The organism is Nocardioides sp. CCNWLW239 (assembly GCF_037137035.1).
Taxonomy (GTDB): Bacteria; Actinomycetota; Actinomycetes; order Propionibacteriales; family Nocardioidaceae; genus Nocardioides.
Genome location: NZ_JBBBNW010000001.1, coordinates 111,597 through 168,007, shown reverse-complemented (window position 1 = coordinate 168,007; position 56,411 = coordinate 111,597). Strand labels below are relative to the sequence as shown.

At 70.4% G+C, this 56,411-nt stretch carries 52 protein-coding genes (2 of these 52 cut by a window edge); 33 read left to right on the top strand and 19 right to left on the bottom strand.

From position 1 onward, the window contains the following. The 4 genes from WBG06_RS00820 to WBG06_RS00805 form a co-directional block, all read left to right on the top strand. A protein-coding gene (locus WBG06_RS00820) for a homogentisate 1,2-dioxygenase (RefSeq protein WP_336734156.1) crosses the window boundary here: on the top strand, positions 1–459 show its 3' portion. 744 nt of this gene lie to the left of the window's left edge; 459 of the gene's 1,203 nt are visible here — the last part of the coding sequence; its start codon lies beyond the left edge, outside the window; it ends in the stop codon at positions 457–459. Then, a complete protein-coding gene (fahA, locus tag WBG06_RS00815) occupies positions 456–1,646 on the top strand; it encodes a fumarylacetoacetase (RefSeq protein ID WP_336734154.1) in 1,191 nt (396 codons plus the stop codon). Before WBG06_RS00820 ends, fahA begins: the two co-directional genes overlap by 4 nt. Then, entirely contained in the window at positions 1,643–2,032 is a 390-nt protein-coding gene (locus tag WBG06_RS00810; RefSeq protein ID WP_336734152.1) for an acyl-CoA thioesterase, read from the top strand. The genes fahA and WBG06_RS00810 overlap by 4 nt, the downstream gene beginning before the upstream one ends. A gap of 77 nt (positions 2,033–2,109) precedes the next feature. Next, positions 2,110–2,619: a pyridoxamine 5'-phosphate oxidase family protein gene (locus WBG06_RS00805; protein WP_336734150.1), complete on the top strand. Its 510-nt coding sequence runs from the start codon at positions 2,110–2,112 to the stop codon at positions 2,617–2,619. Here WBG06_RS00805 and WBG06_RS00800 read toward each other — a convergent pair whose 3' ends face one another. From WBG06_RS00800 to WBG06_RS00790, 3 genes are all read right to left on the bottom strand, one after another. Further along, entirely contained in the window at positions 2,620–4,182 is a 1,563-nt protein-coding gene (locus WBG06_RS00800) for an AMP-binding protein (protein ID WP_336734148.1), read from the bottom strand. A gap of 10 nt (positions 4,183–4,192) precedes the next feature. Further along, the gene (locus tag WBG06_RS00795) at positions 4,193–5,326 is read right to left on the bottom strand and encodes a DUF5938 domain-containing protein (protein WP_336734146.1); all 1,134 of its coding nucleotides are present in this window, start codon (positions 5,324–5,326) and stop codon (positions 4,193–4,195) included. An 82-nt stretch (positions 5,327–5,408) separates the two neighbouring features. Beyond that, the gene (locus WBG06_RS00790; RefSeq protein WP_336734144.1) at positions 5,409–6,191 is read right to left on the bottom strand and encodes an SDR family NAD(P)-dependent oxidoreductase; all 783 of its coding nucleotides are present in this window, start codon (positions 6,189–6,191) and stop codon (positions 5,409–5,411) included. Between the two features lie 138 nt (positions 6,192–6,329). On the opposite strand from WBG06_RS00790, the gene WBG06_RS00785 reads away from it, so the two are divergent. Then, entirely contained in the window at positions 6,330–6,962 is a 633-nt protein-coding gene (locus WBG06_RS00785; RefSeq protein WP_336734142.1) for a TetR/AcrR family transcriptional regulator, read from the top strand. Between the two features lie 18 nt (positions 6,963–6,980). Here the strand turns inward: WBG06_RS00785 and WBG06_RS00780 are convergent, their stop codons facing one another. Continuing rightward, the gene (locus WBG06_RS00780; protein ID WP_336734139.1) at positions 6,981–8,441 is read right to left on the bottom strand and encodes an amidohydrolase family protein; all 1,461 of its coding nucleotides are present in this window, start codon (positions 8,439–8,441) and stop codon (positions 6,981–6,983) included. Between the two features lie 118 nt (positions 8,442–8,559). Here WBG06_RS00780 and WBG06_RS00775 point away from each other — a divergent pair, with 118 nt between their 5' ends. From WBG06_RS00775 to WBG06_RS00730, 10 genes are read left to right on the top strand one after another with little or no spacing between them, the layout of a single operon-like run. Beyond that, entirely contained in the window at positions 8,560–9,948 is a 1,389-nt protein-coding gene (locus WBG06_RS00775) for a serine hydrolase domain-containing protein (protein ID WP_336734137.1), read from the top strand. A gap of 36 nt (positions 9,949–9,984) precedes the next feature. Then, positions 9,985–11,583, top strand: a complete 1,599-nt coding sequence (locus WBG06_RS00770) for an ABC transporter substrate-binding protein (protein ID WP_336734135.1) — start codon at positions 9,985–9,987, stop codon at positions 11,581–11,583. 2 nt (positions 11,584–11,585) lie between these two features. Then, entirely contained in the window at positions 11,586–12,596 is a 1,011-nt protein-coding gene (locus tag WBG06_RS00765) for an ABC transporter permease (protein ID WP_336734133.1), read from the top strand. After that, a complete protein-coding gene (locus tag WBG06_RS00760) occupies positions 12,593–14,449 on the top strand; it encodes a dipeptide/oligopeptide/nickel ABC transporter permease/ATP-binding protein (protein ID WP_336734131.1) in 1,857 nt (618 codons plus the stop codon). The genes WBG06_RS00765 and WBG06_RS00760 overlap by 4 nt, the downstream gene beginning before the upstream one ends. Further along, positions 14,446–15,213 (top strand): ABC transporter ATP-binding protein, encoded by a 768-nt coding sequence (locus WBG06_RS00755; protein WP_336734129.1) that lies wholly within the window; start codon positions 14,446–14,448, stop codon positions 15,211–15,213. The genes WBG06_RS00760 and WBG06_RS00755 overlap by 4 nt, the downstream gene beginning before the upstream one ends. Continuing rightward, positions 15,210–16,607 (top strand): serine hydrolase domain-containing protein, encoded by a 1,398-nt coding sequence (locus WBG06_RS00750; protein WP_336734127.1) that lies wholly within the window; start codon positions 15,210–15,212, stop codon positions 16,605–16,607. Before WBG06_RS00755 ends, WBG06_RS00750 begins: the two co-directional genes overlap by 4 nt. Beyond that, positions 16,608–17,741 (top strand): M20 family metallopeptidase, encoded by a 1,134-nt coding sequence (locus tag WBG06_RS00745; RefSeq protein WP_336734125.1) that lies wholly within the window; start codon positions 16,608–16,610, stop codon positions 17,739–17,741. Continuing rightward, positions 17,738–18,616, top strand: coding sequence for a GNAT family N-acetyltransferase (locus WBG06_RS00740; protein ID WP_336734123.1), 879 nt, complete (start codon positions 17,738–17,740; stop codon positions 18,614–18,616). Before WBG06_RS00745 ends, WBG06_RS00740 begins: the two co-directional genes overlap by 4 nt. Beyond that, the gene (menC, locus tag WBG06_RS00735; protein WP_442945397.1) at positions 18,613–19,758 is read left to right on the top strand and encodes an o-succinylbenzoate synthase; all 1,146 of its coding nucleotides are present in this window, start codon (positions 18,613–18,615) and stop codon (positions 19,756–19,758) included. Before WBG06_RS00740 ends, menC begins: the two co-directional genes overlap by 4 nt. Before the next feature lies 1 nt (position 19,759). Next, positions 19,760–21,412, top strand: coding sequence for a PucR family transcriptional regulator (locus WBG06_RS00730; protein ID WP_336734121.1), 1,653 nt, complete (start codon positions 19,760–19,762; stop codon positions 21,410–21,412). Between the two features lie 32 nt (positions 21,413–21,444). Here the strand turns inward: WBG06_RS00730 and WBG06_RS00725 are convergent, their stop codons facing one another. Further along, entirely contained in the window at positions 21,445–22,344 is a 900-nt protein-coding gene (locus WBG06_RS00725; protein WP_336734119.1) for a LysR family transcriptional regulator, read from the bottom strand. 93 nt (positions 22,345–22,437) lie between these two features. On the opposite strand from WBG06_RS00725, the gene WBG06_RS00720 reads away from it, so the two are divergent. Continuing rightward, the gene (locus tag WBG06_RS00720) at positions 22,438–23,484 is read left to right on the top strand and encodes an MBL fold metallo-hydrolase (RefSeq protein ID WP_336734117.1); all 1,047 of its coding nucleotides are present in this window, start codon (positions 22,438–22,440) and stop codon (positions 23,482–23,484) included. Positions 23,485–23,494: 10 nt separating this feature from the next. Beyond that, the gene (locus tag WBG06_RS00715; RefSeq protein WP_336734115.1) at positions 23,495–24,889 is read left to right on the top strand and encodes an MFS transporter; all 1,395 of its coding nucleotides are present in this window, start codon (positions 23,495–23,497) and stop codon (positions 24,887–24,889) included. Positions 24,890–24,998: 109 nt separating this feature from the next. On the opposite strand, the gene WBG06_RS00710 is transcribed toward WBG06_RS00715, so the two are convergent. Continuing rightward, positions 24,999–25,865, bottom strand: coding sequence for an EamA family transporter (locus WBG06_RS00710; RefSeq protein WP_336734113.1), 867 nt, complete (start codon positions 25,863–25,865; stop codon positions 24,999–25,001). A gap of 98 nt (positions 25,866–25,963) precedes the next feature. On the opposite strand from WBG06_RS00710, the gene WBG06_RS00705 reads away from it, so the two are divergent. Together WBG06_RS00705 and WBG06_RS00700 are read left to right on the top strand one after the other, a co-directional pair. Beyond that, the gene (locus tag WBG06_RS00705) at positions 25,964–26,536 is read left to right on the top strand and encodes a DoxX family protein (RefSeq protein ID WP_336734111.1); all 573 of its coding nucleotides are present in this window, start codon (positions 25,964–25,966) and stop codon (positions 26,534–26,536) included. A gap of 77 nt (positions 26,537–26,613) precedes the next feature. Next, on the top strand, positions 26,614–27,975 hold the full coding sequence (locus WBG06_RS00700; protein WP_336734109.1) for a hypothetical protein: 1,362 nt from the start codon (positions 26,614–26,616) through the stop codon (positions 27,973–27,975). Here WBG06_RS00700 and WBG06_RS00695 read toward each other — a convergent pair. Continuing rightward, on the bottom strand, positions 27,908–29,167 hold the full coding sequence (locus tag WBG06_RS00695; protein ID WP_336734107.1) for an MFS transporter: 1,260 nt from the start codon (positions 29,165–29,167) through the stop codon (positions 27,908–27,910). The genes WBG06_RS00700 and WBG06_RS00695 overlap by 68 nt on opposite strands. 77 nt (positions 29,168–29,244) lie before the next feature. Between WBG06_RS00695 and WBG06_RS00690 the strand changes: the two genes are divergently transcribed. Then, a complete protein-coding gene (locus WBG06_RS00690) occupies positions 29,245–29,715 on the top strand; it encodes a winged helix-turn-helix transcriptional regulator (protein ID WP_336734106.1) in 471 nt (156 codons plus the stop codon). Between the two features lie 30 nt (positions 29,716–29,745). On the opposite strand, the gene WBG06_RS00685 is transcribed toward WBG06_RS00690, so the two are convergent. The 3 genes from WBG06_RS00685 to WBG06_RS00675 all read right to left on the bottom strand — a co-directional run bounded on the left by WBG06_RS00685 (position 29,746) and on the right by WBG06_RS00675 (position 34,737). Further along, a complete protein-coding gene (locus WBG06_RS00685; RefSeq protein ID WP_336734104.1) occupies positions 29,746–30,987 on the bottom strand; it encodes an HNH endonuclease signature motif containing protein in 1,242 nt (413 codons plus the stop codon). Between the two features lie 413 nt (positions 30,988–31,400). After that, positions 31,401–33,284, bottom strand: coding sequence for a Na+/H+ antiporter NhaA (gene nhaA / locus WBG06_RS00680; protein ID WP_336734103.1), 1,884 nt, complete (start codon positions 33,282–33,284; stop codon positions 31,401–31,403). 58 nt (positions 33,285–33,342) lie between these two features. Beyond that, on the bottom strand, positions 33,343–34,737 hold the full coding sequence (locus WBG06_RS00675; protein ID WP_336734101.1) for a hypothetical protein: 1,395 nt from the start codon (positions 34,735–34,737) through the stop codon (positions 33,343–33,345). 355 nt (positions 34,738–35,092) lie between these two features. On the opposite strand from WBG06_RS00675, the gene WBG06_RS00670 reads away from it, so the two are divergent. Together WBG06_RS00670 and WBG06_RS00665 are read left to right on the top strand one after the other, a co-directional pair. Further along, positions 35,093–35,806: a TetR/AcrR family transcriptional regulator gene (locus WBG06_RS00670; RefSeq protein ID WP_336734099.1), complete on the top strand. Its 714-nt coding sequence runs from the start codon at positions 35,093–35,095 to the stop codon at positions 35,804–35,806. Between the two features lie 52 nt (positions 35,807–35,858). Beyond that, entirely contained in the window at positions 35,859–36,260 is a 402-nt protein-coding gene (locus WBG06_RS00665) for a VOC family protein (RefSeq protein ID WP_336734097.1), read from the top strand. A 3-nt stretch (positions 36,261–36,263) separates the two neighbouring features. Here WBG06_RS00665 and WBG06_RS00660 read toward each other — a convergent pair whose 3' ends face one another. The 3 genes from WBG06_RS00660 to WBG06_RS00650 form a co-directional block, all read right to left on the bottom strand. Continuing rightward, positions 36,264–37,139, bottom strand: coding sequence for an NAD(P)-dependent oxidoreductase (locus WBG06_RS00660; protein WP_336734096.1), 876 nt, complete (start codon positions 37,137–37,139; stop codon positions 36,264–36,266). Positions 37,140–37,219: 80 nt separating this feature from the next. Next, a complete protein-coding gene (locus WBG06_RS00655) occupies positions 37,220–38,038 on the bottom strand; it encodes a sulfurtransferase (RefSeq protein ID WP_336734095.1) in 819 nt (272 codons plus the stop codon). Positions 38,039–38,062: 24 nt separating this feature from the next. Beyond that, positions 38,063–38,956, bottom strand: coding sequence for a LysR family transcriptional regulator (locus WBG06_RS00650; protein WP_336734093.1), 894 nt, complete (start codon positions 38,954–38,956; stop codon positions 38,063–38,065). Positions 38,957–39,053: 97 nt separating this feature from the next. Between WBG06_RS00650 and WBG06_RS00645 the strand changes: the two genes are divergently transcribed. Continuing rightward, positions 39,054–39,749, top strand: coding sequence for a type 1 glutamine amidotransferase domain-containing protein (locus WBG06_RS00645; protein WP_336734091.1), 696 nt, complete (start codon positions 39,054–39,056; stop codon positions 39,747–39,749). A gap of 54 nt (positions 39,750–39,803) precedes the next feature. Here the strand turns inward: WBG06_RS00645 and WBG06_RS00640 are convergent, their stop codons facing one another. The 4 genes from WBG06_RS00640 to WBG06_RS00625 form a co-directional block, all read right to left on the bottom strand. Next, a complete protein-coding gene (locus WBG06_RS00640) occupies positions 39,804–41,345 on the bottom strand; it encodes an AbgT family transporter (protein ID WP_336734089.1) in 1,542 nt (513 codons plus the stop codon). A gap of 6 nt (positions 41,346–41,351) precedes the next feature. Further along, positions 41,352–42,332 (bottom strand): alpha/beta hydrolase family esterase, encoded by a 981-nt coding sequence (locus WBG06_RS00635; protein ID WP_336734087.1) that lies wholly within the window; start codon positions 42,330–42,332, stop codon positions 41,352–41,354. Positions 42,333–42,434: 102 nt separating this feature from the next. Next, the gene (locus tag WBG06_RS00630) at positions 42,435–43,196 is read right to left on the bottom strand and encodes a creatininase family protein (protein ID WP_336734085.1); all 762 of its coding nucleotides are present in this window, start codon (positions 43,194–43,196) and stop codon (positions 42,435–42,437) included. Continuing rightward, positions 43,193–43,882, bottom strand: a complete 690-nt coding sequence (locus WBG06_RS00625) for a FadR/GntR family transcriptional regulator (protein WP_336734083.1) — start codon at positions 43,880–43,882, stop codon at positions 43,193–43,195. The genes WBG06_RS00630 and WBG06_RS00625 overlap by 4 nt, the downstream gene beginning before the upstream one ends. Before the next feature lie 124 nt (positions 43,883–44,006). Between WBG06_RS00625 and WBG06_RS00620 the strand changes: the two genes are divergently transcribed. From WBG06_RS00620 to WBG06_RS00600, 5 genes are all read left to right on the top strand, one after another. Beyond that, entirely contained in the window at positions 44,007–45,023 is a 1,017-nt protein-coding gene (locus tag WBG06_RS00620) for a LacI family DNA-binding transcriptional regulator (RefSeq protein WP_336734081.1), read from the top strand. A gap of 118 nt (positions 45,024–45,141) precedes the next feature. Beyond that, positions 45,142–46,821 carry a glycoside hydrolase family 13 protein gene (locus WBG06_RS00615; RefSeq protein WP_336734079.1) on the top strand — a complete coding sequence of 560 codons (1,680 nt, stop codon included), beginning with the start codon at positions 45,142–45,144 and terminating at the stop codon, positions 46,819–46,821. A gap of 30 nt (positions 46,822–46,851) precedes the next feature. Beyond that, entirely contained in the window at positions 46,852–48,219 is a 1,368-nt protein-coding gene (locus tag WBG06_RS00610; RefSeq protein ID WP_336734077.1) for an ABC transporter substrate-binding protein, read from the top strand. A gap of 41 nt (positions 48,220–48,260) precedes the next feature. Further along, on the top strand, positions 48,261–49,187 hold the full coding sequence (locus WBG06_RS00605) for a carbohydrate ABC transporter permease (RefSeq protein WP_336734075.1): 927 nt from the start codon (positions 48,261–48,263) through the stop codon (positions 49,185–49,187). Continuing rightward, on the top strand, positions 49,187–50,056 hold the full coding sequence (locus WBG06_RS00600; protein WP_336734073.1) for a carbohydrate ABC transporter permease: 870 nt from the start codon (positions 49,187–49,189) through the stop codon (positions 50,054–50,056). The genes WBG06_RS00605 and WBG06_RS00600 overlap by 1 nt, the downstream gene beginning before the upstream one ends. A gap of 228 nt (positions 50,057–50,284) precedes the next feature. Here the strand turns inward: WBG06_RS00600 and WBG06_RS00595 are convergent, their stop codons facing one another. Beyond that, positions 50,285–50,755 (bottom strand): flavodoxin family protein, encoded by a 471-nt coding sequence (locus tag WBG06_RS00595; protein WP_336734072.1) that lies wholly within the window; start codon positions 50,753–50,755, stop codon positions 50,285–50,287. A gap of 287 nt (positions 50,756–51,042) precedes the next feature. Here WBG06_RS00595 and WBG06_RS00590 point away from each other — a divergent pair, with 287 nt between their 5' ends. The 5 genes from WBG06_RS00590 to WBG06_RS00570 all read left to right on the top strand — a co-directional run bounded on the left by WBG06_RS00590 (position 51,043) and on the right by WBG06_RS00570 (position 55,941). After that, complete coding sequence (locus tag WBG06_RS00590; RefSeq protein WP_336734071.1) at positions 51,043–51,711, top strand: response regulator transcription factor; 669 nt, start codon at positions 51,043–51,045, stop codon at positions 51,709–51,711. 43 nt (positions 51,712–51,754) lie between these two features. Then, positions 51,755–53,506: a sensor histidine kinase gene (locus WBG06_RS00585; RefSeq protein WP_336734069.1), complete on the top strand. Its 1,752-nt coding sequence runs from the start codon at positions 51,755–51,757 to the stop codon at positions 53,504–53,506. A 103-nt stretch (positions 53,507–53,609) separates the two neighbouring features. Then, complete coding sequence (locus tag WBG06_RS00580) at positions 53,610–54,584, top strand: universal stress protein (RefSeq protein ID WP_336734067.1); 975 nt, start codon at positions 53,610–53,612, stop codon at positions 54,582–54,584. An 11-nt stretch (positions 54,585–54,595) separates the two neighbouring features. After that, entirely contained in the window at positions 54,596–55,012 is a 417-nt protein-coding gene (locus WBG06_RS00575) for a pyridoxamine 5'-phosphate oxidase family protein (protein ID WP_336734065.1), read from the top strand. Positions 55,013–55,044: 32 nt separating this feature from the next. After that, entirely contained in the window at positions 55,045–55,941 is an 897-nt protein-coding gene (locus WBG06_RS00570; protein WP_336734063.1) for a universal stress protein, read from the top strand. Here WBG06_RS00570 and WBG06_RS00565 read toward each other — a convergent pair. Then, on the bottom strand, positions 55,890–56,411 hold the 3' portion of the coding sequence (locus tag WBG06_RS00565) for an NAD(P)/FAD-dependent oxidoreductase (RefSeq protein WP_336734061.1). It continues 666 nt past the right edge of the window; the window shows 522 of its 1,188 coding nt (coding positions 667–1,188); its start codon lies off the right edge, out of view; its stop codon occupies positions 55,890–55,892. The genes WBG06_RS00570 and WBG06_RS00565 overlap by 52 nt on opposite strands.

Below are 56,411 nucleotides of genomic sequence, written 5' to 3'. Positions count from 1 at the left end.
GGCTGGGACGGCTGCCTCTACCCCTATGTCTTCAACATCGCCGACTACATGCCGATCACCGGCAAGGTCCACCAGCCGCCGCCCGTCCACCAGGTCTTCGAGGGCAACAACTTCGTGATCTGCAACTTCGTGCCGCGCAAGGTGGACTACCACGAGCTCGCGGTGCCGGTGCCCTACTACCACTCCAACGTCGACTCCGACGAGGTCATGTTCTACGTCGGCGGCGACTACGAGGCCCGCAAGGGCTCCGGGATCGGCATCGGGTCGATCACCCTCCATCCCGGCGGCCACGCCCACGGCCCTCAGCCGGGCGCGATGGAGCGCAGCCTGGGCGCGGAGTTCTTCGACGAGCTCGCGGTCATGGTCGACACCTTCCGGCCGCTCGAGGTCGGCGAGGCCGGCGCCGCGGTCGACGACGGCGCGTACGCCTGGACCTGGGCAGGAGGCCGTGAGTCGTGACCCTGTGGCTGGACATCAAGGACAGTCAGTTCGGCCTCGAGGCGCTTCCGTACGCCACCTTCCGCACCGCCGCGGACCCTGCGCCGCGGCTCGGCGCGCGGATCGGTGACCTCGTGCTCGACGTCGCCGCGGTCACGGGCGTCGGTGCCGGTGGGCTCGATGCGCTGCTCGCGGCCGGGCCGGCGGTGTGGCGGGACGTACGCGCCGAGATCACCCGGCTGCTCAGCGACCCCGAGAGCGAGGCCGAGGTGCGACCGCACCTGGTGCCGCTCGAGGACGCCGACCTGCTGCTGCCGTTCACCGTCGCCGACTACGTCGACTTCTACGCCTCCGAGCACCACGCGTCCAACGTCGGGAAGATGTTCCGACCCGACTCCGAGCCGCTGACGCCCAACTGGAAGCACCTGCCGATCGGCTACCACGGCCGCTCCGGAACGGTGGTCGTCTCCGGCACGGACGTCGTCCGGCCGACCGGGCTGCGCAAGACGCCCGACGGGATCGTCGACGGCCCCTCGATCCGGCTCGACATCGAGGCCGAGCTCGGGTTCGTGGTCGGCGTCGGCTCCGAGCAGGGCACCCCGGTGCCGCTCACCGAGGCCGCCGACCACATCTTCGGGATCACGCTCCTCAACGACTGGTCCGCGCGCGACATCCAGGCCTGGGAGTACGTCCCGCTGGGACCGTTCCTCGGCAAGTCGTTCGCCACCTCGATCTCGCCGTGGGTGCTCCCGCTCGCGGCGCTCGAGGCGGCCCGGGTGAGCCCGCCGGAACGAGACGTTCCGCTGACCGCCTACCTGGACGACGCAGGCCTGGACCCCTGGGGTCTGGACCTCGCCCTCGAGGTGCGGTTCAACGGGACGCTGGTCGCCGAGCCGCCGTACGCCGCAATGTATTGGACCGCTCCGCAGATGCTCGCGCACATGACCGCCAACGGCGCCTCGCTGCGCGTCGGCGACCTGTTCGCCAGCGGCACGATCAGCGGCCCCGAGCCGGGCCAGCGCGGCTCGTTCCTCGAGCTCAGCTGGTCGGGAGCCGAGCCGTTCAAGCTCGACGACGGGTCGGTGCGTACGTTCCTGGAGGACGGCGACGAGGTCACCATCACCGCCACCGCCCCCGCACCGGGCGGTGGCCGGATCGCCCTCGGCGAGGTCACCGGCCGGATCCTGCCGGCGAAGGAGCGGCTGTGACGTCGGTCTACGAGTTCACTCCCCGCTACCTCGAGATCGACGGGCAGGGGGTGATGTTCAACGGCTGGTACCTCGCCTACGTCGACGAGGCGATGGGTCACTTCATCGACGCTCGAGGGGTGCCGTTCAGTCGTTGGCAGGAGCTGGGAGTCGACGTCCAGCTCGTCCACGCGGACCTCGACTGGAAGTCCGGCATCGGACTGGGCGACCGGGTCCAGGTGCCCGTACGCACCGCCCGGATCGGCACCACGAGCTTCACGCTCGAGTTCGAGTTCCGGCGAGGCGAGGAGGTCGCCTGCACGGTGTCGGTGGTCTATGTGGTCGTCGCCGCCGACGGGTCGGGATCGACCGCCGTCCCACCGGAGATCGCTGCCGCGATCAGCTGATCGGTGCAGGGTTCGACACAGGGATCGGCGCAAGAACGGTCAAGCGTCCAGGAGGCGAGCGGTGTGAGACTCCTCGTGTGCACGAGACAGACGAAGAGATCACCGACCTGCAACGCCTCCTGGACGCCTCGATCGGCCGCGCGAACGGCCATCTGACCGGCATCGTCGACGACCAGCACCGCCTGGATGCCCGTCAGCTCGTCACCGAGCTGACGGGCATGAAGGTGTTGGTGCTGGCGACCGTGACCGCCGCCGGCGAGCCGCGGACGAGCTGCGTCGACGGCCACTTCCGACACGGTCGCTGGCTGTTCGGGACCTCGCCGACCGCGATCAAGGCCAAGCACATGCTCGCCCGGCCCGCGGTCAGCGCAACCTATGTCGACGGCGAGCGGATCGGCGTGTTCACCCACGGCACGGCGCACGTCGTCTCCGAGGGCCCGGAGTTCGAGGACCACAACGCCTACTTCACCGAGTACTACGGGTCGGATCCGCAGACCTGGGACGGTCCCGGCGTCGTCTATGCCACCATCGAACCGAGCTGGATGGTCGCGTACGCCGCGGAGGCCGCTTCGTTCCCGGCCGAGTAGTCATTCGACGCCACGAACGAGGCTCTTCTTGATCTCGGTCTTGAGGACCTTGCCGACCTTCGAGCGCGGCAGGTCGGGCCAGACCTCGATCTGCTTGGGGGTCTTGACGGCGCCGATCCGCTCCTTGACGTGGGCCTTGAGCGAGGCGACGTCGACCTCCGCCCCCGGGCGGGGGAGGATGACGGCGGTGACGCGCTCGCCCCACTTCTCGTCGGGAAGCCCGATCACGGCACAGTCGGCGACGGCCGGATGCGTCATCAGCGCCTGCTCGACCTCGGTGGAGTAGACGTTGAAACCGCCGGTGATCACCATGTCCTTGGCGCGGTCGACGATGTGCAGGAAGCCGTCCTCGTCGAGGAACCCGATGTCGCCGGTGTGGTGCCAGCCGTAGGCGCTCGCCTCGGCGGTGGCCTCGGGGTTGTCGAGGTAGCCGCGCATGACCAGCGAGCTGCGTACGACGATCTCGCCGCGCTCCCCGGGACCGAGCAGCGCGCCGTGCTCGCCCATGATCGCGACGGTCGCCAGCGGCGCCGGGCGGCCGGCGGAGGAGAGCCGCTCGGTGGCGACCGTCCCGTCGCCGCGGAAGTGGTCGGCGGGCGACATGGTCGCGATCATCATCGGTGCCTCGGTCTGCCCGAACAGCTGCGCCATCACCGGGCCGATCCGGGTCAGCGCCTCCTCCAGACGCGCCGCCGACATCGGCGCCGCGCCATACCAGAAGCAGCGCAGCGAGCCGAGGTCTGCCGACTCCAGCGCCGGATGGTCCAGCACCAGGTAGATCAGCGTCGGTGGCAGGAAGGTGTGGGTGACCCGGTGGCGCTCGACGTGCTCGAGGAAGGCCCCCACGTCCGGCGTACGCATCACCACGATCGTCCCGCCCAGACACAGCACCGGGAAGCAGAGCACGCCCGCGGCGTGGGTGAGCGGCGCCAGCGCGAGGTAGGTCGGCCGGGCCGGCGCAGGCGGCCACGGGTAGGCCATCAGGGTGATCGCCGACATCGTCTCCAGGTTGGTGCCGGTGAGCATGACGCCCTTGGGTCGCCCGGTGGTGCCCCCGGTGCCGACGACCATCGCGAGGTCCTCGGCACCGGGGGGCTCGTTCGCCCCGACGAGCTCGAAAGGCTCGCCAACGGGTGGGGCGAACTCTGCCCACGTCAGCGCCCACTCGAACGAGCCGTCGAGGCAGACCAGGGTGGTCAGCTCCGGCAGATCCGATCGGATCTGGTCGACCAGGTCGGCGAAGGCCGCCTGGAAGATCAGGGCCGAGCAACCGAAGAGCTCGAGGAGCTCCCGGTTCTCTGCGGCCTCGCTGCGTGGGTTGATCGGACACCAGACGCCCCCTGCGCGGCTGATTCCGAAGACCGAGGCGAAGGCGACCGGGTCGTTGGCCGACAGGATGGCGACCTTCGCGCCCGGCGCGACGCCGCGGGCACGGAGGCCCGCGGCGACACGGTTCGAGATGTCGACGACCTCGGCGTACGACCAGGTCTCTCCATCGCACACCAGACAGGGCGCGTCGGCCCCGAGCGAGGCGCCCTTGTCGAGGTAGTCGACGAGTCGCATCCGGCTACCCTCAGCCGCGCTGCCGGGTGACGACCGGCTCCGCGACCAGGCCGAACGCCTGCAGCTGACCGAGCAGCTCCCGGTGGCCGAACGCCTGGCAGCCCGAGGCGAACCCGACCCGGCGCGGCGGCTGCTGCAGCAGCGAATAGGCGACGTACGCCTGCAGCAGGCCGGTCTGCTTGTAGTTCTGGTTGCCGTGGATGACGCAGTGCGCGCGGCCCAGCGGACCGGAGGCGTGCACGGAGTCGAGCGACTTGTTGAGCCGCGGGTTCTCACGTGGCGGCATCTGGTTCATCACCTGGGCCGCGGTGGCGGTCAGCGCCTCGTCGCGCTGCTCGGCGTCCATGTCCTTGGTCGCCTCCAGCGCGCCCGCGACGATCTGCGGCACGCCGTTCATCAGGGCGGCGTTGAAGACGCCACCCTGGGCCTTGCAGGTGGCCACCTTCGGGTCGCGTCGGTACCAGACCGGGTGCGAGGTGCCGCCCCACGGCAGCGAGAGCGCGAGCTCGTGCTGGCCGGGAACCACAAGCGGGACCAGGCCCGCGTTCGGGTCGAACTCGACGTAGGCGTTCTGCTCCAGGTAGTGCGCCTTCGAGGTGGCCGCGTTGACCAGGATCGTGCGGGTCGAGGCGATCGTGGGGGAGCCACCCCAGAAGACTGCGATGTCGAGGGTGTCGAGGCCGGGCTGCTCGAGGCAGATCTCGGCGGCGATCTCACCGGTGGTGTACATCTGCGCGATCCCCGGCGCCAGCAGCAGCCCCTCGGCCGCGTAGTCGGCGCCGTACTTCTCGTCGCAGGTGATCAGCCAGTCCTGCTCGCCGGTCGTGTCGGTGTAGTGGGCACCGGCGGCCAGGGCGGCCTCCACGACCTCGGGGCCGTACTGGGAGAACGGGCCGACGGTGTTGAGGACGACGCGCGCGCCGGTGAGCAGCTCGGTGAGCGCCTCGACGGAGTGCTCGACCTCGGCGATCTCGTAGTCGGCGGTCTCGATGCCGGGCACGTGCGCGGCCATCGCGTCCACCAGCTTGTCCTTGGAGCGGCCGGCGGCGACGAACGGCACTCCGAGCTCGCGCAGGTATTCGCAGACCAGCCGGCCGGTGTAGCCGGAGGCGCCGTAGACGACGACAGGCTTCTGCTCACTCATGCCGTCGCCTCCGTCGAGGGAAGCGAAGAATACGGACGCGACGGCCTGAGGCTATTTGTCGCTCGCTGACGCTCGCTCATGGTCACATCCCCATTCCACCGTCGACCGGGAGGCCGACTCCGTTGATGAACTTCGCCTGGTCGGAGGCGAGGAAGACGACCGCGTCGGCCATGTCCTCGACCGTGCCGAGGCGACCCGACGGGGTCAGCTCGACGACACCGCCCACGGCGGCCTCCGCGGACTCGAACAGACCGAGCTCGGCGACGTCGTTGGCGAGCCCGGCGCCCATCTCGGTGGGCACCAGGCCGGGGTAGACGCAGTTGACGCGTACGCCGTAGCCGAGCTTGCCGCTCTCCATCGCCGCGACGCGGGTCAGCCGGTCGACGGCGCTCTTGGTGGCCGAGTAGACCGAGATGCCGGGGAAGGCGATCGTGGCCGCGACCGAGGCGACGTTGACGATCACGCCGCCGCTGCCGGCGGCGCCGTCGGGCCGCATCGTACGCAGCCCGTGCTTGAGGCCGAGGGCGGTGCCGAGCACGTTGACCTCGAGCATCTTTTTGACGTCGGCGGGGTCGAGCTCGGTGACCAGGCTCGTGATCTCCACGCCGGCGTTGTTGACCAGGATGTCGAGCCCGCCGAGACCCTCGACGGCAGCGGCCGTGGCCGCCTCCCAGGAGGCGTCGTCGGTGACGTCGAGGTGCACGAAGGTGCCGCCGATCGACTCCGCCACCTTGGCGCCCTGGTCGTCCTGCAGGTCCGCGACGGCGACCTTCGCTCCGGCCGCGGCGAGAGCACGGGCCATCCCCTCGCCCAGGCCTTGGGCACCGCCGGTGACGAGCGCTGTGCGTCCGCTCAGGTCTGTCATCTGTGACTCCTTCGTCGCTGTGATGTGGACCACAGACAATCGCGAATCTTGACGACTGTCAAGATTTCTTTTGACAGTTGACCAGAAAATGGGCCGCGCGGACCCGGTGGTGCCGCCGGAGGGGTATCGTTGCGGCCCATGACCCAGGTCGCGGCTCCCCGGGCGGCTCGCCGCACGCCCGCCGACAAGCACGACGAACGCCGCAAGGCGCTCGCCGAGTCAGCGCTGCGTACGCTGGGGGAGCTGGGCTACGCGCGGGCGAGCCTGCGCGAGATCGCCAACAACTCCGAGTTCAGCCACGGCGTCGTGCACTACTACTTCCATGACAAGCTCGAGCTGATCGTCTACTGCGTGCGCTACTATAAGCAGACCTGCGTCCACCGCTACGACGGTGTGGTGGCCGAGGCGACCTCGGCCGCCGACCTCGCCACGCGGTTCGGCGACAAGCTCGTCGAGACCATCGTGGAAGAAGCCCCGATGCACCGGCTCTGGTACGACCTGCGCTCCCAGTCGATGTTCGAGGAGAGCCTGCGTGAGGCCGTCACCCAGATCGATCAGAGCCTGGAGGACATGATCGCCCGGGTCGTGAACCGCTACGCCGAGCTGGCCGGGACCGAGCCCGCGATCGCCGCGCCGGTGGCCTACGGGATGTTCGACGGCATCTTCCAGCAGGCGCTGCTCGGCCACCTCAACGGGCGCGACGGGGCTCTGGAGGACCTGCGCACCCAGACCGTGGCGCTGATGCCGATGCTGCTTGCGCCGACGTCGTAGCGGCGTCGTAGCTGCGGGTCAGCGGCGCACCGGGCGTCCGGGATAGGCCGTGGGGTCCAGCGCGCCGTCCCGGACGACGAAGGTGCCGTCGACCAGGAGATGAACGACGCCGGCCGAGGGGCGGGTCGGGTCGAGGTACGTCGCCCGGTCCGTGATCTGGTCGGGGGAGAGGACGACGAGGTCGGCGTCGGCCCCGGGGGTCAGGTGGCCCTTGGCCCGCATGGCGGGCGTGAACGGAGCGAGCACCTGAGCCGGCAGGTAGGAGCAGCGACGGAAGGCCTCCGGCCAGGTCCAGGCGCCGGTCTCGCGGACCATGCGGCGCAGCGACCGGGCGTAGGTGCCGGCGGTGCGGGGGTGGGTGTGGCCGCCCGGCGGAAGCGGCCACTCGCGGGTGTCTCGGACGCCTCCGGGCCACTCGACCGGCATGGAGTCGCTGGCCACGATCGCATCGGGGAAGGCCAGGGTGCGCTGGAGCATCGCGTCGTCGGCGGGGGAGTCCTCGTCGAGGAAGTGGACCACACAGACCGCGCCGGGGTCCGTCGCGCGCAGCTCGGCCAGCCGGGAGACCGACGTAATCCGCTCGCCGGTGGTCACCATCGTGATCGAGGACGGCACCAGACCCCAGGCGCCGAGCCGCTCGGGGGCAAGGAAGAACGCGCCGATCGCGGTGGAGCCGGCGCCGTACGGATAGGCCTCGACGGTCACGTCCGAGCCGGCCGTGCGGGAGTCGTCGAGCAGACCCAGGACCCGGTCGACGTGGCGGCGGGAGGTGCTGTTGACATGGCAGTGGTGCATCCGGGCGCCCGTCTCGGCGGCTGCGCGGGTGATCTCCTCCGAGCCGTCGATCGGCGTGGTGGCGTCGGCCTCGACGATCTCGCGCACATGGGTGAAGGTCGCCGTGCCGGTGCGGGCGGCGAGCCTGGCGACATCGAGGAACTCCGCGGGATCCGAGCGCGGCGCGTAGCCCATCAGCACCCCGATCCCGAGCGCTCCCGCGGCCAGCTCGGACTCGAGCAGCTCCAGCCACGCCTGCCGCTCCTCGGCCGAGGACGTACGTTGCCAGGCAGGGTCTCCGAGGATCGACAAGGAGGCCTCCAGGTCGGCCCCCGGCGTCAACCCCAGGTGTGCGACGGCACGCGCGTCGCCCCAGGAGGCCGAGAACCCGTAGTGGAGCACCCGGCCGTCGGCCGCCGCCCGCTCGTAGGCGAGGTCGAGGGGGAGCAGCCCGGACTCCAGGTCGAGCGTGGTGGTGACCCCGTCCATCGCCTGGAGCCGCTGCCCGGCGATCGAGTGGACGTGGCTGTGCAGGTCGACGAACCCGGGGCCGACGACGAGCCCCGTCACGTCGACCACCTCGGCCGACGGGTCCTCGGGCACGCTCCCGACGGCCACCACGGAGCCGTCGGAGACCGCGACATCGGCCACCTGCTCTGTTCCTGATCGGGGATCGACGACCAGGCCACCACGGAGAATCAGCACTCCGCCATCCAACCGCCCTCGGACGCAGGGGGCCATTGTCCGATCGGACAACAGCAGGGTCGGTTGACTGTCCGATGCGACGAGCACGCGCACCGCGGGGAATCCCTACGGTTTCGACATGCCCCACGACCTCACCCGCCCCCACGACGCCCCGCCTCTGCTGGACGACTTCGCCGACCTGGTCGCCGAGCACGGCGTGCCGGGGGCCTCGCTCGCTGTGCTCGTCGGTGACCGGGTGATCACCGCGGCCGCGGGCGTGACGAGCATGGCCACCGGGGTCGAGGTCGACCCCGAGACGGTCTTCCAGATCGGGTCGATCACCAAGATCTGGACCACGACGCTGGTGATGCAGCTGGTCGACGAGGGGCTCCTCGACCTCGACCGGCCGGTGCGCGACTACCTGCCCGAGCTCGTCATCGGCGACCGGGCGGCGGGCGAGAAGATCACCACCCGTCAGCTGCTCTGCCACACCTCCGGTTTCGAGGGCGACATCTTCACCGACACCGGGCGTGGCGAGGACGCCGTCGAGCGCTATGTCGCCACCCTGACCGACCTGCCCCAGCTGTTCGCGCCTGGTGAGACGTTCTCCTACAACAACACCGGTTTCGTCGTGCTCGGCCGGTTGGTCGAGGTGCTGCGCGGTCAGCCCTACGACCAGGTTCTCCTCGAGCGGATCGCGCGCCCCCTCCGCCTCGCGAGCGTCTCCCCGAGCCCCTACGAGGCGATCCTGCGCCGGGCTGCCACCGGCCACGTACCAGGCGAGGACGGCACCCCCGAATCCGCTCCGACCTGGGCGCTGGCCCGCTCCAACGCGCCGGCCGGATCGATGCTCGCGATGACGGCGAGCGACCTGCTCGGTTTCGTCCGGATGCATCTGAACCACGGCACCGCGCCGGACGGGTCCCAGGTGCTCTCGGCGGCATCTGTCGCGGCGATGCGGGAGCGACAGGTCGAGCTGCCGCTGCTCTCCGGCATGGGCACCGCCTGGGGTCTGGGCTGGGAGCTCTTCGACACCCCGCACGGCACCGTGGTCGCCCACGACGGCGGCACCATCGGTCAGGCGGCGTTCTTGCGGGTCGTGCCGGAGCAGGGGCTGGCCGTGGCGCTGCTCACCAACGGCGGCGAGGTCTTCGGGCTCTTCAACGCCACGGTCGCGCGCCTGCTCGAGGAGCTCGGCGGCGTACGACTTCCCGAGCGGCCCACCCCGCCGGAGGCCCCTGCGAAGGTCGACGTCAGCCGGTTCACCGGGCGTTACGCGGACACGATCTACGACATCGAGGTCACCGACGACGGCAACGGCGGCCTCGTCCTGGACCGCACTCCCAAGGACATCATCGCCGAGATCGGCGAGCAGCCGATGCGGTTCTCGCTCGTCCACCTCGAGGGCGACTCGTTCATCGCCGCCGAGCCCGTCCACGGCATCCATGTCGTCTTCGCCTTCATCGGCGATGCCGACGGCGTGGCGAAGTACGTCCACTACGGCCGCGTCGTCGCGCGCGCCGACTGAACCCATCCCCTGCTGAGACTCAGAAGAGGTCGCTTCATGAACGCCTTCCGCACCCGACCAGCCCTCGTGGCACTGACCCTCCCGCTGGCCGCCGCCGGCCTCGTCGCCTGCGGCTCCGGATCCGGCTCCGGTGGCACGGAGAAGGAGTCGTACGCCGACGGTCAGGCGTTCACGATGGCGATCGCCTCCGACCCTGGCGCCCTCGACCCGCAGGGCGGTGTGACCAGCACGCTGCTGCAGCTGAGCCGGTTCGCCTACGACTCCCTGGTCAGCGTCGACGCGGAGGGCGAGGTGCGTCCGCAGCTCGCGGAGAAGTGGAACGTGGACGGCACCACGGTCACCTTCGACATCAAGGAGGGGGTGACCTGCGCGGACGGGTCGGAGTTCACCGCCCAGACCGTCGTCGACAACATCAGCTACGTCGAGGACCCGAAGAACAAGAGCCCGTTCCTGGGTGTGTTCGTCCCGGCCGGCGCGACCGCGAAGGCGTCCGGGCAGACGGTCACGGTGACCCTGGCAGCTCCGGCGCCGTTCGTGCTCGCCGCGTTCTCGAACCTGCCCATGGTCTGCGACAGCGGCATGGAGGACCGAGCGAGCCTGAAGAACCAGACGGCGGGCACCGGACCGTACGTGCTCGAGGAGGTCGTCCCCGGCGACCACTACACCTACAAGGTCCGCGAGGGCTACACCTGGGGCCCCGACGGTGCCAGCACCTCGACCACGGGCACACCGGCCACCATCGAGGCCAAGATCGTCGCCAACGACACCACCGCTGCCAACCAGCTGCTCTCCGGTCAGCTCAACGCCGCCTCGATCGCCGGTCAGGACGCGACCCGGCTCGACGGGGCGAAGATGACCCGCGTCGACGCGCAGGCAGTGGTCGGTGAGCAGTGGTACAACCACAACGAGGGCCATCCGACCGCCGACCCCGCGGTCCGCGCGGCCCTGACCCAGGCGCTCGACCTGGCCGAGCTGCAGAAGGTGATCACCGCCGACAAGGGCGGCCCGGCCACCCAGCTCGCCGTCGTCGCACCGGCGGGCTGCACCGGATCCTCGGTCGAGGGCAACCTGGCCGACAACGACGCCGCTGCCGCCGAGAAGGCGCTCGAGGACGCCGGCTGGACCGAGGGCGCCGACGGGATCCGGGTCAAGGACGGCAAGCCGCTCGCGGTGAGCTTCGTCCACGACTCCTCGCTCGGCGCGCCCGGCACCGCCGCGGCCGAGCTGGCCGTCGCCGCCTGGAAGAAGGTGGGCATCGACGCGACCGCGAAGTCGCTGGACCAGACCGCGATCCAGACCGCGATGTTCGGCACCGGCGACTGGGACGTCGCCTGGGAGCCGGTCAACATCAACACTCCCGACCAGATCGTGCCGTTCCTCTCCGGTCCGGCTCCTGCCGAGGGTGGGAACAACTTCGCCGGCATCGCGAACGCCGACTACGACGCCGCCGTGAAGACGGCGATGGGCAAGAACGGCGCCGAGGGCTGCGCGGACTGGCTGGCCGCGGAGGCGAGCCTGTTCCAGGCCAACGACGTGGTGCCTTTCGCCAACAACCTGCTGCCGTTCTTCTCTCAGGGCGCCGAGCTCGAGGTCGTGGGCAGCGTGGTCCCGACGAGCATCAGGATGCTGGGTTGAGCATGGCATCAGCGACGGCAGCGGCGGGTGCGCGTCCCAGGCGCGGCCTCGTCCCCGGCGCGGGCGGACGGTGGACCCGTTTCGCTCTGCGCCGGGGCGGCCGGCTGCTGGTGTCGCTGTTCGTGCTGGTCACGGCCGCGTTCCTGATGATCCATCTGGTCCCCGGTGACCCGGTGCGGGCGGCGCTCGGGACGACGGCGCCCACGGAGCTCGTCGAGGCACGTCGCGCCGAGCTCGGCCTCGACGACCCGCTCCCCGTGCAGTACCTGCACTATCTGGGTGGTCTGCTCCACGGTGACCTCGGGGAGTCGATCCAGACCCAGCTGCCGGTCGGCGAGACGATCGCCCAGCGGCTCGGCGCCACCGTCTCGCTCGGGCTGCTCGCCTTCGCGCTCGCCCTCCTGATCGCCGTGCCGCTCGGTGTCGCCGTGGCGGTCGCGACCCGGCGCGGCCGTCGGCAGCGTACGTCGCTGGGCTTCGCCTCCGGCAGCGTCGTGATCGGCTCGATCCCCGACTTCCTGATCGGCGTGATCCTGGTCGCCGTCTTCGCTGTCGGCCTCGGCTGGCTCCCGGTCGCGGGTCGCGAGGACGGCGCCGCCTCCTACGTCCTGCCGGTCCTCGCCCTCGCGATCGGGCCCGCCGCGATGCTCGCCCGCATCGTGCGCGTCGAGATGACCTCCGTGCTGGAGTCCGACTACGTCCGCACGGCACGGGCCAAGCGGCTCCCCGCACGGAGGATCCACCTGGTGCACGCGCTCCCGAACGCGGTCACCGCGACGCTGACCCTCGGCGGGATGCTGCTGGCCTCGATGGTGGCCGGCACCGTGCTGGTCGAGAACGTCTTCGCCTGGCCGGGGCTGGGCAGCAAGATCGTGGAGTCGATCGTCACCAAGGACTATCCGGTCGTGCAGGGCACCGTGCTCGTCTACGGCGGGATCGTGCTGCTGGTCAACACGCTCGTCGACCTCCTGCTCGCACTGCTCGACCCCCGTTCGACGATCGGGGAGGCATGATGCGGGCGCTGCGTACGCCGGTGGGGGCGGTCGGTGCGACCCTGCTCGGGCTCGTGCTGCTGGTCGCCGTCCTGGCTCCGCTGATCCTGGGCGACCGGGCGACCGCGGTCGACACCGACGACCTGCTCGCGGGGCCGTCGGCGGAGCACTGGTTCGGCACCGACAACCTGGGCCGTGACCTGTTCCTGCGGACCGTGGTGGCCACCAGGCTCTCGATCACCCTCGCTCTGGCCGCGACCGGGATCGCCGTGCTCGCCGGACTGCTCCTCGGGTCGCTGCCGTGGCTGCTCGGACCGAGGCTCGGGCGCCCGGTGACCGCGCTGGTCAACATCCTGGTCGCCTTCCCGGGTCTGCTCCTCGTCCTCTGCCTGGCCACCGTCTTCGGCGTCGGCGCTCGGGGAGCGGTGCTGGCGATCGGGTTCGCCGGTGCCCCCACGTTCGCCCGGCTGTGCCAGACCCTGATCGCGGGCGTCGGCTCCCGTGACTATGTCGCCGCGGCCCGGATCGCGGGCGTCGGGCGCGTCCGGATCCTGCTGCGGCACGTGCTGCCCAACATCGGCGAGCCGCTCATCGTCAACGCCACCATCGCCGCCGGCGGCGCGCTGCTGGCCTTCGCCGGGCTCTCGTTCCTCGGCCTGGGCGTGCAGGCGCCGGCCTACGACTGGGGACGGCTGATGCAGGACGGTCTGGCCGGGATCTACGTCCATCCGCTCGCCGCGCTCGCGCCGGGGATCGCGGTCGTCATCGCCGGCCTCGCCTTCAACCTGACCGGCGAGGCGATCGCCGGGGCGCTCGGGGTGACGCCGGCCGTCGGCCCGCGGGCCTGGTCGGTGCCGGTCCGCACGGCTGCACCCGAGATGCCTGCTCCAGCTGAGGAGACGGTGCTCGACGTACGCGATCTCGCCGTCTCATTCCCCGGACCGTCGGCCCCGGCGACCCCCGTCCGCGGCGTCTCCTTCTCACTGCGGGCCGGAGAGTCCGTGGGGATCGTGGGGGAGTCGGGGTCGGGTAAGTCGCTCACCGCGCTCGCCATCGCCCAGCTCGTCGAGGAGCCCGGCCACGTGGCCGGCGGCGTCACCTTCTGCGGCACCCACCTGCAGGACGGTGGCGACCACGACGACCTGCTCGGCACGTCCATGGCGGTCGTCTTCCAGGACCCGATGACCTCGCTCAACCCGGCGATGCGGGTCGGGCCGCAGCTCGCCGAGGTGAGCCGCTTCCACCAGGGTCTCGGCCGGCGGGAGGCGCTCGCCCGAGCCGTCGACCGGCTGCGAGCGGTGCGCCTGCGCGACCCGGAGCGGGCCGCTCATGCATACCCGTTCGAGCTCTCCGGCGGCATGCGGCAGCGCGCCATGATCGGGATGGGCCTGATGGGCACGCCCCGGCTGATCATCGCCGACGAGCCCACGACCGCCCTCGACGTCACCGTCCAGAAGCAGGTCCTGGCGCTCCTGGCCACGGTGCGCCGTGAGCACGGCACCGCGATCCTGCTGATCTCCCACGACGTGTCGGTCATCGGCGAGGTCTGCGACCGGGTGCTGGTGATGTACGCCGGCCGGATCGTCGAGGAGGTCGCCGCCGCCGATCTGCGCGACGGTGCCCGGCACCCCTACACCCGGGCGCTGGTCGCCGCCGTGCCGTCGATGACCACGCCCCTGGACGAGCCGCTGGCCACCATCCCCGGGCAGCCGGTCGACCCGGCCGCGGTCCCGCCCGGCTGCGCGTACGCGGCCCGGTGCCCGCTCGCGACCGACCAGTGCCTCACCGAGGAGCCCGTGCTCGTCGACGGCGTCGCGTGCTGGCGCGCGGGCGAGCCGCTCCCGAGCGAGCTGGAGAAGGAGGCGCGGGTATGAGCTTGGTCTTCGAGCAGGTCAGTGCGCGGTTCGGTCGGACCGAGGTGCTCCACGAGGTGAGCCTGGAGGTGCCCGACGGCTCGATCGTCGGACTGGTCGGGGAGTCCGGCTCGGGCAAGTCGACCCTGGCCCGGACGGCCGTGGGGCTGGTGCCGGTCAGCGGCGGACGGATCCTGGTCGACGGTGTCCCCGCCGGACGCCGGTCGGGAGCCCGATCCGAAGCCCGGTCGGGAGTCCAGATGGTCTTCCAGGACCCCTACTCCTCCCTCGACCCTCGCATGAGCATCGGCGAGAGCATCGCGGAGGCGATCGCCGGACGGCCCTCGCGGGGCGAGCGGACGAGCGAGGTCGCGCGGCTCCTGGACCTGGTCCACCTCGATCCGGGTCGCGCCGGCCAGCGCCCGGGCAGCCTCTCCGGCGGGCAGCGGCAGCGGGTCGCGCTGGCCCGGGCCCTCGCCGGCAGGCCGACGGTGCTCATCGCTGACGAGATCACCTCGGCGCTGGACGCCTCGGTCCAAGGTGCCGTACTCAATCTCGTCCGCGAGATGCAGCGCGAGCTCGGACTCTCGATGCTCTTCATCTCCCACAACCTCGCCGTCGTGCGCTACGTGGCCGACACGGTCGCGGTGATGAGCGAGGGCCGCATCGTCGAGCACGGCCCGGCCGCCGACGTCCTCGAGCGCCCCACCCACGACTACACCCGCACTCTTCTCGCCGCCGTCCCCGGTGGCGCCCCGCACCCCCTCACGAAGGAGACCCGATGACCACCGAGACGACCATCGACACCGCCCACTGGGAGAACCGGCTCACCGAGCTGGCGAAGAAGCACGGCGTCCCCGGCGCCCAGCTCGGCATCCTCCGCGTCGGCCGCGACGGGGCCGAGGACGAGCTGTTCACCACCGCCACCGGAGTGCTCCACGTCGGCACCGGCCAGCCCGCCACGACCGACTCCGTCTGGCAGATCGGCTCGATCTCCAAGGTGTGGACCGCGACCGTGGTGATGCAGCTGGTCGATGTGGGCAGCTTCACCCTCGACACCCCGGTCAAGGAGATCCTCGAGGACCTCGAGCTGCGTGACCCCGACGTCACCCAGAAGGTCACCGTCCGCCACCTGCTCACTCACACCAGCGGCATCGACGGCGACGTCTTCACCGACACCGGCCGCGGTGACGACGTGCTGGAGAAGTACGTCGCCCGCCTCGGCGAGGCCGCCCAGAACCACCCGTTGGGCGCGACCTGGTCCTACTGCAACTCCGGTTACGTGCTGCTCGGCCGGGTCATCGAGGCGGTGACCGGCAAGACCTGGGACCAGGCGATGAAGGAGCGGTTGTTCACCCCGCTCGGCCTCACCCACACCGGCACCCTGCCCGAGGAGGCGATGGTGTTCGCCCATGCCATGGGCCACCTCGGCAGCGGCGAGGAGCTCACCGTGGCCCCGGTCTGGGGGCTGCCGCGCTCGTGCGGTCCGGCCGGCCTGATCACCGCGACCGCCACCGACGTGCTCGCCTTCGCTCGGATGCACATGAACGGCGGGCGGGCGAAGGACGGCGCCCAGGTCCTCTCGGCCGACTCGGTGGCGGCGATGGCCGCCTACCAGGTCGAGTGCCCGGAGAAGGACCTGCTCGGCGACTCCTGGGGCCTGGGCTGGTTCCGCTGCGACTGGAACGGCGTGCGCGCGATCGGTCACGACGGCAACACCATCGGCCAGGCCGCGTTCCTGCGGCTCGTCCCCGAGGCGGGCATCGCGGTCTCGCTCAACACCAACGTCGGCAGCGCGATCCCGCTGTTCCAGGACCTCTACGAGGAGATCTTCGCCGAGCTCGCCGACGTACGCCTCCCGGACCGCTTCGAGGTGCCCGACGAGGCGCCGGCGGCCGACATCACGCCGTTCCTCGGCGAGTACGCACGCGAGTCGGTGCTGCAGGAGATCCTGGTCCTCGACGGCAAGCCGGTGATGCGGACGACCGTCTCCGGGCCCGTCGCCGAGCTGGAGGGCGCCTCCGAGCCGGAGGTGCACGAGCTGGTGCCGGTCGGCGAGGCGATCTTCGCGGTCAAGCCCGACAAGTCCGCGGCCTACTATCCCGTACGCTTCTACACGTTGCCGACCGGCGAGGAGTACATCCACTTCGGTGCCCGCGCGACCCCGAAGAAGGCCTGAATGAGTCATCCTCAGATCGATCTCCAGCAGCTCCTGGCCGACATCCGGGAGCTGGTCGAGATCGAGTCGCCGTCGGCTGACCTGGACGCCGTCGCCCGCTCGGCCGAAGTCGTGGCACGTCTCGGCGCCGACCTCCTCGGCGCACCGCCGGAGCGTCTGGTCGTCGACGGCGTCACTCACCTGCGCTGGCGTCTCGGCCCTGAGCCCCGGGTCCTGCTGCTCGGCCATCACGACACGGTGTGGCCGCACGGCACCCTGGCCAGGATCCCGTACGCCGTCGACGACGGTGTCCTGCGCGGCCCGGGCTGCTTCGACATGCTCGCCGGGCTGGTGATGGCCTTCCACGCGGTCGCCGCGCTGCCCTCGGCCGAGGGTGTCTGCCTGCTCGTGACCGGCGACGAGGAGCTCGGCTCGCCGTCCTCGCGCGCGCTGATCGAGACGGAGGCCCGGCAGGCGTCCGCGGTGCTGGTGCTCGAGGCCTCGGCCGACGGCGGTGAGCTCAAGACCGCCCGCAAGGGCACCTCGATGTATGAGATCGAGATCATCGGGCGGGCCGCTCACGCCGGCCTGGAGCCCGAGAACGGGGTCAACGCGACGCTCGAGCTGGCCCAGCAGGTGCCGGCGGTGGCGGCGCTCTCCGACCTGGCCGCGGGGACGACGGTGACGCCGACGTCCGCGACATCGGGCACCACGCTCAACACGGTGCCGGCCGCGGCGCGGTTCACGGTCGACGTACGCGCCTGGAGCTGTGCCGAGCAGGAGCGGGTCGATGCCGGGATCCGGGCCCTGGAGCCCGCCCTCGAGGGCGCGAAGCTGGTCGTGCACGGCGGGATCAACCGGCCACCGCTGGAGGCGGAGCTGTCGGCGGAGCTCTTCGACCGCGCCGTCTCGGTGGCCTCCCGGCTCGGGTTGCCGGTGCCCGGGCAGGCGGCGGTCGGCGGAGCCTCCGACGGCAACTTCGCCGCCGGCGTCGGCACGCCGACGCTCGACGGGCTGGGTGCGGTCGGCGGCGGCGCGCACGCCGAGGACGAGCACGTCCTGGTCGACCGGCTCGTCGACCGGACCGTGCTGCTGCACGGTCTGCTGCAGGAGCTCCTGGACGGCCCTGCCGACCCACCGCGAGGCCGGCCGTGACCGAGGCATGGGGGGCATACGCCCGGGCCGCTGCGGCCGCCCGGATCACCGTCCGCGAGCTCGACGGCATCGTGGAGCTGCAGCGCGCCGAGCAGGTGCTCGCCGGGATCTGGGGCGTGCCGGACAACCCGCCGCTCGGGGCCGAGGTCATGCGCGCGATGCGCAAGGCCGAGGGCTACGTAGCGGGCGCGTTCGACGAGACCGAGGGCAACGACGGCTCAGGTGCTGAGGGCTCAGGCGGAGAGATGGTCGGCGTCTGCGTCGGCTTCCACTCGGTCCCGGCTGCCCGGACGATGCACAGCCACATCGCCGGGGTGGTCCCGGCGATGGCGGGGAGGCACGCGGGCCTCGCACTGAAGCTGCACCAGCGGGCGTGGTGCCTGGAGCACGGCATCACGCTGATGGAGTGGACCTTCGACCCGCTGGTGGCCCGCAACGCCTACTTCAACCTGGCCAAGCTCGGCGCTCGGGTGGCCGAGTATCTCCCCGACTTCTACGGGTCGATGGCCGACGGCATCAACGATGCCGAGGACGCCAGCGACCGGATCCTGGTGCACTGGGAGCTGGACTCGCCGGAGGTCGCGGCCGCGTGTAGTGGCCGGCCGGTCGAGGTCGCCGACGTGCCCGGGGGCTCCTGGGTCGAGGTGCCCGGTGACATCGAGGCGCTGCGGATCACCGATCCAGCCACGGCCAGGGAGTGGCGTACGAAGGTCCGCGAGCAGCTGCTGAGCGGGCTGGAGTCGGGCCACGTGGCCGGGTTCCACCGCGACAAGGGCTATCTGCTCGTCGAGAGGGGCCCCGACACGAGAACCGGGACGACTAGGTCTGAGACGACCAGCACCGAGACGACCAGCACCGAGGAAGGAACCAGATGACGCAGGAAGGCATGAAGCTGGAGGGGGTCGAGCTGCGCCGGGTGTCGATGCCGCTGGTGTCGCCGTTCCGGACCTCCTTCGGCACCCAGACCGAGCGCGACATCCTGCTATTGCGGGCGGTCACCTCGCAGAGCGAGGGCTGGGGCGAGTGCGTCGCCATGGCCGATCCGCTCTACTCCTCCGAGTACGTCGAGGCGACAGCTGACGTGCTCCGCCGATTCCTGCTCCCGGCCCTGGCGGAGGCCCCCGGCGAGCTGGAGCAGCACGGGGCGTACGCGGTCGGGAAGGTCCTGGAGCCGTTCAAGGGACACCGGATGGCGAAGGCGGCGCTGGAGATGGCGGTGCTCGACGCGGAGTTGCGCGCGGCCGGGCGCTCCTGGGCCCGGGAGCTGGGCGCCGTGCACGGCCGGGTGCCGAGCGGGGTCTCGGTCGGCATCTTCGACTCGATCCCGCAGCTGTTGGAGGTGGTCGGCGGCTACCTGGACGCCGGCTACGTACGGATCAAGCTCAAGATCGAGCCCGGCTGGGACATCGAGCCGGTGACCGCGGTCCGCGAGCGATTCGGCGACATCCCGCTGCAGGTCGACGCCAACACCGCCTACACGCTGCGCGACGCCCGCCACCTCGCCAAGCTCGACCCCTTCGACCTGCTGCTCATCGAGCAGCCGCTGGAGGAGGAGGACGTGCTCGGCCACGCGACGCTGGCCCGGCAGATCAGCACGCCGGTCTGTCTCGACGAGTCGATCGTCTCCGCGCAGACCGCGGCGGCGGCGATCACCCTCGGTGCCTGCTCGATCATCAACATCAAGCCAGGCCGTGTGGGCGGATACCTGGAGGCCGTACGCATCCACGATCTCGCTGCCGCGCACGGTCTCGCGGTCTGGTGCGGTGGCATGGTCGAGACCGGCCTGGGACGCGCCGCCAACGCTGCCCTGGGTGCGCTGCCCGGGTTCACGCTTCCCGGTGACATCTCCGCCTCCGACCGGTTCTACCGGACCGACATCACCGAGCCGCTCACGATCGAGGACGGCTACATGAGCGTCCCCACGGGGCCAGGGCTGGGCGTCACGCCGATCCCCGACGTCCTGGAGTCGTTCACCACCTCGACCGAATGGATCCCCCTCGCCTCGGCAACCACCTAGGATGCCGGGCGTGAGCCAGCGTCCGCGTGCGAGCCTGGGGCGGGTCCTCGACGACCTCGGCGACTCGCTGCTGGAGCTGCTGGCGGGTGACCCGGCCCACGAGGGCGAGATCGGGGGAGTGGTCATCCACGACCCCGACGACGAGCCGGTCCACCCGGCGGGGGCGCTGGTCCTGGCCGTCGGGGTGCCGGCGGGCGAGCTGCCCGGTCTTGTCAGGGAGGTGGGGAGGCGTGGTGCGGTCGGGCTGGTCGTCCGCGCGCCGGTGGTGCTGACCTCCGAGCTGACCGCCGCGGTCGAGGAGGCCGGGATCGCCCTGCTCGGCCTACGCCGCGGGGCGACGTGGGCGCAGCTGACCGCGCTGCTGCGATCACTGCTCGCCGAGGGCGACATCGGCCCCGCCGAGGCCGAGACGCTCGGCGGACTGCCCTCGGGCGACCTCTTCGCGGTCGCCAACGCGATCGGCGCCCTGCTGGACGCGCCGGTCACGATCGAGGACCGCAGCTCCCGGGTGCTCGCCTTCTCCGGTCGTCAGGACGAGGCCGACGCCTCGCGGGTGGAGACCGTCATCGGCCGCCAGGTGCCCGAGCGCTATGCGCGGATGCTCACCGACCTCGGGGTCTTCCGCGAGCTCTACCGCGAGCACCGGCCGGTCGTCGTCGACCCCGCCCGGCTCGACGAGGACCGGATCAGCAAGCAGCGGGTCGCGATCGCGGTGCGTGCCGGCGACGAGGTCCTCGGCTCGATCTGGGCCGCCATGGACGGCGAGGTCACCCCTGAGCGCAGTGCGGCGATGCGGGACGCCGCCAGCCTGGTCGCGTTGCACATGCTGCGCGTGCGGGCCGGTGCCGACGTGCAGCGGCGGCTGCGTACGGACCTGGTCAGCACCGTGCTCGAGGGCGGTGCCGGCGCGCGGGACGCGCTGGGCCGGCTCGGCCTCGCCGGCCGGGCGGTCGTCGTGCTCGCGCTGGCCCTGCGGCACGAGCCGTCGGCCGAGCACGAGCCCGACCCGGACGACGCCAGCAGCCTGGTCCGCGCTGCTGACGCGCTCGCCGTGCACCTCTCGGCCGCCGTGCCGGCCTCGGCCGTCGCCGTGGTCGGCGGGATCGTCTACGCCCTGGTGCCGCTGCGCGGCGAGGGGGCCGAACCGGAGGAGCGGGCGACCCGGCTGGCCCGGGAGTTCTGCGAGCGTCTCGGTGCCCGGCTGCCGGTCGTCGTCGGTGTCGGTGGTGTCGGCTCGGACGTCAGCGCCATCGTGGCCTCGCGCGAGGCCGCCAACCGGGCGCTGCGGGTGCTCCGCGACGGCGTCGCTCCGGCGACCGCTTCTCGCTCGGTGGCGCGGCTCTCCGACGTCTACACCCAGTCGCTGCTCCTGGAGCTCCGCGACCTGGCCGCGGCCCGAGGGGAGCGTCCGGTCGGGCCGATCGCCCGGCTGCTCGACTACGACGAGCGCAACGACTCCGGCCTCGCCGAGACCCTCGACGCCTGGCTGGACGCCAACGGAGACGTACGCACCGCCGCCGCGGCTCTCTTCATCCACCCCAACACGTTGCGCTACCGGCTGCGCCGGCTCGAGCAGGTCAGCGGCCTGGACCTCTCCGACCCGGAGCAGCGCTTCGCGGCGATGCTCCAGCTGCGGATCCTGGCTCCGCGCTGAGCGGGGTCGACCCGGATCGCCCGTCGCCCGGGTCAGGGCGAGGGGTGCCAATCCTCCTGGAGAGCGACCAGCGCTTCGCCGATCAGACGGGTCGGGCGAAGCCCGGTGGGCAGCGAGGCCATGACCGCGTTGCGCGGCACGCCGTCAGTCAGCGGGCGGTAGGTCAGCGGGCGGCCCTCGGGACTCGTGCTGGTGGGCTGCATGAGCAGGGAGTAGGCGAGGTTGCGGCCGACGACGTTCTGGATCGCCTGCACGCTGGCGGATCGCCACATCACGCGCGGGACCACGCCGGCCACCTCGAAGGCCGCCAGGGTGCGGCGGAGAGCGGGTTCCTCGTCGACGAGGATCGCCGGGTGGCCGGCGAGGTCGTCCATCCTGATCCGGTCGAGCCGGGCGAGCTCGTGATCCGGGCTGAGGGCCACCATCCGCCGCGCGTCGTGCAGCTCGAGGCCCGAGCACCCGGCGGCGAGCTGAGCCTCGTAGATCGCACACACCTGGACCCGGCCGGCCAGCATTTCGTCCTGGATCATCGGGCCCGAGCCCTCGACGAAGTCGAGCTCGACGCCCGGGTGATGCTGCGCGAACCAGTCGATGAGGTGAGGGATGGCATACATGGCCAGCGTGCGGAAGACGCCCACCACGATCCGGCCCGAGAGCCGGCCATGGAACTCTTCGACCACCGTCGCGATGTCCGCGACCTGGTCGGTGACCTGCCGCGCCCGGGCGGCGACGATCGTGCCCTCGGGTGTCAGTGCCACCCCCTTGCCGCGTCGGCGGATGACCAGGGTCGCTCCGACCAGTCGCTCCAGCTCGGCGAGCGCGAGGCTGACCGCCCCTTGCGACACATTGCATCGTTGGGCTGCCGCGGTGACCGTCCCGGTCTCGGCGATCGCGGCGAAGTATTCGAGCTGACGCAGGGTGACCTCGTGCATTAGCTCACCTTATGCGAAACCCAAAGAACTCTAGTTAGACAAATGATGTGGCGGGGATCACGCTGAGGTGAAGCTGATCCGAAAGGAACCCCCGTGACTGAATCCATCCCCTACGTCGTCACCCTCGGGACGGCGGGCGGCCCCCGCTGGTGGAGCGACCACCGAGGCGAGCCGCGTGCCGGCATCGCCACCGCCGTGGTCGTCGACGACTCCTGGTATCTCGTCGACTGCGGCTACGGCGCCGGCCGCCAGGCCAACAGAGCCGGGTTGTCGATGGCGGACCTGCGCGGCGTCTTCGTCACCCACCTGCACTCCGACCACGTCGTCGACCTGCCCGCGCTGCTGCTCTTCGGCGCGTTCGAGCTCAAGGACTCCGTCCCCGAGGCGATCCCGGTCATCGGGCCGGGCGATCGGGGGAAGCTGCCGCCGCTCTCGTCGCGAGCGATGCGTACGCCCGAACCGATCGCGCCGGCTCAGCCGACCCCCGGGGTTCGCGGCCTGATCGACGGGCTCCTGGCGGCGTACGCCACCGACGCGAACGACAGGATCTTCGATTCCCTCGCGAAGTCTCCGGCCGACCAGTTCCGCGCCGAGGAGATCGCGATCCCTGACGAGTGTGGCTTCGACCCCGACGGGCGGGTCGCGCCACCGATGGAACCGATCGTGGTCCATGTCGACGAGTGTGTGACCGTCTCGGCGATCCTGGTCTCGCACCATCCGACCGCTCCGGCCTTCGCCTACCGGTTCGACACCGCAGCCGGGTCGGTCACCATCTCCGGCGACACCGCGCCGTGCGACAACCTGGTGCGCCTCGCCACGGACACCGATCTGCTGCTGCACGAGGCGATCAACCTCGACTCGTTGGCCCGGCAGTACACCGATGCGGAGATGCTGCAGGCGACCATGGACCACCACCGGCGGGCGCATACGACCCCGCTCCAGGCCGGCGAGATCGCCGCCCGTGCGGGCGCACGGCATCTCGCCCTCCACCACCTCGTGCCCAGCTATGACGCGCCCGAGGTCTGGGAGCGCGCCGGCGAGACCTACTCCGGCCCGTTCAGCGTCCCCGACGACCTCGCCATCATTCCGTTCGGCCGGTCGGCCGACGTCGCCCCCGCGTCGGCCGCGGCCAGAAGCTGAGGAGCCCCCCATGTCACAGAGCACTTCCACCTCGCCGGACTCGTCGGGCTATCACGCGTCGCCGGCGGAGATGCGCCGGATCCTGTTCTCCAGCGCGATCGGCACAGCGGTCGAGTACTACGACTTCATCCTGTACGCCACCGCGGCCGGGATCGTCTTCAACCAGGTCTTCTTCAACGACCTGGACGCGACCACCGCGCTGATCGTCTCGTTCGCCACCCTCGCGGCGGGGTACGTCGCCCGGCCGCTGGGCGGCCTCGTCTTCGGTCATCTCGGGGACCGGTACGGACGCAAGACGATCCTGGTCGGAACGGTGCTGCTGATGGGCATCTCGTCGACGCTGATCGGGTTGCTGCCCACCAGTGATCAGGTCGGCATCCTCGCGCCGATCCTGCTGGTCACGCTGCGAGTGGTTCAGGGCGTGGCGGTCGGCGGGGAGTGGGGTGGCGCGATGCTCCTCGCCTTCGAGAACTCCACGAAGGAGTCACGTGGATTCGCGTCCGCCTTCGCCTACATGGGCGCACCGATCGGCACGGTGACCGGCACCCTGATCCTCTCGGCGATGACTGCGCTGCCGGACGACGACTTCCTGACCTGGGGCTGGCGGATCCCCTTCCTGCTCTCGGCCGTGTTCATGACGCTGGCGCTGTTCATCCGGATGCGAGTCAGCGAGTCGAGAGTCTTCAAGGAGCTCTCCGCCAGCGCCGAGAAGAGCCGGCGCCGGGTCCCGGCCGCGGAGCTCGTCCGCGAGCACCCCCGCTCGTTGCTCACCGCAGTGCTGGTCGGGCTGTCCGGCCAGATGACGCAGGGGCTGATGGGCGCCTGGGCGGTGGCATTCGCCGTGCAGCAGGCAGTGCTGTCCGCGACCGAGGTGCTCAACGTCAAGGCGCTCGGTGGGGTGTGCACCGTGGTCATGATCGTGATCGCCTCCAAGCTGTCCGACCGACTCGGCCGGCGCCGGGTCCTCATCGCCGGCAACGCCGTGGCGATGGTGCTCGCGATGCCGGTGATGATGCTGCTCGACATGGGGTCGACCGTCGGCTTCTTCCTGGCGATCTTCCTCGGCCTCTCCGTCGTCCAAGGGTTCAACTCCGGCCCGTACGGAGCCTTCGCCGGGGAGCTGTTCCCCACCTCGGTCCGCTACTCCGGCACCTCGATCGGCTACCAGCTGGCCTCCACGCTGGGGGCGGGGTTCACGCCCATGATCGCCTCGACCCTGGTGGTCCTGGGCGGTGGCTCGCTGTGGCTGGTGGGCGTGCTGTGGATGAGCTTCTCGGCGATCTCCCTGGCCGCGCTGGTCGCCAGCCGGGACCGCGGCGGACTCGACATCGTCCAGCTCGACCAGAGCGTCGTGTCGACCCCGACGACGGACGAGTCGCCGTCGAGGAAGCACGCCGAGGTCTGAGGGTCCGGCGCTCGTCATCGTCGGCCGCGCTCGATCGAGGCCGACGGTGACGAGCGGACCTGCGATTCAACCTCACCGACGAAGCCGCCGATGCCTCGACCGCGACGGGTCACACCACCATCGCGACCACGCTCGCTGCGGCGAGGATCGTGGCGACGAGGCGTACCTTTCCGATCGGCTCGTGCAGCACCAGCGCCGCGGAGAGCGCGACCCAGATCAGGCTCGAGCTGCGCACCGCCGCCACCACCGAGACGGGTGCGTGCAGGGTGGCGTAGAGACTGAGGACGTACGAGGTGGGGATCAGCACGGCGAGCACCGCCACGGTGCGCGCGTGGATCCTGAGCTGGCGCAGCCCGTCGGCATGCTTCCCGCGCACGATCACGCTCCACAGCACCACCTGGATCACCGTGCCGACGGCGTAGTAGGCGATCGGGTCGAGGCCGCGCTCGACCACCACCCAGCCGTCGTAGGTCGTGTAGCCGGCGATGGAGGCGGCGATGCAGAACGACCAGAGCAGCGGCTTCGCCTGCAGCGAGCCGCGGGTGCGGACGGTCTCGAACAGCAGCGCCACCACCGCCGCCGCCATCAGGAGTACGCCGCTCCACTGCGCCCAGCTCAGCCACTGCCCCAGCACGACCATGCCGGTGAGCGCGACGACGACCGGCGCCAGACCGCGCGAGAGCGGGTAGATCTGGCTGACGTCGAAGTCCCGGTAGGCGACCTGGACCAGGCCCATCGACAGCGCATGCATCGCAGTGCTGCCCAGGGAGAGCAGGAGCAGCTCCCACGAGACCGCGAAACCGTGCCCGCGCACGATCATCACGATCGTGGTGACGGTGAGGACCAGGCAGCACTCGACGATCGCCACGGCCCACAGTGCCGGCCGGCCCGCGGGCGCGATGGTCTTGGACGCCGTGTTCCACGCGGCGTGGGCCACCGCCGAACCCAGCGCGAGGGCGACTCCGAGCAGCAGCACCTGGGGAGCCTACGGCCTCCCCGTCGACGCTGTCCGTCGGATCATGGTCAGACCACTAGGGTGGGCCCTCCGAACCGACAACACTGAGGAACTCTGTGATGGACCCCGTCGATCTTGCCCTGATGCTGCTCCGACTCGCCGTCGGAGGCACGATGATCGCTCACGGCGTCAACCACTGGCGCGGAGGCGGCAAGATCGCCGGCACCGCAGGCTGGTTCGAGAGCCTCGGTCTGCGCCACGGGACCCTGCAGGCGTGGGCGAGCGTGGTGACCGAGATCGGTGCCGGTGTGCTGCTGATCCTGGGGCTCATCACCCCGCTGGCTGCCGCCGCGGTCGTCTCGGTGATGCTCGTCGCCGCGCTGCTGGCACACCGGCCCAACGGGTTCTTCGTCTTCAAGGACGGCTGGGAGTACGTGATGATCCTGGCCGTCGTCGCCGTCGTGCTCGGCGTCACCGGTCCCGGGACGATCTCGCTCGACTCGGCCCTCGACATCGTCTACGACGGCTGGATCGGCGGTGCGGTCGCCCTCGGCGTCGGTGTCCTCGGCACTGCGCTCCTGCTTGCCGCCTTCTGGCGTCCGCAGCGCCAGGACACTCCTGTGGCGGAGACGTCGTCCGACGAGTCGCCGGTGGGGGAGTCGCCGGTGGAGGAGTCGTCGCCGGAGGCCTGAGGCTGACACGACCAAAGTCGGGGCCACGACGACCGAAGGACGATGTGGCCCGGCCGGCGGCTCCATAGCCTGAGCCAATGCGCTGTCAACGCTTGGGTCTCGCCGGACTTCTGGTCGCGGTGCTCGCCCTGCTCGTCCTGGGTGTCGTCGGCCCGTCGGCATCGGACGGCGGGATCCGGATCTCGCCCGGCGTACCGATCCTGGTGATCGGCGCGGCAGTCACCTGGTGGTGGCGCGGTGCGTTCGGTGCCGTCGTCGGGCTGCTCGCGGTGACGGTGGTGTCGGTCGCTTCGGTCGGCTCCGGCATCGGGCCGGATCTGATCGGTGAGCGGGGGCTGCCGGTCGCCGTCGCACGATGGGTCCAGGTGGTGGGGCTGGCGGTCGCGGCGTACGCCCTGGTCCGGCGCCTGCTGGCGGCACGCCGCTCGACGGCGCGAGACGCTGAGGACCGGCCGCGACGCGACCGGACCATCGTGCTCCAGATCGTGGGCCTGCTGGTGCTGTGCGGGATCGGTGCCGAGCTGCTGGCGGCGTACGGCGACAGCACGGGCGACCCGGGTGGGATCGCCTTCGCGCTGGTCTTCTTCGGTGCCCTCTACGGGGCACCGGCGCTGCTCGCCCGTGACGTCGCCCGGCGCCTGGGCTGGGGCTGGCCGAGCCTGCTGCTGGTCTTCGCGGCGCTGGGTACGGCCCAGGCGGGCCTCATCGACCAGTCCCTGTTCAGCGCCGACTACGGCGGCTACGAAGGATGGGAGGAGAACCGCGAGCCGACCCTGATCGCGTCGATGGGCCTCAGCGGCTACAACGCCTACTCCTTCGTCGTCGGCCACGTCGTCTTCAGCTTCGCCGCCCCCGTCGCCCTGGCCGAGGCGTGGGCGCCCACCCGGGCCAAGAAGCCGTGGCTGGGGCCCGTCGGCACGGCCTTCGCCGCGGTGGCGTACGCCGTCGCTGCACTGCTGATCGTGACCGACCCGGAGTCACGCTCGGGCAGTCGGACCCAGCTGCTTGTCACGGGCGCGGTCGTCGCCGTCCTGGTGCTCCTCGCCGTCGTCGTCGCCCGGAACCGTCGACCGGATGGCGCTGGACCTGCGAGGCGCCCGCTCTCGATCTGGTGGGTCCTCGGTGTCACGCTGCTCCTCGCACTCGTCCCCGACCTGATGCCCGCGACCTGGCTGGGCGTGGCGGCCGCAGCCCTGACCATGTCGGCTCTCGGCGCCTTGGTGCTCCTGGCCTCCCGGAAGCGCGCGTGGACGATTCGTCACACGGCCGCTGTCGGTGCGGCGTTCCTGCTGGAACGTGGATTGCTGGCGTTCACCTACTTCCCCCTGATCGGCGACGTCGCGCCCGGGCCGAAATACGCCCACAACGTCGTCATGCTCCTCGCTGTCGTGCTCGCGACCTGGCTCGCGCTCCGCCCCCGCGAGAGCCCGCGCCAGTAAGAAGTGATCCGTGAACGGCAACATCGTGTGGCGTTCCCGTGACCGTGCCCCGGCTGAGGGCCCAGACGAGCAGTCCGCAGAGCGCGAAGCCCGCACCGAGGACCGCAGATCCCGTCCACCCGAACGTGGAGAACATGCTGGTCGTCGCGGTCGCGCCGAGGACGGAGCCGAGCGAGTAGAAGATCATGTAGCCGCCGATGGCGCTGCTGGTCTGGTCCGAAAAAGCAGCAGTGAGAAGTGACTGGTTGCTGACGTGCGCTGCCTGGACCGAGAAGTCCAGAACGATGACACCGACGACCACCAGCCAGAGCGACCACATCGCCTGCCCGGACGCGATCCAGGACAACGCCAGCAATAGGAGTGCGGCACCGGTCGCGAGGTCGGCCCTGCCGGCGTCGGCCCATCGGCCGGCCCGAGCAGCTCCCCACGCACCGACGAGCCCGGCGATCCCGAACATGCCGATCTCGCCCGTGCTCAAATGCCACGGTTCAGCCTCCAGCGGTAGGGCGAGACCGCTCCAGAGCGTTCCGAAGGACGCGAAGAGGAAGAAGGCGATCAGGCCTCGCGACAGGAACAGAGGCTCGCGGAAGAGACGCCCGAGCGAGGCCAGCACGTCGCCGTAGGACCTGGGATCCGACCGGTGGTCTGCAGGCAGCAGCTTCAGCACCACGATCGAGAGCACGACGAGCAGCAGCATGAGCGTGACATAGACGCTCCGCCATCCCCACACGCCGGCAACGATTCCTGCCAGAACGCGCGCCCCCAGGATTCCTACGATGACACCGGACGTCACGGTTCCGAGGGTGCGCCCACGCTCGGCCGGCGTCGACAGGTCAGCCGCGAACGCGACGGCGGTCTGCACGACGGCAGCGAACAGGCCCGTCGTCGCAAGGCCGATGAGCAGCAGCCACAGGCCAGGAGCGACCGCTGTCACCAGCAGTCCGACCGCGGCGAGGAGAAGCTGACCCCCGATGAGCCTGCGACGGTCCACCATGTCTCCCAACGGCACCAAGACAGCCAGCCCGACCAGGTAGCCGAACTGACCCGCCGCCACGATCCATCCCAGGTCAGACTCAGGCACTCCCACGTCCTGCCCGATCCGCGGGAGCACGGGCTGGGCGACGTAGATCGTCGCGACCGCAGCGGAACAGACCATCGCGAGCAGCATCTTTCGACCATGCGCGAGTCCCATGGCACTCCAATCAGTAGCAATTTGAAACTGATTGGAGTGTGGCAGAATAGTTTCAATCTGCAACTCATTAGGGAGACATGGTGAAGCCCGCCGTGCGAGTCGACGACGTGACCTGGACCGACCCCACCTGCCCCGTCGCGCGCATGCTGGACCTCGTCGGAGACCGGTGGAGTCTGTTGATCATCCGCGACGCGATGGATGGCGCGCGTTCGTTCACCGACTTCCAGAAGCGCGCCGGTGTCGCGCGCAATATCCTCACCGACCGGCTTCGTCGCCTGGTCGATCGCGGCATCCTCGAGCGGGAGACAGCGGTATCCGGACGCCGTCAGGTCTACGTCCTCACCGAGGCGGGCCGCGATCTCTTCACCGTCATCGTGGCGATGCGCCAGTGGGGCGAGCGACACATGTTCGCCGAGGGCGAGGTGCACTCCGTACTTGTCGACGAGAGCGGGCGCCCGCTCGCCCAGCTGCACCCGACCGACTCCCGCGGCGACCGAGCCGACGTCGCCTCGACGACTGTCCTGCGAGACGACGCCCCGCGATCATGACGTCAGGCGTGTCGATGGGCCCGATCCGGCCTAGGGACGTCGGGTGAATCTGATGGTGCCGTCGGGTAGCCGCTCGTGCGTGTACGCCGGTAGGTGCGCGAGCCGGTGGTGGTGTGGGCAGAGCAGGACCCCGTCTTTGAGGTCAGTTCTTCCTCCGGCGGCCCAGGGATCGAGATGATGCGCGTCGCACCACTCGGGTGGCATGTCACACCCCTCGGCCTGGCAACACTTCTGCTGCAACCGGAGCGCTTTGCGCTGGATCGGTTGGAAGAACCTGCTCGCGCGACCGGCGTCGAGCACTTCACCGTCACCACCGAGGATCCAGGGGATGATTGTGGCGTTGCAGGCCATCTTCCTGGCCTCGGCGGCGGTGATGGTGGTGCCGTTGGTCTCGTCGTACCCGAGGGTCGCGGTGCCGAGTTCTTTGCGGAGATCCTCGAGGGAGATCACAACATTCACGACGGTCGCGTCACCGCCGTGTCTGGGCAGGACGGTGGGGTCGATGGTCTCGAGCAGCCTCGTGAACCCGTGGCCCAGGAGTCGTTCCCACGGCGGCAGCGCCGCACCCTTCTCCACCAGTTGCTGCTTACGGGGCTGGGCGTAGGCCTCGACCATGGTCTTGAACCTGATTCCGCTCGCGACCGGGAGCACACCCTCGAACCCGACAGTCCCGTCCCGGTTGTCCCAGATCCGCAGTGCGGTCTTCTGTAAGGCGCGTTGCTCTTCGGCGAGGAGTGCTTTGGCTTCGGCTTCGTCGAACCGGACCGGGTCGACTCGTTCCAGAACCCGTCTCGCGGCGATGCGGAGTTGGTTGGCGGTCAGCCGACTGGCCTCTTCGACCAGCAGCTTCTCCGCCAGGATCAGGTCTTCGCGGGTGGCGATGGGGTCGGTGTCGATCGTGTCGAGGGCCCGGGTGATGACCTGGGCTTTCGCTTCTGAGAGTTGGCCGGCGGCAAGTTCGGTGGCGACCAGGTCGTATCTGTTCAGCGCGCCGGCGAGCTTGATCTGGGAGCGGGCAGAACCCCTGTCGACAAGAAGCTCTGCCCGCATCCAGGCGGAGGCGTCCTTGTCCCCGGTCTCGGCAGCGATGTCACCGGAGGCACCCAGGATCCGCAGTCTCAATGCGGCCTGTCGTGCTTCGGTCTTCGCGAGCCAGGCCAGCATCTCCTTCTTCTGGGAGGCAGTCCAGTAGATCGGGTCCCGGTCGAGGAGTTCGTCGAGGGAGGCGTCGATGCTCGATGTGGTCGCGTCGATCCCGCTGTGCAGACTCATTGTTGCCCCTCCCCCCTGGCGTGTTCAGAGGCGTGTTGTGATGGGTCTGATTCTACGCTCGGATTGGATACCTAACCATCCATAGGCGCAGGTCAACTGTGGTTTTGCGGTGAGCGAACAGCGTCGCTCTTGTGGTTGGTAAGTGGCCCGAAGGGCCACCCTTCATCCCGCGAAACCTTGCCGTCCCGAGCATGACAACGCCTCGCGGCCACACCGGGGCCGCCGTCCCGATAGCCAGCCAAATTTTTTCTCGATCTGGTCCGGAGTCCAGGACCGCCGAAGGCGGCCGGCGAAGCCGGCGCCCGAAGGGCGTCCTTGACGCCGGTCCAGATCGAGAGACCGTAGAAGGAGGGTCGGCGGCCCACCCCAGCCACAAAAGAGCGCCCCCAGCAGAGCCCCGAAACGATCAAGACCTAACGCCGAGACCGCACCCCGAGCCGAGCACTCTCCCCAGTAGCCGAACGCTCGAGAGCAGCGATCAGCGTACGAGCGTCATAGCGCCCCTCATGCCGCCGATCCCCGACGAAGAACGTAGGCGTCCCCCGAGCCCCGCTGGCAGTGGCAGAAGCCATGTCCTCACGAACATGCTCGGCGAGCGTGGGATCCTCCAGGTCGCGCAGGAACTGCTCGACGTCGAGCCCGAGCATGGCAGCGTAACCGGCCAGATCCTGGTGCTCGAGCTCGTTCTGGTGGTCGAAGAGATGCTTGTGCATCTCCCAGAACCGTCCTTGCCGTCCGGCCGCCTCGGCGGCGACGGCGGCGAGCTCGGCGTGGGGGTGCTGGGGGAGAGGCAGGTGGCGTACGACGTAGCGGATCCGGGGGCCGAAGTAGTCGCGGACCTCGTTGGCGGTGCCGGTGGCACGCGCGCAGAAGGGGCACTCGTAGTCGAGATACTCGACCAGGGTCACCTCGGCGTCCTCGTCTCCGTAGATGTGGTCGCGCGACGGGTCCACGGGCGGCGAGAGCAGCTTCGGCAGGGCCGCGTCGCGTTGACCGAGGAAGCGTGCGGAGAGCTGGAAGATCAGCCAGCCGAGCGCGGAGGCGAGGACGACGGAGATGAGCACGCCGACGATCGCGTCGCGCTGCAGCGTCTCCGAGTCGAAGGCGAGCGTGGTGATCAGCAGCGCCACGGTGAAGCCGATTCCCGACAACGCCGCGCCGCCGAGGACGTGTCCGCCGCCCACTCCCTGGGGCAGCCGACCGAGCCCGAGCCGTGTAGCAGCGAGCGCACCGAAGCCGATCCCGAGCGTCTTGCCCAGCACGAGGCCGGCGACGACACCCCAGGTCACCGGTGAGCGCAGCGCCTCGCCGAGCACCCCGTCACGCAGGTCGACGCCGGCGTTGGCGAGCGCGAAGATCGGTACGATGAGGTAGCTCGTCGGCACGTGCAGCGACTCCTGGAGCCGCTCGTTGACCGAGATCGTGCGGGTCAGCTCGTCGCGGGTCTCGCGCTGCAGCGTGGGCAGCGGCGACTGCCGGAATGCCCGGAACCGCGAGGTCGCGACCTCCATCTGGGCCCGGGTCGGCTCGGCGGCCGGAACCAGCAGCCCGGCCAGCATCCCGGCGATCGAGGCATGCAGACCGGCCCCGAGGGTGGCGGCCCAGGCGATCAGGACGAGGCACACGTAGGGCCCGGCGCGCCACACCTTCACCCGGTCGAGCACGAAGATGCCGACGAGTGCCAGCCCGGCGACGACCAGCGGGCCGATGGAGAGGTGGTCGGTGTAGGCCACCCCGATGACGCTCACCGCGACGATGTCGTCGATGACGGTCAGGGTGAGCAGGAAGATGCGCAGCTGCGTCGAGACGGCCGGCCCGACCAGCGCGAGCATGCCGAGCAGGAACGCGGTGTCGGTGCCGATCACGATGCCCCAGCCGCGGGCCGCCTCGCCGGACGGGTTGAGCAGCAGGTAGATCAGCGCGGGCAGGATCAGGCCGCCTGCACCGGCGATCAACGGCACGACCATGCGGCGACGGTCGGTCAGCTCACCGACGACGAGCTCGCGGCGTACCTCCAGGCCGACGACGAAGAAGAAGACCACCATCAGGCCGTCGTTGACCCAGTGGTGCAGGTCCATCGAGAGCCCGACGTCGCCGAACCGTACCGACAGCACGGTCTCCCACAGGTGCTCGTAGCTGTGCGACCACGGGGAGTTGGCCCAGGCCAGCGCCAGCAACGAGGCGATCACCAGCAGCGCGGCGCTCGTCGACTCCAGGTGCATGAAGTGTCTCAGCGTGGTGCCGAGCTGTCCGGTCAGGTCCGCGTCGCGACGGCCGCGCGTCTGCTCTTTCCCCACGGCACCAGCCTAGGCGGGATACGGCTCTCCGGGCGGCGGTGTCCGTGTGAGAGTCCCCTCAGCGTCGCACGGCGACCAGCCCGGCGAGCGTGCCCTGGAGGAGCGTGCCGTCGGGGAGGATGGTGCCGACCATCTGCAGGGTGTTGGCGAGTGGCCCGAGTCCGAGGAAGGTCTCGGACAGGATCTCGCCGTCAGCCGGGTCGATCCGGGCCAGTCGCCAGTTCAACCCGTCGGCGTGGCGGCTGACGGTGTAGAGGACGTCCTCTGCGCGCGAGAGCCGCGGGACGGCGGCCGAGGGAACCTCGTTGCGCCAGACCGAGCGGCACGTGCCGGATTCCTCGTCGACGTCGATGCGCTCCATGCCCCCGGCGAAGTCGGCTTCGGCGGGGACGGACTCGCCCGCGTCCTCGGTCGCCTGCGCGGGGTAGGGGTAGCCGTAGGTGCTGGCGATGTAGACCGAGCTTCCCCAGGCAACGGGCGAGTTCTCGGTGCCGCTGCTCTCATCGGTGAGGATCGGCAGCCGGCAGACCTCCTGTCCGTCGCGCGCCCGGTAGACAAGGAGGTTCTCGCGTGGGCTGGCGTTGTCGGTGATCACCACGAGATCGGCGCCCGTGCGTTCTCCGAAGAACGTCGGCGTCGAGCCGCTGCCGTGGCTGAGCTGTCCCGGTTTGCGCGCCGTCCCACGGTCGTACGCCTGGCGCCAGACGGTCCGCACGCCGTCTCCGTCCTCGTCGGCCCGGAGGAGGTACGTCGCGTGGTCGGTCGTCACCGCGACCCCGCTCGGGGCGCTGGAGATGGAGTTGGCGACCTTCTCGTCCCCGGCGCCGAGGCCGGCGGTGACGACGTCGCCGTCCGGCGTGACGTAGCCGGCGCGGCCCCGGGCGGTGGCGAACCAGACGTTGGCGTCGTAGCCCGGTCCGACGGTGGTGACCGCATCTCCGTCCGGCAGGTTCACCGGCACCTCGCGCTCGACGTCGATCGACCAGCCGAGCAGCGACTTGGAGTGCGCCAGCCAGAGCAGCGATCCGGAGCCGTCGACGGTGACGAGCCGGGACCTGTCGTCGACGTAGGCATAGACGCCGCCGAGCAGCGAGCCGGCCGAGAGGTGGCGCCGGGCGACGGGGAGAAGGGTGGTGGGGTCGAGCAGGTAGAGGCTGGGTGCCCGGTCGAGGTATTCGGTGCACAGCGCCTGCACCATCCCGTCGGAGCCGCTGAGGATCGTCGGGCACACCCCGGGCAGCGGCACGGCCTGAGCTGGCCAGGGGTCAGCCCCCGGACCTTCGAACGGTGTCGTGTCGGAGGCACCGGCGTCGCCGTGCATGTTCCAGGTGCCGTCCGGGCCGGCGTAGGGGTTGGGTGGCATGGCGGTTGCTGCCGCCGGGCCTGCTGGAACCACACAGGCGGCGAGGGTCACGAGTGCGAAGAGTGCGGTGGCGGGGGCGGTCCGGCACATCATGGGGAGGATCTAAGCACGAGCGAGTCGGGCGCGTGGGCGGATCAGTGGCGGCCGCCACAGGCGTTACACGAATTTCCAACAGGTGCGTGACCTGTCATCTACAACGTCGTTAGCCACTCTGACGGCAGGTGACAGCCGGACGAACGTGCAGAAGCAGTGGTGCGACCCGGTCGCCGAGCCGCTCGTGGGGGCTTTCCGGTGCATGCGTCCGGGTGTCGATGGACGCAAACCTGCACATCATGGGCATAGCCCAGTCGATCTATGCCTAATAGGTCGAACGACTCATAATTTGTAGAGGATAAAGTCCTTTCAAGGCTTCCTTGAAAGTCCGGAGGGGAGTTAGATGGGCAACATGACAACTAGGCGCTCTCGGCCCGGCCGCCCTAGGCATGTTCCCGACTCAGGTACGACCTCACCGCGTGACCAGATCCTGGACGCAGCGTCGAAGCTGTTCGTCTCCCAGGGTTTCGCGGCGACGTCTACCCGCGAGATCGCCGACGTGGTCGGCATCCGCCAAGCATCTCTCTACTATCACTTCGCGGGGAAGGACGAGATCCTCGGTGAGCTGCTCCGGCGCTCGGTCCGTCCGACCACGGAGAAGGTGGAGAAGATCCTCAACCGCGTGCCACCGCTCGACTTCGAGACCGCGCTCTACCTGCTGGTCCTCGTCGACGTACGCACCCTGGCAGACGTGCCGCACAACGTCGGCATGCTCTACCAGCTGCCCGACGTGGCCAAGTGCGAGGTCTACGACGAGTTCCGCAACGAGCACGCCGAGCTGGCTGCCCACTACGCGGACCTGGCCAGCGAGGTCGCCTCGAAGACGGTGCGCTCGACGGTCAGCCGCAAGCAGCTCGGTGACCTGCTCATCCAGCAGGTCGAAGGCGTGATCAACATGCGAACCGAGGAGCCCGGGCGGCGGATCCCGTGCCGAGAGGCTTGGGCGATCGCCGCCACCTGCCTGCGGATCTGCGGGGTCTCGCAGGAGAAGATCGACGCCGCTTCTCCGATCGCGATCGAGCTGCTCCCGCAGTTCATCGACGAGAAGCTCGCCGAGACTGCCTGAGCTCCGCGTAAACCCGGTGGACCCGGGGGCGCGGGTGGGCTTCGATGGCCGCATGACTCTCTTCGTCTCGCACACCACCATCGACTGCCACGACGCGTACGCGCTCTCGGAGTGGTGGAAGAGCCTGCTCGGCTACGTCGATGTCGAGGGCGACCCGAACCTCCCCGGTCACGAGGAGTGCATGATCCTCGACCCGGAGACGGGTCACCGGCTGCTGTTCATCGAGGTGCCCGACGAGAAGCTGCCCGCCAAACGGATCCACCTCGACCTGCGCCCGCGCACCGGCACCCGCGACGAGGAGGTCGCGCGGCTCCTCGAGCTGGGTGCGACCCAGATCGCCGACCATCGCGGGAAGTACGGCCCCGGGACCGGCTGGGTGATCTTCGCCGATCCGGAGGGCAACCAGTTCTGCGTGCTCCGGTCCGACGCCGAGGTCGCTGCCCACGAGGCGTAGCAGTCAGAGGTGTAGCAGCTCGTACATGCTGGAGAAGCCCTGCTCGCCGTGACCCTGGGCGATCCGGCGGTCCATCAGCGACTTCACCTCGCGCATGCGCACGGTCTCGACGCCGGCCGACTCCCGGTGCGCGATCAGATCGTCCATCAGCGCCGCCTGGACGTCGAGCGAACCGAGGTCGGGGCCGTACGTCCGGCTCTTGATCGCGCCGGCCATCATCTTCAGCAGGCCGGCGTAGCCGGCGAGCGACTCGGCGAGCCGCTCGGTGAACGCTTCCGGGTCCAGGCCCTCGGTCTCGACCAGGCTGAGGGTGTGCAGGAAGCCGATCAGGAACTCGTAGCCCATCGCCACCTGGGCGTTGAACTCGACGGCTGCGTGTCCCGCGTCCGGCCCGTGATAGAGGATCGAGCCGAGCTCCCGGAGGGCGGGCTCGACGGTCTCGAACGTCTCCCGCGGGCCGCTGAAGGCAAGCGAGACCCTGGAGGTGCCGAGGTCGGGCGGGTCACCCATGACCTTGCCGTCGACGTACGCAGCGCCGTGCTCGGCCGCCCACGCCGCGTTCGCCCGCGCCTGGGCGGGGGAGCCGCTGGTCAGGCTGACCAGGGTCCGTCCGGCGGCCGCGTCGCCGACGGAGTCGAGCACGTCCTCGACCGCGGTGTTGTCCAGCAGGCTGAGGACGGTCACCGGGCTCGCCGCCACCGCTTTCGCTGCGGTGGAGACGATCTGCGCCCCCGCATCCGCCATGACCTCGGCCTTGTCGGCCGTTCGGTTCCACACCGTGGTCCGGTAGCCCCGTTCGAGGTAGGCCCGGGCTATCGCTGAGCCCATGTTGCCCATCCCGATCACGGTGATGGCGGGTCGGTCGTCGGTCTCCGTCATGGTGTCAGCTCCCTCTCGTCGGTGGTGTGTCACCATCGTGAAAGATGAAGTTGACTTGAGGTCAAGGGTGTTTCGGCCGGCTAGTCGGTCTCCACCGGGAGGTCGTGGTTGCTCCACTGGCTCCACGAGCCCGGGAAGAGCGCGGCGTCGTAGCCCGCGATGGTCAGTGCCGCGATCTGGTGGGCGGCGGTGACGCCCGAGCCGCAGTAGGTGGCCGTCGGCGAACCGCCCTGCACGCCGAGAGCGGCGAAGCGTTCCCGGAGCTTCTCGGCGGGGAGGAAGCGACCGTCAGGCCCCAGGTTGTCGATGGTGGGGGCGGAGACCGCGCCGGGGATGTGCCCGGCCTTCGGGTCGACCGGCTCGACCTCGCCGCGATAGCGCTCGCCGGCGCGGGCGTCGAGCAGCAGACCTGCGTACGCCTCGACCTCCTCGAACGGAAGCACGGGCAGATGGCCGGGGGTGAGCGTCACCGTTCCTTGCGTCGGCACCACCTCGTCGGTGGCGAGCGGATGCCCCGCGGAGGTCCAGGCGCCGAGGGCACCGTCGAGGAGGCGTACGTCGGCGACGCCCGCCCAGCGCAGCAGCCACCACGCCCGGGCGGCCGAGGTGTTCCCGACCGCGTCGTAGACGACGACGGTGTCGCCCTCGGAGATGCCCCAGCGGCGGGCGGAGGCCTGCAGGTCCGCGAGGTCGGGGAGCGGGTGGCGTCCGTCGGTGGGCTCGCCGTGACGGGCCAGCTCGGTGTCGAGGTCGACGTAGACAGCGCCGGGGAGGTGTCCCTCGAGGTAGGACGCGTGCCCGGGCGGGCCACCGAGCTGCCAGCGCACGTCGAGGAGGACCGGGGGCTGGTCGGAGGCGAGCGCGGTCGCGAGCTCGTCGGCGTCGATGAGTACGTTCACGGATGAAGTCTGTCAGGAAAGGCGTCAGGTGCTGGCCCACCCGGCCGCTTCGGTGCTCAGGTGTCGGCAGACGTGAGCGGCGGCCGGCGGCGCGGTCGGGCAGGTGACGAGCCAGAGGGTGTTGAGCGGTCCGAGCCTGGGTTCGTGGAGGCGTACGACGGTGCCGTCGGCGAGGGCGCTGTCGACCAGGTAGCGAGGCAGGACCGAGGCACCGATGCCGGCGACGACGGCGCGAAGGAGGCCGCGCAGGTCGGGCAGGACGAGCGCGGTGCGGTTGGCGGGGCGCTCCTCGAACTCGGTGAGCCAGTAGCGCCGGATGATCGGGAGGTCGGGGGAGTAGGCGGCCAGCGGCACGGCGGCGAGGGCGCGGACCGGGTCCTCGGCGAGGTCGGTGGGATCGACCTGCGCTGCGAGCGCCGGGGCCGCGACGAGGAGGAACTCCTCGTCGACCAGCGCGGTCGAGCGAAGGTTCTCGTCGGTGGGGCGTACGGAGGAGACGACGAGGTCGAGGCGGTCGGCGGCGAGGTGGTCGAGGAGGTCCTGGGCCAGGCCGGTGGTCACGGCCACGTCGAGCCCCTCGCGTACGAGCGGCGCCAGGGCCGGCACGATCCGGCTGGCCATCACATCGGCGGCGCCGCCGATCCGGATGCTCGCCGGGCCGATCGTCGGCTCGGTGCCGACCGCGCCGCGGAGCTGGTCGACCAGCGGCGTGACCCGGGCGGCGAGCGCGTCGGCCCTGCCGGTCGGCACCAGGCCGGTGCGGGATCGCTCGAACAGAGTCGTGCCGAGCTCGTGCTCGAGCTTGCGGATCCGGGCGGTCACCGCGGGCTGGGAGAGGTCGAGGCGACGCGCCGCGGCGCTGATCGACCGCTCCCGGTAGGCGTGCGTGAACGCTTCCCAGAGATCGAGCGAGGTCATAGAAATCATTATGATCGCACCTGCCGGTCTGGGAGTGAAGCAGCACAGGGCTGTCGTTAGGTCATCGACAAACCACAACAACCTGGAGGAAGAACTCGTGACACGCGTACTGATGGTCGTCTCGGCGGCCGACACCCTCGTCCTCGCCGACGGCACCGAGCACCCGACCGGCTACTGGGCCGAGGAGGTCGCCGCCTCCCACGAGACGCTCGCCGGAGCCGGCGTCGAGATCGACATCGCCACCCCGGGCGGTCGGAAGCCGACCGTCGACGCGCTCTCGCTCAGCGAGCAGGGTGGCGTCCAGCCGGAGGACGCCGAACGCTTCCGCGCCTACCTGGCGACCCTCGCGGACCAGCTCGCCCAGCCGCTCGTGCTCGCCGACGTCGACCCCGCGGCCTACGACGCCGTCTACATCCCCGGCGGCCACGCCCCGATGGCGGACCTGGTCGAGGATTCCGCGCTCGCCGCGATCCTGGCCGCCACCGACGCCGCCGGCCGACCGGTCGCCGCGCTCTGCCACGGCGTCGCCGGTCTCCTCGCCGCCACCGGCGAGGGTGGCTGGCTCTTCGGTGGCCGCCGGATGACCGGATTCACCGACATCGAGGAGCAGCAGGGCGGCTACGGCGACAGCATCCCGTTCTCGGTCGAGCAGCGGATGCGTGCCGCCGGTGGCATCGTCGAGACCGGTCAGCCCTGGAGCGACACGGTCGTGGTCGACGGCGCCCTGATCACCGGCCAGAACCCGCAGTCCAGCGTCTCCACCGCGAAGGCGCTCCTGGAGCGGCTCGGCTGACCTAGCCCGATGGCCTGAGGAGGCCCGGCGACCAACCGGTCGCCGGGCCTCATTTCAGCGGACCGGAGCCCCCGGGCCGAGCGGGATGCCGAGACCCCACCACAGGAAGAACAGGGCGGTCCAGGCCAGGGTCATTGCGACCGCCAGCGGCAGGGTGTAGGAGGCGAGGGTGCCGATGCCGGCGTCCTTGCGGTAGCGCTGCAGGAAGCCGAGGGCCATCACGAAGTAGGGACTCATCGGAGTGATCGCGGTGGATCCCGAGTCGGCGATCCGGAAGAGCGCCTGGGTGGTCTCCGGCGGCACCGAGAGCAGCATCAGCATGGGCACCAGGACCGGCGCCGCGATCGACCACATCGCCGAGCCGCTGGTGACCATCACGTTGACGACGCTGAGCAGTCCCAGCACGAGCAGGAAGACCACCCAGACCGGGATGTTGCTGGTCTGCAGCGCCTCGGCGGAGTTGACCGCGATGACGTCGCCGAGGTGGGACCACTCGAAGTACGCCAGGAACTGGGCGATCGCGAAGAACAGCACCAGCACCGGTGCCATCTGCTTGATGCCCTGGGCCATCAGCGCCGGCACGTCGCCGGCCTTCGTGATCGACCCCGACAGGGTGCCGTAGACGATGCCGGCGAGCCCGAAGAGGATCGCGACGATCGCGGCGATGCCGGTCAGGAACGGCGACTCCGTCAGCGACCCGTCCTCGCCACGCAGCGGCGAGGACGGCGGGATCACGATGGCGGCGACGACCACGATCGCGCCGAGAAGGGTGAGCACGGCCCAGCGCAGCGCGCGGCGCTCGCGACCGTCGAGCTCGAGGGTGCCGAAGTCACCGTCGTCGGCGTCCTCGTCGGCATCGAGGTCCGGCCGCTTGGACAGGACCAGCTTGGTCATCAGCGTGATCACCGCCGCCAGCAGCAGCGAGGAGGCGATGTTGAAGAACCAGTTGCTGACCGGGGAGACGTACGCGCTCTCGTCGATGATCTGCGCCGCGGCGGTCGTGATGCCGGCGAAGATGGCGTCGTTGGGCGTCGGGACCGGGCTGGCGTCGTACCCGCTGGCGATCGCGGTGTAGGCGACCACGATGCCGAGGATGGGGGAGCGGCCGACGGCGCGGAAGGCGAGGCCCGCCAGCGGGACCAGGATGATGTACGCGGCGGCGGAGGCCACGTGGGCGACCGTGCCGGTGAACGCGACGGCGAAGACCACCCAGCCCGCCGGCACCCGGGAGATCCCGACCTTCATCGCGGAGGTCAGGAAGCCGGTGCGCTCGGCGACGGCGACACCCATGATGACCACGACGATGGTCGCCATCGGTGGGAACTCGGCGAAGTTGGAGACCATCGTGGATACGGCCATGGCGAGCCCCTCGCCGCTGAGCAGGCTCTGGACGACCACCTCCTCGCCGTCACCGGGGGAGATCACCGAGACCCCGGCCGCAGCACAGATCGCACTGATCACGGCCAGGATGGCGGCGAGGATCCAGAAGAGCCAGAACGGGTGCGGCAAGGCGTTGCCCACGCGTTCGATCACGCCCATGGCGCGGATGATCCACGGCAGTCTGTCGTTGCTCGTGGGGGTTGCGGTGCTGGTCATCGCAGATCACCCTTCGCTGGTGAGGCGGTGACGGGAGAAGAAGTCCCAGATCACCGACGCGGACTCGATGGTGTGGGTGACGTGTCCGCCACCGGAGTAGATGTCGCCGCCCGGCCAGACGTGGCCGCCGCCTTCCACGGCGACGTGCTGGACCTCGGCGCCCTGGTCGCACCCGGTCCACCGGGTGGTCTCGATGTCGCGCTTGGTGCGGGTCCTGCTCGTCGTGCAGCCGTTGTGCTCGGCCCAGCCCTGGACCCACTCGGGGATCGCGGGCAGGTCGCGGTCGGGGTCGCCCTCGTAGGGGATGGTCGCGTCGGCGACGCCGTGGATCTGCAGGATCGGCGTGGCCGGTGCCTCGGCGCACCCGGTCCGGGTGGCCGGGTAGAGCGCCGGCGCAACCGGAGCGATGGCGGCGAAGGTGCCCGGCAGTCGGCAGGCGAGCAGCGCCGCCAGGCCTGCGCCGTTGGACTTCCCGGTCGCATAGACACGGGTCGGGTCGATGCAGTGGTCGGCCTCGATCGCAGTGAGCAGGTCGCGGGTGAAGGCGACGTCGTCGACGCCCGGTGCCTCATAAGGTGCGCCCTGCCAGGCCTTGCGATGGCCCGACCCGGTGCCGATCGCGCCGTCGGGGTAGGCGACGACCGCCGGGAGGTCGGAGAGCTCGGAGTAGCCCTCGACCTCGACACCGGTGCTGCCGCGGCCGTGGAAGGCGACGATGAGCGGCCAGTCGTCACGGCGGTCGTAGCCCTCGGGCAGGCGGAGCACATAGCTGCGCTCGAGGTCGCCGCTGGTCAGCTCGTGCTTCTGGCTGCTGTCGGGCTCCTGGTCGGTCGCCTTGGCGCAGGACGCGGGCCTGCTCTCGCCGGCCGCTCGAGGCTGGTCGGTGGTGCGGGTCAGGGCGGAGGTGGCGCTCGGCGCCAGGGACAGCGCGGCCACCGCCACGACCGCTACGGCCGGGGCCAGGACGCGGGAGTGTCGTGGGGACATTGGTGCTCCTTTCGGGGCAGATCGGTGCGTTTTCGGGTGTGCTGGATCGCCCGGCGACGCGGTGTGCGTCCCGGTCGGGTCCCGAGCTGGAGAGGCGGGTGGCTAGGTGTCGAGCCACTCCTTGATGAAGGCGACGAGTCGTTCGGTGGCCTCGGCGAAGATCGCTCGGCCGTCCTCGGCGGTGGCGCTGCGGGGATCGCCGAGCACGCCGCTGGTGGAGAGCCGGTCGTAGGGGAGGGCCAGGGCCGGATGGCTCACCGATCGGGCGAGCCGGGCGAGCGGATCGAGCTCGTCGGGCGTGGTGGTGCCCGGAGCGAGCAGGTCGCGGCGTACGAGGTGGGGGGCGATGTGCAGCATCTGGGCGGTCTCGGCCTCGCCCGAGTGACCGGAGACCGGGCTCAGGTCCATGGCGCCGACGGCGTCCTTGGCGAGCACCGTGACGGGCGCCCAGGCGAGCTCGAGGTCAGGGCGGTCGCGCATCAGCTCTTGAGCCAGGGTGCCGAGGGTGGCGTTGTTGCCGCCGTGGCCGGTCACCACCAGGAACCGGCGCCAGCCGTGGGCGGCCAGCGATTCCACGTACTCACGCACGACGGCGGAGAACAGCGAGGGGCGCAGGCTCACGGTGCCGGCGAAGGCCTGGTGGTGCGGCGAGACCCCGACGGGTACGCCGGGGCCGATCACGACCTGTCCCGGCAGCGCCTCCGCGACGGAGTCGGCGAGGGCCTCGGCGCGGATCTGATCGGTGGCCAGAGGGAGGCCGGCGCCGTGCTGCTCGAAGGCGCCGACGGGGATCACCACGACCGTCCCGGCCTCGGCGGCGGCTGCGGCCTCGAGGGTGGTCATCTCGGCGAGCTTGACGGTCATCGCGGCTGCTCCGTCCCGAGAGTGGCGGCGAGGGCCTCGCGGATCGCGAGCAGGTGCTCGCGGGTCAGCGCGGCGGCGGCGTCGGGGTCGCCGTCGCGTACGGCCTCGACGATGCGGACGTGGTCGGCATGGTCGCGGTCGCGGTCGGTGTAACGGTGCCGGATCTCGATCTGGTCGCGGGCACGGACCTGGAGCAGCGCTTCGACGGTCTCGCGCAGCAGCAGGTTGCCGGAGGCGCCGGCGAGCGCGACGTGGAAGTGGAGCTCGGGCCGCTCGTCGGCGTACTGCGGCTTGAGCGCGTTGTCGGCCGAGAGGGTCAGCGCTTCCAGGTCAGCGTCGGTACGCGCCGCCGCGGCCGCCGCCGCGACCGGCGGCTCCAGCACGATACGGGCGTCGAGGAGCTCCAGGACGGACTCGCTGCGCGACTCCGAGACGTGCGGGTTGACGAGCAGGCGCCGGTTCACCCCACCACTCACGTAGGTCCCCGAACCGTGGCGGAAGCGGATCACGTCGGTCGCCTCCAGGCGGCGCAGCGCCTCGCGGATGGTCGGCGTGGTCACCTCGAACCGCTTGGCGAGCTCGCGGGAGGAGGCCAGGGCGTCGCCTGGCTCCAGGCCGGCGGCCTCGATCATGGCGACGATCCCGTCGGCGATGCGTTCAGAGAGCGATGTTGTGTTGCTGGTCACATTAAGTGACTAAATCACTTATTGAATTACTCGTCAAGGAAGGTCGGCTCAGTGAGGGCGTTCAAGGCCGATCCAGCGATGATCTTGCGATCTGCTTGCGTGATTCAGTTATATTCTTGCGTTCATGAGTAGACGTCTTGCTGACGCAGCTGCCCGTGCCCAGGTCTCCGAGGCAACCGTGAGCCGGGTGCTCAACGGCAAGCCGGGGGTCTCGGCGGCGACCCGTGAGCGGGTGCTGACTGCGCTCGACGTGCTCGGCTACGAACGGCCGGTGAAGCTCCGCGGAGAGCGTGCCAGGCTGGTGGGCCTGGTCCTGCCCGAGCTGCAGAACCCGATCTTCCCGGCGCTCGCCGAGGTCCTCGGCGCCAACCTCGCCCAGCAGGGCCTGACCCCGGTGCTGTGCACGCAGACCGCCGGCGGCGTGACCGAGTCGGAATACGTCGATCTGCTCCTCGAGCAGCAGGTGGCAGGGGTGGTCTTCGCCGGTGGCGCGTACGCGCAGCGGGATGCCGACCACGCCCACTACGACCGGCTGGCCGGCCGCAACCTTCCGGTCGTGCTCATCAACGCGGCCATCGACCTGCCGTTTCCGCGGGTGGTCTGCGACGATGCCGACGCCATGGAGCAGGCCGCCGAGCACCTGCTCGCCCTCGGGCACGAGCGGATCGGGCTGGTGCTCGGCCCGCGCGACCACGTTCCGTCCGAGCGCAAGCTGGCGGCGTTCCAGGCGGTCTGCGAGCGCAGCGGAGTCCCGTTCGACGAGGACCTGGTCGTGCGCAGTCTCTACTCGCTGCAGAGCGGTCAGGCCTCCGCGGCCCGGTTGATCGAGCAGGGCGCGACCGGGATCGTGTGCGCCAGCGACCCGCTCGCTCTGGGGGCGGTGCGGGCGGTGCGCAGGGCCCGGCTCTCGACGCCCGGCGACGTCTCGGTGGTCGGCTACGACGACTCCGCTTTCATGGCCTTCGCCGACCCGCCGCTCACCACGATCCGACAGCCGATCGAGGCGATGGGCCGGGCGGCGGTCGACTTCCTGGTGAGTCAGATCGACGGCACGCTCGGACCGGTCGACGAGCTTCTCTTCGAGGGGGAACTGGTGGTCCGGCGCACGACTGGACCCGCAAGCCAGCGCGCAAAGTCCTGAAATTAATTACGCTCTGTCAAGTTCTTGCGCGACTTCTGTGACGGGCTCTACGGTCACTGCACGCCGTCAAGGTGACGGCAGTCACATGTACGTGTGAGTTGCTGAGAACGGAGTGCCCGTGACCGCCACGGAACCTCGACAGAGCGAACCGGCACCGGTGGCGCCCCCGGTCTTCACCGAGCGCCCCGCCGACTGGTGGCGCTCCGCGGCGATCTACCAGATCTACCCGCGCAGCTTCGCCGACGCCAACGGTGACGGCACCGGTGACCTGGCCGGCGTGCGGGCGCGCCTGACCTACCTGCGCGACCTCGGGGTGGACGCGATCTGGTTCACGCCGTGGTTTCCCTCGCCGATGGCCGACGGGGGCTACGACGTCGCCGACTACCGCGCGATCGACCCGATCTTCGGCGACCTCGACGAGGCGGAGGCACTGATCCAAGACGCCCTCGAGCTCGGCATCCGCACGATCATCGACATCGTCCCCAACCACGTCTCCGACCAGCACCGGTGGTTCCGGGCCGCGGTCGCTGCCGGCCCCGGCGCACCCGAACGGGAGCGATTCTGGTTCAGAGACGGCCGCGGAGCCGATGGCGAGCTGCCGCCCAACGACTGGACCTCGGAGTTCGGCGGCACGCCGTGGACGCGGCTGACGACGCCTGACGGCGTCCCCGAGCAGTGGTACCTGCACCTCTTCTCCGCCGAGCAGCCCGATCTCAACTGGCAGCACGAGGACGTACGCCGCGAGCACGAGGAGATCCTGAGGTTCTGGTTCGACCGGTCGGTCGCCGGGATCCGGATCGACTCCGCCGCCCTGCTCGCCAAGGACCCGGCCCTCCCCGACGTCCCGGCGGACCCGCGACCTGGCGAGCACCCCTACGTCGACCGCGAGGAGCTCCAGGAGATCTACCGGAGCTGGCGGCGGATCGCCCAGGAGTACGGCACGGACCGCGCCCTGATCGGGGAGGTCTGGCTCCCCGACACGGCCAGGTTCGTCCGCTACCTGCGCCCTGACGCGCTGCACGCGGCGTTCAACTTCGACTTCATGACCGCGCCGTGGGAGGCCGAGGCGCTGCGTACGTCCATCGAGACGACGCTGCGCGCGCACGGCGAGGCCGGGGCGCCGGCGACCTGGGTGCTCTCCAACCACGATGTGACCCGGCCGGTGACGCGCTACGGCCGCGCGGACACAGCCTTCGCGTTCGAGACCAAGCGGTTCGGGATCCCGACCGACCGGGCCCTGGGGGAGCGGCGGGCGCGGGCCGCGGCGATGCTCGCGATGGGGCTGCCCGGCGCCTACTACCTCTACCAGGGCGACGAGCTGGGGCTGGACGAGGCCGATATCCCGGTGGATCGGATCCAGGACCCGATGCACTTTCGCAGCGGCGGTGTCGATCCCGGCAGGGACGGGTGTCGGGTGCCGCTGCCCTGGAGCGGGGACCGACCGCCGTACGGCTTCAGCGCACCGGGCACGACGACCTGGCTGCCGCAGCCCGAGGGCTGGGCACAGCTCACGGCGCAGGCGCAGTCGGCGGACCCACGCTCGATGCTCTCCCTGCACCGGATGGCGCTGCTGATCAGGCGTACGCACCCTGACCTCGCCACCGGCGACTTCCGGTGGATCGAGGCCGGTCCCGGGATCATCGCCTTCCGCCGCGGCGCGCACTTCGCGTGCGTGGTCAACCTGACCGACACGGCCGTGGAGCTGCCGAGCAGCGACCACGTCTGGCTCACCAGCATGCCGCTCGAGGACGGCCGGCTCGTTCCCGACGCCGCGGTCTGGCTGCGGCCCACGACCTGAGACCCCACCACAACATCCAGGAGACAGACCATGAGAACCACTCGGTTGCGCAGTGTCGCGCTCGCCGCGGTCGCGGCTGCCGTGCTCGGCTCGCTCGCTGCGTGCGGCGAGTCGTCGGACGACGGTGACGGCGTCACGATCACCGTCGAGGGCTGGCGCCCCGGCGACAAGCAGGCCACGATCGACGCCGTCAAGAAGCAGGCGGCAGCCTTCAACAAGGAGCATCCCGACATCACCGTGAAGCCGGTGGAGTGGCAGTGGAACGCACAGACGTTCCCCGCGCAGCTCGCCGGTGGCACGCTGCCGATCTCGTTCCGGGTGCCGTTCACCGACACGAAGGGTCTCGTCGAGCGCAAGCAGGTGGCCGACGTCGACGCCGAGGTCCGCGAGCTGCCGTACTTCGACAAGCTCAACCCCACCGTGCTGGCCGCGGCGCAGGGCACCGACGGCAAGGTCTACGGGCTGCCCTCCGACGTCTACGCCAACGCGCTCCACTACAACCGCGACCTGTTCACCAAGGCCGGGCTCGACCCGGACAAGCCGCCGACCACGTGGGAGGAGGTGCGCGCGGCCGCGAAGCAGATCAACGAGCGGACCGGCGCCACCGGCTATGCCGAGATGACCACGAGCAACACCGGCGGCTGGATCCTCACGACCCTGACCTACGCCCTGGGCGGTCGGATGGAAGCCGAGGAAGGCGATGCCTTCACCGCGACCGTCGACAACCCGCAGACCGAGGAGGCGCTGCAGCTGCTCCACGACATGCGCTGGACGGACGAGTCGTTCTCCGGCGGCACGGCCTACGACTGGAACAGCATCAACCAGGCGTTCGCGGCGGGGAAGGTCGGGATGTACATCAGCGGGTCGGACATCTACAACGCCCTCGTCACCACCTCGGCGATCGACCCGGAGATGTACGGACTGACGGCGGTGCCGATGGGCGACTCGCCCGACGCCGGAGCCCTCGGCGGCGGTTCGGTCAACGTGGTCAGCGCCAAGGCGAGCGAGGCGGAGGCCGAGGCAGCGGTGGCCTGGGCGGACTTCTTCCGGGTCCGCAAGTACACCGACCAGGACGCGGCCGTCGCCGACGCCAAGACCCAGTCCGCCGCCGACCAGCCCGTCGGGACGCCGACGTTCCCGATCTTCGACGAGGCCTCTTACACCACCTATCAGGAGTGGGTGAAGGACTACGTCAACGTGCCGCTGGACCAGATGACCGGCTACACCTCGAAGATGTTCGACCTCACCCTGGTCGCCGAGCCGCCGGCACAGACGCAGGCCGTGTACGGCGCGCTCGACCCGGTCGTGCAGAAGGTGCTCAGTGACGAGAACGCCGACATCCCCGCCCTGCTGAAGGCCGCCGACGCGTCGGTGCAGCAGATCCTGGACAAGGGCTGAGCGTGGTCGCTGACATGTCCCGGGTGGGTGGGCCGGCTCTCGTGAGAGGGCCGGCTCGCCGGCGTACGTCCGTGGCGTCGGTGGTGGCCAGGTGGTGGCGCGGCGGCGCGGCGACCCTGGTCTTCCTGCTGCCGATGCTCCTGGTCTTCGGACTGTTCTCGTGGTGGCCGATCGCCCGCACGGCGGTGATGAGCCTGCAGGAGACCAATCTCGTCGGTCCTGCGGAGTGGGTGGGGCTGGAGAACTTCCGTACGGTGCTCGCCGACCCGCTGCTCCCGACGGCGCTGCGCAACACAGCAGTGTTCGCGGCGCTGGCGTTCGTCTTCGGCTACCCGATCCCGCTGGTCATGGCGGTCGTCTTCAGCTCGCTACGGCGGCTGCGCGGGCTCTACGCCTGCCTGGCCTACCTGCCGGTCGTGGTGCCGCCCGCGGTGGCGGTGCTGCTGTGGAAGACCTTCTACGACGCCGGGTCCGGCGGCGTGTTCAACACGATCCTGGGCTGGGTCGGGATCGGGCCGGTGCCGTGGCTGGAGTCGGCCGGCTGGGTGCTGCCGTCCTTGGTGATGGAGGCGACCTGGGCCGCCGCCGGAGGCACCGTGATCATCTACCTCGCCGCGCTGACCACGGTGCCGCAGGAGCTCTACGACGCCGCCTCGGCCGACGGAGCGGGTGTGCTCGGCAAGATCTGGCACGTCACCCTGCCGCACCTGAGGTCCGTTCTGCTGATCACCTTGATCCTGCAGATCATCGGCACCGCGCAGGTCTTCCTGGAGCCCTACCTGTTCACCGGTGGCGGGCCCTCGCACGCGTCCTTGACGCTGCTGCTCCTGATCTACGAGTACGCCTTCGGCAGCACCACCGGCGGCGGTGACTACGGCCCGGCCACCGCACTGAGCCTGATGATGGCGGTCGCGCTGGCGCTGCTGTCCTGGATCTACTTCCGGCTGACTCGAGGATGGAGCGACTGATGAGCTTCGTGTCACCTCTCGACCGACGGCGTACGTCCGTGCGCTGGGGTCTTCGCGGCGTCCAGGCGACGATGCTGCTCGGGCTGGCGGTCGTCTGCCTCGGACCGTTGTTGTGGCTGGCGAAGTCGGCGGTCACGCCGACCCAGGACACGCTGCGCTCGCCGATCTCGCTGTGGCCGAACGGCCCGGACCTCTCGATCGTGTCGCAGGCCTGGACCGAGCTCGGGCTCTCGGCCTACCTGGTCAACACGGTCGTGATCGCGGCCGGTTCCTGGGCCGTCCAGGTCCTGGTCGCCACGACCGCGGGCTATGCGCTCTCGGTGCTGCGCCCACGGCTGGGCCGGGTCCTCTACGGCGCCGTGCTCGCCACGATGTTCGTGCCGATCGTGCTGCTGCTCGTGCCGCTCTACCTCACCGTGCTGAGCCTGCCGGTCGTGGGTTGGTCGCTGGTCGGGACCTACGCCGGAGCCTTCCTGCCCGCTGGTGCCTCAGCATTCAACGTGGTGATCATGAAGCGGTTCTTCGACAGCCTGCCCCGCGAGATCCTGGACGCGGCGAGGATCGACGGCGCCGGGCCCTACCGGTTGTTCTGGTCCGTCGTCCTGCCGATGTCGCGGCCGGTGCTCGGGGTGGTGTCGGTCTTCGCGGTGCTGGCAGCCTGGAAGGACTTCATCTGGCCGCTGATCGTCCTGCCCGATCCGGCCAAGCAGCCGATCGCCGTCCGGCTGCCCTCCATCGCGCCGACCACCGACCTGTCCGTGCTGCTCGCCGCGATGGCCATCTCGGCCGCGTTGCCGATCCTCTTCTTCCTCCTCTTCCAGCGGCTCTTCCTGCGCAGCGAGGGTCTGGAGGGTGCGGTGAAGGGATAGCTGTTGCCGAGCTCAGGTTCGATGCGGCAGTACCTCGATCGCGTCGTCGAGGATCTCCGAAGTCGCGGGTGGATGCGCCTCCTGAGTGCACGGGCCTGCGGCGGTGAGACCTTCGGTCCGGGCCAGAAGCACGGAAGCGGCGCCGTACGGACCTAGGTTCGTCGCGGAGGGTCGATCTCTCAGCCCACCACCTGTCGCATCGTCCGGTGGCCGAGATCGATCGCCCAGTCACCCGGCCCGGGCCTCCTCGTCGTGGGCCAGCGGACCCTCCAGGCCGCCGACGTAGAAGCTCACCGCCGGGGCGACGTCGTAGCCACGGCGGCGTAGCAGGTGAGCCGCGTGCTTGGCGGCGGAGCCGGGCAGATGGCGCATCGCCCGTGCCCGGGTGTCGAACACGGCGATACGCACCAGCTCCGCGTCCTCGAGCTCGTCGAGCCACTCGCGGATGCCGCGAGCCTCGACCTCTGCCGGAGCGCCCCGCAGCACCGCGTCGGCTCGCGTGCTCGGTCTGCTCATGCCGAGCGCGTGTGTGGGTGCCCCGATGACGACCAGGTCATGCGTGCAGAGCACGTCGGCGCCGGCGAGTGCCACCGGGATCAGCCTGACCTCCATCCCGGTGCGCCGTAGAGCGTTGGCGACCGAGCTGGCGACGGTGGCGGTGTTGCCGAACATCGACTCGTAGACGACGGCTGCTCGCATCTGTTCACGTCCTTTCCCGCGCGCCACGCCCCCTGCGTGATGCCGATGCGACCACCCTCGGTCCAACCCTGGTGCCCGGGCAGTGGCGCACGTCCCCGACCCGAGGACCTAGGTCCGATGCGACCAACCTGGTGAGGCGCCGAGGGTGGGAACATGAACTCACGAAACCCGGGTGGTAGCCAGCCAGTCGCGATCCGAGCATCACGGGTGCGGCGAAGGACTTTGGTCCTCGGGGCACGGGTAAGACGTGCATTGGCGGACGTCGTTCGCGGTCGTAGGTTGATGAGGTGACCGAATCAGCAGCGCCCGAGGGCGCGCCAGAGCCCATCCGGGTCTTCCTGCTCGATGACCACGAGGTGATCCGTCGTGGGATCAAAGACCTCCTCGAGGACGAGGACGACATCGTCGTCGTCGGCGAGTCCGGTCTTGCCGAGGAGGCCCGTCGCCGGATCCCCGCCCTGCGGCCCCATGTCGCGATCCTCGACGGCCGACTCCCCGACGGGTCCGGTATCGACGTGTGCCGAGACATCCGCTCCGTGGACCCGAGCATCGCGGCTCTGATCTTGACCTCGTTCGATGACGACGACGCGCTGTTCTCCGCGATCATGGCCGGCGCTGCCGGTTACCTCCTCAAACAGATCCGCAGTGCCGACCTCGTCGAGACGGTGCGTCAGGTCGCCGCAGGCAACTCGATGCTGGATCCCGCGGTCACCGCACAGGTGCTGGAGCGAATCCGCAGCGGGCCGAAGACCAACTCGGTCTTCGAGAACCTCACCCACCACGAGCGCCGGATCCTGGAGCTCATCGGCGAGGGTCTGACGAACCGGCAGATCGGCAACGAGATGCACCTGGCCGAGAAGACGGTGAAGAACTACGTATCCTCGCTGCTCGCCAAGCTCGGCCTGGAGAGCAGGACGCAGGCCGCGATCTTGGTGACCAAGACATTGCAGGGTTGATAGATTCGGGTGATGCACCACTCCTGCGACGGGGAGGGTCGACGTGGGACGTACGCCACCCCGACAGCGCCGTGCATCAGCTGACACGGCTGAGACAGCGCTGCGCAGCACGCCGCTCGACGAGCTGCTGACCGAAGTCCTCGACAGGGTCACCGACGCTCGTGACGAGCAGGTGCGGTGGCGGCTGCTTCTCGACGCCATCGTCACCATGGGAGCCGGCCTCTCGATCGACGACCTGCTCGACAGAATCGTCGAGGTCGCCCAAGCGCTGGCCGGGGCGAAGTATGCGGCGCTCGGGGTCTTGGCGAGCAGCGGTGAGCGGCGGCTGCGCCTGTTCATCACCCGGGGTCTCACCCCTGATCAGCAGCTTCGGATCGGAGACCTTCCCACCGGCCATGGTCTGCTAGGTCTGTTGATCGACCACCCTGAGCCGGTCCGCCTGCAGGACATCACCGAGCACCCGGTCTCCTACGGGTTTCCCGAGCATCATCCGCCGATGCGGTCCTTCCTCGGCGTGCCCGTGCGCATCGGAGAGAAGGTGTTCGGCAACCTCTATCTCACCGAGAAGGGCGACGGAGAGGACTTCACCGACCAGGACGAGAGCATCGTGGTCGCCCTGGCGGCGGCCGCGGGTGTTGCGATCGAGAACGCTCTGCTGGCCGAGGAGGCCGCCCGTCGTGGACGTTGGCTCGACGCACGCGCCGAGATCACCAGCGCCCTCATGGGCGACATCGACCGCACCTCGGCCCTCCAGCTCGTGGCCGACCGAGCCCGTGAGGTGGCCGGGGCCGACGTCGCTTGGATCGTCACCGGGCCGGCGGCCGACCGTCTGCGGGTGGAGGTGGTCTCCGGCGCTGACGTCGACATCGACGTGCTCAGGCGTGCCCCGCTGCGTGAGTCGGTCGCGGGCCAGGCGATCCGGGACGGCGTGCCGATGATCGTGGAGGATGTCGCGGGCGCGGCCGAGGGAGGAAGCGCGGCGGCGATCATCGACCTGAGCGACATCGGTCCGGGCGTCCTCGTGCCGCTGGGGCGCACGGACCCGTCGGAGGAGATGAACGCGGTCGGCGCGCTCGCGTTGGCATGGCGACGAGAGAACGCCGAGCAGGCGCAGGACGTCGACCTTGCCGTCGCCGACGCCTTCGCCGGGCAAGTGGCAGTCGCCATCCGGCTGGCGCAGAGCCGTGATGAGCGCCAGCGTCTGGCCGTCTATGACGACCGAGACCGGATCGGCCGCGACCTGCACGACATCGTGATCCAGCGCCTCTTCGTCATCGGCCTACGGCTCCAGGGCGGCCTCAACCTGGCCGACAACCCCAAGCTGCGCGGTCGCCTCGACCAAGCCGTGGAGGACATCGATGACACGATCCGCGACCTCCGCAGGGCGGTCTTCGAGCTCGGCACCCCCGAGCACAGCGGTGACATCCAGTCGCAGGTCACCGAGCTGGTCAACCGGGCCGCGACATCGCTCAAGTTCCGTCCGAGGCTCACCTTCGAGGGGCCCATCCGGCTCCGGACGCCTCCGGAGGTGGCCAAGGACCTCGTCGCAGTCCTCGCTGAGGCGCTGTCGAACACGGCGCGCCACGCGCGCGCCAGCGAGGTCGACGTGGCGCTGACGGTCGGCACCGATCTCGTTCTCCGGGTCAGCGACGACGGGGTGGGGATCTCCGACGCCGCGGTGGAGAGCGGGCTGGCCAACATGCGCCGCCGCGCCGAGGCACACGGTGGCCGATGCACGATCGAGCCGGCGGAGCCGAAGGGCACCGTGGTGAAGTGGTCGGTTCCGCTGAGCTGACCGCTCGGGTGCTCGCGACGCCGCGTCGGCGAGCGACCAAAGGCCTTCCGCTCGGGTCGGCGGTCCCTGTCGAGCCACGTCCTCGCGGACCGACGCTGGAGTCATGACTGAAGCAATCAAGGGGAGCAGGGACCTCATCCTGGTAGGAGTCGACGGCACGGAGGCCGGACTCGCTGCCGCCCGCTACGCCGCCGCGGAGGCGGCTCGGTCCGGTGTCGCGCTGCACCTGGTCTATGTGGTCGACCCGTACGCACCGCCGCTGCCGACCTGGCCGCCGGCGCCCACCGATCCCGACTCGAGGATGGGCAAGCTCGGGCGCGCGATCCTCGACGAGGCCGAGGAAGCCGTCGCGAGCAGCGGCGCGGTGGCGAGCACCTACCTGCTGCTGGGGAAGCCGTCGGCGGTGCTGGCTCAGGAGGCCGCCCGAGCACGTCTTCTCGTGCTCGGTGACCAGCCGCGCACGCGGTTCGACCGGATCATCACCTCATCGATCATCGGTCCGGTGGCGGCCCACTCGCCGGTGCCTGTGGTCGTCGTCCCGGCGGCGTGGCCACGCAACGGGTCGCCCCGCGAGATCGTCGTCGGCGTCCACGATGCGGCCACGTCCGTCGCCCTCGTGCGCCGCGGGCTGGAGGTGGCGGCCGCGCGCAGCGCCGGGCTACGCCTCGTGCACGCCTGGCATGCGTTCGGGACGTACGAGGACTACGTCGCTGTCGGGAGCGAGGAGCAGGCGTGGAAGGAGAGGGCCGAGAAGGAGCTGAACGCGGCCCTCGAGGCGGCTCGTGCTGAATGCGGCCCAGAGGTGGCGGCGGTCGCCGCCCGGATCGAGGTCGTGCACGCCCAGGCCGCTTATGCGCTCGCGCAGGCGTCCCGCCGGGCCGAGCTGCTGATCCTGGGCCGTTCCCGCCACTTCTTCGGGTTCGGGCACTTGGGCGGGACCGCCCGGGCGGTGCTTCGGGAGAGCAGCTGCCCGGTGGAGATCGACCCGTACGTGGCCCCGGCATTCGAGGGGGACACCGGGACCACGTACGGGCTCACGGCGGACGGCGAGCCGGCCGGTGCCGGACGACGGTCATGAGGGAGAAGACGATGTACCTCGCAGCACGATGGTTCCCCGGGCACCTCACCGAGATGGACCGGGCCGAATGTCTTGAGCTGCTGGACCGCACCGAGGTCGGCCGTGTCGCCTTGGGTGACCCGGACGGGCCGCTGGTCCTGCCGGTCAACCACGTCATGGTGGGTGACCGGATCGTGTTCCGCACCGCCCCACGCACCGCGATCGCCAACCACGTCGGCGCCGCGCCGGTGTCGTACCAGGTCGACGAGTTCGACGCCTACACCTCCTCGGGATGGAGCGTGCTGGCCCGCGGGACCGCGGAGTTCGTCGACGGTGTCTGGCTCAGGGCGCACGATCTCGAGCCGGAGCCGTGGGCCGACGGCCGGCGGACGCTGTTCGTCTGCATCACGCCGACCCAGATCACCGGCCGGCGCGTCGTACCGGCCTGAGCTGTCACCCGAGCAGAGACGAAGGAGCCGAGATGACCTACGCAGCGATCCCCGAGGGCGCCGTCCTGGTCGGCGTCGAGAACTGGCCGGAAGCGGCCGAGAGCGTGTCCTGGGCGGCCGAGCAGGCGTTCCGGGCCGGGCGCGACATGTGCCTGTTCCACGTGGTCTCCGCCGCCACCCTGGACACCCCGCCCGGGTTCCGGGCGGGTGCGCCCTCGGAGCCCGAGCAGGACTACGGGGCGACCGTGCTGGCCGGAGCCAGCAGCTACGCCGACCGCCGACTCGAGGAGCTCTCCAGGGCTCCGAGGTTCGCCGGGCACCGGCGTCCGGAGGTGAGCGTGGAGCTCGCTGCGGGGTCTGTGGGGCACGTTCTCGCCGCCGCCTCCCCCCACGCGTCGTTGCTGGTGCTCGGTTCGCGCGGGCGAGGCCCGATCCGCAGCCGGATCCTCGGTTCGGTCGGCAGGGCCACCGTCAAGGACGCGCGGTGCCCAGTGGTCGTGCTGCGGCCGGGTGGCGGGGGAGTGGGCCGCGGTGTGCTTGTCGGCATCGACGGGACCGGTGACTCGATCCCTGCCCTCGAGTTCGCCTTCGAGCAGGCCGACCAGCGCAACCTGCCGCTGACGGTGCTGTACTGCTACCGCGCCGGCGGTCCCGCCGGCTCCGACGACGACCGGGCTCTCGTCGCGGAGTGCGTCGCCGGGCTCCGGGAGCGCTACCCGGACCTGAACCCGCGCCTGCGGATCCACTCCGGAAGCCTCGCCCACGTGCTCGCCGAGCAGTCCCGGACCATGCACATGGTCGTGATCGGGGGACGTGGCGGAACGGCCGGCCATCTCCTGGATCACGCCCACTGCGTGGTCGGGGTGGTGCCGTCGGACTACTCGCGCGACTCGCGCGCCGACACCACGCCTCCGGTCGCGGCCCGCTGAGGCCCGACGCCCGGCGTCTGCGCCAGGCTGCGACGGAGCCGGGCGACGGGACCAGGGCTGTCGATGCCGACCGCGCCGACGGCGGTGCCGTGGCGCCGGTAGAGGACGAAACCGTCGCCGTGGTCCTCCTCGTCGGCTGCGGTGGTCTCGCCGACGACCTGGATCCGGTGGCCGTGCCAGGTCGACCAGGCGAACGGGACGGAGGCGAAGTCCTCGGTGGCGCCGGCGGCGTTGGCGCCGGCGATCCGGCCCTGCTCCCCGGCGGCGGTCCAGTGCTCGCTGCGTACGCCGTCGACGCAGGCGATGTCGCCCGCTGCCCAGACGCCCGGTGCGGAGGTGGCGAGCCGGCGATCGCAGCGTACGCCGCCGGAGCGTGGGTCCAGGGCCACGCCGCTGCCGCGGAGCCAGTCGGTCGCCGGGCGTGCGCCGATGCCGAGGACCACGGCGTCGGCGGCCACGGCTTCGCCGGT

Excerpts from the sequence above, each read along its gene's own strand:
- WBG06_RS00800 (WP_336734148.1), bottom strand. The coding sequence starts at position 4,182 with ATGCGACTCGTCGACTACCTCGACAAGGGCGCCTCGCTCGGGGCCGAC.
- WBG06_RS00795 (WP_336734146.1), bottom strand. The coding sequence starts at position 5,326 with ATGAGTGAGCAGAAGCCTGTCGTCGTCTACGGCGCCTCCGGCTACACC.
- WBG06_RS00790 (WP_336734144.1), bottom strand. The coding sequence starts at position 6,191 with ATGACAGACCTGAGCGGACGCACAGCGCTCGTCACCGGCGGTGCCCAA.
- WBG06_RS00785 (WP_336734142.1), top strand. The coding sequence starts at position 6,330 with ATGACCCAGGTCGCGGCTCCCCGGGCGGCTCGCCGCACGCCCGCCGAC.
- WBG06_RS00775 (WP_336734137.1), top strand. The coding sequence starts at position 8,560 with ATGCCCCACGACCTCACCCGCCCCCACGACGCCCCGCCTCTGCTGGAC.
- WBG06_RS00770 (WP_336734135.1), top strand. The coding sequence starts at position 9,985 with ATGAACGCCTTCCGCACCCGACCAGCCCTCGTGGCACTGACCCTCCCG.
- WBG06_RS00765 (WP_336734133.1), top strand. The coding sequence starts at position 11,586 with ATGGCATCAGCGACGGCAGCGGCGGGTGCGCGTCCCAGGCGCGGCCTC.
- WBG06_RS00760 (WP_336734131.1), top strand. The coding sequence starts at position 12,593 with ATGATGCGGGCGCTGCGTACGCCGGTGGGGGCGGTCGGTGCGACCCTG.
- WBG06_RS00755 (WP_336734129.1), top strand. The coding sequence starts at position 14,446 with ATGAGCTTGGTCTTCGAGCAGGTCAGTGCGCGGTTCGGTCGGACCGAG.
- WBG06_RS00750 (WP_336734127.1), top strand. The coding sequence starts at position 15,210 with ATGACCACCGAGACGACCATCGACACCGCCCACTGGGAGAACCGGCTC.
- WBG06_RS00745 (WP_336734125.1), top strand. The coding sequence starts at position 16,608 with ATGAGTCATCCTCAGATCGATCTCCAGCAGCTCCTGGCCGACATCCGG.
- menC (WP_442945397.1), top strand. The coding sequence starts at position 18,613 with ATGACGCAGGAAGGCATGAAGCTGGAGGGGGTCGAGCTGCGCCGGGTG.
- WBG06_RS00730 (WP_336734121.1), top strand. The coding sequence starts at position 19,760 with ATGCCGGGCGTGAGCCAGCGTCCGCGTGCGAGCCTGGGGCGGGTCCTC.
- WBG06_RS00725 (WP_336734119.1), bottom strand. The coding sequence starts at position 22,344 with ATGCACGAGGTCACCCTGCGTCAGCTCGAATACTTCGCCGCGATCGCC.
- WBG06_RS00715 (WP_336734115.1), top strand. The coding sequence starts at position 23,495 with ATGTCACAGAGCACTTCCACCTCGCCGGACTCGTCGGGCTATCACGCG.
- WBG06_RS00705 (WP_336734111.1), top strand. The coding sequence starts at position 25,964 with ATGGACCCCGTCGATCTTGCCCTGATGCTGCTCCGACTCGCCGTCGGA.
- WBG06_RS00700 (WP_336734109.1), top strand. The coding sequence starts at position 26,614 with ATGCGCTGTCAACGCTTGGGTCTCGCCGGACTTCTGGTCGCGGTGCTC.
- WBG06_RS00695 (WP_336734107.1), bottom strand. The coding sequence starts at position 29,167 with ATGGGACTCGCGCATGGTCGAAAGATGCTGCTCGCGATGGTCTGTTCC.
- WBG06_RS00690 (WP_336734106.1), top strand. The coding sequence starts at position 29,245 with ATGGTGAAGCCCGCCGTGCGAGTCGACGACGTGACCTGGACCGACCCC.
- WBG06_RS00685 (WP_336734104.1), bottom strand. The coding sequence starts at position 30,987 with ATGAGTCTGCACAGCGGGATCGACGCGACCACATCGAGCATCGACGCC.
- WBG06_RS00675 (WP_336734101.1), bottom strand. The coding sequence starts at position 34,737 with ATGTGCCGGACCGCCCCCGCCACCGCACTCTTCGCACTCGTGACCCTC.
- WBG06_RS00670 (WP_336734099.1), top strand. The coding sequence starts at position 35,093 with ATGACAACTAGGCGCTCTCGGCCCGGCCGCCCTAGGCATGTTCCCGAC.
- WBG06_RS00665 (WP_336734097.1), top strand. The coding sequence starts at position 35,859 with ATGACTCTCTTCGTCTCGCACACCACCATCGACTGCCACGACGCGTAC.
- WBG06_RS00660 (WP_336734096.1), bottom strand. The coding sequence starts at position 37,139 with ATGACGGAGACCGACGACCGACCCGCCATCACCGTGATCGGGATGGGC.
- WBG06_RS00650 (WP_336734093.1), bottom strand. The coding sequence starts at position 38,956 with ATGACCTCGCTCGATCTCTGGGAAGCGTTCACGCACGCCTACCGGGAG.
- WBG06_RS00640 (WP_336734089.1), bottom strand. The coding sequence starts at position 41,345 with ATGACCAGCACCGCAACCCCCACGAGCAACGACAGACTGCCGTGGATC.
- WBG06_RS00635 (WP_336734087.1), bottom strand. The coding sequence starts at position 42,332 with ATGTCCCCACGACACTCCCGCGTCCTGGCCCCGGCCGTAGCGGTCGTG.
- WBG06_RS00630 (WP_336734085.1), bottom strand. The coding sequence starts at position 43,196 with ATGACCGTCAAGCTCGCCGAGATGACCACCCTCGAGGCCGCAGCCGCC.
- WBG06_RS00620 (WP_336734081.1), top strand. The coding sequence starts at position 44,007 with ATGAGTAGACGTCTTGCTGACGCAGCTGCCCGTGCCCAGGTCTCCGAG.
- WBG06_RS00610 (WP_336734077.1), top strand. The coding sequence starts at position 46,852 with ATGAGAACCACTCGGTTGCGCAGTGTCGCGCTCGCCGCGGTCGCGGCT.
- WBG06_RS00600 (WP_336734073.1), top strand. The coding sequence starts at position 49,187 with ATGAGCTTCGTGTCACCTCTCGACCGACGGCGTACGTCCGTGCGCTGG.
- WBG06_RS00595 (WP_336734072.1), bottom strand. The coding sequence starts at position 50,755 with ATGCGAGCAGCCGTCGTCTACGAGTCGATGTTCGGCAACACCGCCACC.
- WBG06_RS00580 (WP_336734067.1), top strand. The coding sequence starts at position 53,610 with ATGACTGAAGCAATCAAGGGGAGCAGGGACCTCATCCTGGTAGGAGTC.
- WBG06_RS00575 (WP_336734065.1), top strand. The coding sequence starts at position 54,596 with ATGTACCTCGCAGCACGATGGTTCCCCGGGCACCTCACCGAGATGGAC.
- WBG06_RS00570 (WP_336734063.1), top strand. The coding sequence starts at position 55,045 with ATGACCTACGCAGCGATCCCCGAGGGCGCCGTCCTGGTCGGCGTCGAG.